Consider the following 57,340-nt stretch of genomic DNA (forward strand, 5'->3'; position numbering starts at 1 on the left):
TGGCCACGCCGGTGCTGTCCCGCTTCGACGACGAGGTGCCCGACGCGCCCCCGGACGACCTGGTCGGCCTTGAGGAGCGCCGGGCCCGGTCGGCCGGTGCCGAGGTCGAGCGGGTGCCGGTCGCCGCGACCGGTGGGAAGGCGGCCTGAGGTGAGTACGGCGTCTGAGGGCCGGGCCGTCCCGCGTACCGTGCCCGAGCTGTTGGACTGGCGTACCGCCCTGCATCCCGAGCGGGTCGCGGTCGAGGTGCACGGGGTGGCCGCGCTGACCTTCGCCGACTGGTCCGCCGGTGCGGGTGCGGTCGCCACCGCCCTGTCGCGTCGCGGCCTGCGTCGCGGCGACCGCGTCGGCCTCTACTTCGGAGCCCGGGACTGGACCGGATTCGCCGTCGCGTACGTCGGGGTGCTGCGCGCCGGTGGCGTCGCCGTGCCGCTCTCCGACCGACTCGCCGCCGGGCAGCTCGGTCACGCCCTGGAGCACTGCGCGGCCACCGCCGTGCTGCACGGCGACGACACCCCGGCCCCGCCGGTGCCGTCCGGCCTGCCGGTCTGGTCCTGCGCCGAACTGTTGGCCGAGCCATCCCGGGACGGCGCGTCGGTCGCCCGACCCGGTGACCTCGCGCAGATCCTCTACACCTCGGGCACGACCGGACGACCCAAGGGAGTCGCCGCCAGCCACGCCAACCTCACCGCCGGTGCTCCGCACCATCCACGCCGGCTGGCCCTGGCCCACTCGGAACGGTTCCTGCACGCCTTCGCGATCGGCACCAACGCCGGGCAGACCATGTTGCTCAACGCGCTGACCGCGCAGGCCGCCGCACTCACCCTGCCCCGGTTCACCCCGGCCCGGTTCGCCCGGCTGGTCGAGGCCACCGGGACCGGCACCGTCTTCGTCGTCCCGTCGATCGCCGTCGAGCTGCTCGACTCCGGTGCCCTGCGCGGGCGGGACACCAGCGGTGTACACCTGATCGGCTCCACCGCCGCGTTCCTCGCACCGGCGGTCGCGGCCCGGCTCGCCGAGACGTTCCCGCAGGCCACCATCGTCAACTACTACACCTCCACCGAGGCGGCACCGGCCCAGACCACGATGATCTGGGACCCGTCCCGGCGGGACGCGGTCGGTCGGCCGGTCGGCGGTCAGCTCATGGTCGCCGACGCCGACGGCAATCCGCTGCCCGCCGACATGACCGGCGACGTCTGGCTGCGCGCGCCCTTTCCCCGCGCCTACTACCGCGACGAGGCGGCCAACCGGGCCACCTTCCGCGACGGATGGGTCCGCATGGGCGACGTCGGCCGGATCGACGCCGACGGCTACCTGTACCTCACCGACCGGCACCAGGACGTGATCAAGACCGGCGCGTTCAAGGTCTCCACTCTGGAGGTCGAGGCGGCGCTGCACGAGCATCCCCTGGTCGCCCAGGTCGCCGTCGTCGGTGTCCCGCATCCGGTGCTCGGCTTCGCCGTGGCCGCCGCCGTGGTGCCCCGACCACAGACCGAGCCGGGTGGCCTGTCCCTGCCCGTGCTGCGGGGATTCCTCGCGGATCGGCTGGCCGACTACCAGTTGCCCGCCCGGCTCCTGCTGCTCGACGAGTTGCCCCGCAACGAGGGCGGCAAGGTGCTCAAGCGGCGACTCACCGAACTCTTCGAGAACTGACCACCACCAGCACAACCCTGGGAGCAGATGTGGGCACCGTCGAGGCGACCTCCGCACAGCACGCCGTCTGGTTCACCGAGCGGGCCGGGGCCGCCGGCACGGCCTTCCACATGGCATTGGGCGTACGGTTCGGCGCCGCACTCGACCGTCGGGCCCTCGTCGCGGCCTGCGCCTCGGTGACCGACCGGCATCCGATCCTCGCGGCCAGGATCGCCGTCGACGACGACGGCACCCCGCACCTGGCACCGGCCGACAGCCGTCCGACGGTCGGCTTCGGGGAACTGACCGACGCCCGGGTGACCGAGGAGATCGCCCGGGCGTACGACCTGACCGCCGGACCGCTGGCCCGGCTCACCCTGCTCACCGCCGCCAACAGCACGCACCTGCTGCTCGTCACCGCACACCACCTGGTCTTCGACGGCATGTCGAAGGACATCCTGGTCCGGGACCTGGCCGCCGCGTACGCCGCCGCCCGCGACGGCACCACCGTGGACCCCACACCCCGACCCGACGAGTACGCGGGCCTCGCCGCCGCCGAACAGCAACGCGTCGCCGTCGACCTGCCCGACGCCCGCGACCACTGGGCGCGGCACTGGTCCGGCCCCGGCGACGTGGTCCTGCCCGGCCTGCGGCGGCTGCCCACCGGCGCGGAGCCCGGTGTCGCCGTACCCGTGGACCTGCCCACCGACCTGGTGCAGGGGCTCGACCAGACCGCGCGGTCGCTCGGGGTGACCCGCTTCGAACTGCTGCTCGCGGTGCTGCACGTGCTGCTCGCCCGCTACGGCAACCGGGGCACCCCGGTCGGGGTGGCGCTCTCCACCCGCACCCCCGACCAGGCCGACCGGATCGGCCTGTTCGTCAACGAACTGCCCGTCACCGCCGACCCGCCCGGCGGGACGTTCCGCGCGTACGCGCACACCGTCCGGGCCCGCCTGCGCGAGGTGTACCGGTACCGCGCGGTGCCGTTGGCCCAGGCCGTCTCCGGCCTGCGTCCGGCACCGGCGTCGACGCCGGTCAGCATCGGCTACCGGAGACGCGGCACCGCACCGGTCTTCGCCGGGGTGGCCAGCGAGGTCGACTGGACGATGTTCTGCGGTGCCGCCCGCAACGCGCTGCACGTCCAGGTGGTGGACGCGCCCACCGGCCTCACGGTCAGCCTCCAGCACAGCCCGGCGGCGATCGACACCGCCGCCGTATGCCGTATCGGGGCACACCTGCGCACTCTGCTGGCCGCCGTGGTCGCCGATCCCGACCGACCGGTGGCGCAGCTGCCGCTGCTGACCGCCGACGAGTTCGACCAGGTCACCCGGGCCTGGAACGACACCGCCCGGGCGTACCCGGCCGACGCCACCGTGCCGGCCCTGTTCGCCGCCCGGGTCGCCGCGGACCCGGACGCGGCGGCCGTGGTCGACGGTGACCGGACGCTGAGCTACGCCCAGCTCGACACCGCCGCCGCGCGACTCTCCGCACTGCTGCGCCAGCGGGACGTCGGTCCGGGCTCGGTCGTCGCGGTCGCGTTGGACCGTTCGTGGGAGGCGGTGGTGACCATGCTGGCGGTGTGGCGCTGCGGGGCCGCCTACCTGCCGGTCGACCCCGGCCACCCGCCGGCCCGCCAGCAGGCCGTGCTCGCCGACGCGGCCCCGACGCTGGTGGTGACCGGTGTCGCCGCGCCGGACCCCGCCTGGCCCACGCTCGCCCTCGACCAGGGCGACCTGCGCGACGCCCCGACCACGCCCGTCGCCGGCCCGCCGCCCACCGCCGACGATCTCGCCTACGTGCTCTACACCTCCGGATCGACCGGACACCCGAAGGGCGTGGCGGTGCGCCACGGGTCGCTGGCCAACCTGCTGCTCGGCGTCCGCGACCTGCTGGGTGGCGGTCCGACGCACCGGTGGCTGCACCTGACCTCGCTGTCGTTCGACATCTCCACGGTGGAGGTGTTCCTGCCCCTGGTCACCGGCGGCACGGTGGTCGTCGCCTCGGACGTCAGCGCCCTGGACGGCGCGGCTGTCCGGCGGCTGATCCGCACCGCCGGTGTCACCCACGCCCAGGCCACCCCGTCCGGCTGGCGGGTGCTGCTGGAGGCCGGCCTCGGTGACCCGACCGAGTCGGCGGACGGGGACGTCCCGCTGGTCGCGGTCACCGGCGGGGAGGCGTTACCGGTCGCCCTCGCCCGGGAGCTGCGGTCCCGTACCGCACGCCTGATCAACGGGTACGGTCCGACGGAGGCGACCGTGTACGCGACGATGGCGGAGATCCCGGCCGACCCCGACGAGGTCACCATCGGCCGACCGCTGCCCAACGTCCGGGCGTACCTGCTGGACGAGGCGGGCCGGCCCACGCCCGTCGGGCTCCCCGGTGAGCTGCACCTGGGCGGTGCCGGGGTAACCGTCGGCTACCGGGGACGTGACGACCTCACCGCCGAGCGGTTCGCCCCCGACCCGTTCGGCGCGCCCGGCGACCGGCTCTACCGCACCGGTGACCGCTGCCGGTGGCTGCCGGACGGACGGATCGAGTTCCTCGGCCGCGCCGACGACCAGGTCAAGATCCGGGGGCACCGGATCGAGCTGGGCGAGATCGAGGCCCGGCTGCTGGAGCACCCCGAGGTCACCGCCGCGGCCACGGTGCTGCGGCGCGACGGCGACGAGCCCCGCCTCGTCGCGTACGTGGTGACCCGGCCGGCTGCCGTCGCGGAGCCGGCCGGGTTGCGTCGGCACCTGGCGTCGAGCCTGCCGACGGCGGTGCTGCCCACCGATTACGTGACGCTCGACCGGCTGCCGCTGAACCCGAGCGGCAAGGTCGACCGCGCCGCCCTGCCCGCACCGGCACCCCGCGACGCCGTGACCGGCTCGCGCGGCGGCGCGGGGACCGACTCGTCCGGCGGCGCGGTAGCCCAGGCGCCTGGCGGCGCGGGGACTCGGGCACCCGGTGGCGCGGAGGGCGACGGTGGTGACGATCCGGTGGTGGCGCAGCTTCGGCTGATCTGGCAGGAGGTGCTGCGGATCCCCGACATCGGTGTGCACGAGGACCTCTTCGACCTCGGCGGACACTCGTTGACGGTGACCCGGATCAGCGGCCGGATCCAGCAGCGGCTCGGGGTCGAGGTGCCGCTCGACGCCTTCTTCGACACCCCCACCATCGCCGAGATCGCCGACATCGTGCGGCAGTCCGGAAAGGAGTTCTGATGACGGCCGACCCCGAACTGCGGGCCCGGATCGCCCAGATGGTCAGCGAGGCCACCGCAGGGGAGGTCGAGGCGGCCGACCTCCTCGCCGGCGGGTCCATGATCGCGTTGGGCGTCGACTCCCTCGGACTGCTGCGCCTGGTCGACGCGATCGAGCTGGAGTACGGCGTCGAGGTCGAGCTGACCGGCGCCGGCCGTCGCCTGGACACCCTGGACGACCTCGTGGCGATGCTGGCCGACGCCGGGCCGTGAGCCCGGCCTCGATTCACACGGTCAGCACGAGCTTGCCGAGGGTGTGCCGGCCGACGAAGTCGGTGAGCGCGCGTACGCCCTCGGCGAGTGGGTACCGGCGGCCGACGGTCGGCGTGAGGGCGGCGACCTCGCGCATCCCGCCGAACCGGCCCTCCACGTCGAGCACCAATTCGAAGCGCACGTCACGGCGGTCGAGGAAGGCCGGATCCGGCTGGGGAAAGGTGATCGTGTAGAGCCGTCCACCGGGCCGCAGTGCCCGTCCGACCCGCTGGAGGCGGTCGCTGGGCAACACCAGGTTGAACGCCAGGTCGACCTGGTCCGGGTACTCGTCGGCGTAGTCGATGACCTCGGTGGCGCCCTTCGCTCGCAGCAGTTCCGCGTCCGGCGGGCGGCCGGTGGCGATCACCGTGGTGCCGGTCAGTCTGGGCAGCAGGGTGGTGCCCACGCCGCCGCTGGCCCCGACGACCAGGACGGTCTCCCCGGGCTGCGGTGCCGCGGTGGCGAGCAGGGCCTGGACGGTGAGGCCGACGGTCGGCAGCGCAGCGGCCTCGGCGACGTCCAGCGCCGCGGGCCGGTGCGCGAGGAACGGCGTGTCCGCCTCGAAGACGGCGTACTCGGCGAGGGTGCCGGTGGTCAGGCTGGGCCGGCCGGCGCCGACCATCGCCCGCAGCGCCCGGGGCACGGCGTGCCCGAACACCTCGTCGCCCACGTGGTACGCCTCGACGCCCGCGCCGACCTCGCTGACCGTTCCGGCGAAGTCGTTGCCGAGGACGTGCGGGAAGGTCAGCTCGGCGGCGCCTCGAAAGTCACCGGCGGGTAGCCGTACGTCCATCGGGTTGATCGAGGCGGCGGCGATCCGTACCTGGATCTGCCCTGGCCCCGGCCGGGGGATCGGCATGTCGGCGACGGTGAGGTGTTCGGGTGGCCCGTATCCGGTGGCGACGACAGCTTTCATGATCCCCCCGTTCGGCAGGGTGGCCCGAAGCGGACCGCACGGTCAGGTTAGTGATAAACGGACCGCGCGGTCAACTTGTAGGCTGGGTCGGTGACCGCCTCGATCCGACCGCTCCGCGCCGACGCCGCGCGCAACCGGGCGTCGCTGCTGGCGGCGGCGGAGGCGGAGTTCGCCGAGCGCGGCCCGGACGCGTCGGTGGCCGACATCGCCCGGCGGGCCGGCGTCGGTAAGGGCACCGTGTTCCGCCACTTCCCGACCAAGGACGATCTGCTCGCGGCGGTGGTGCTCGACCGGATCGACGGGCTCGCCGAGTTGGCGCGGCGGCTCGGGGGCGCTTCCGACGCCGGTGCCGCACTCCTGGAATTCCTGGACGCTGCGGCGAGTCGGCAGCAGCAGTTGGACCTGTCGTTCCTGCGTGAGTCCGGCGCGCTCAACGAACAACTCGCCGAAGCCCGAGGACGTCTCTTCGTCGAGATCACCGCCCTGGTCGAACGCGCGCAGGCGGCGGGCGCGGTCCGGCACGACATCACCGGGACGGACGTGATCCTGCTGATGTGCGCGCCGAGTCACGTCGTCAGCTTCGTGCCGCAGGCGTCACCGGAGCTGTGGCGACGTTATCTGGCGATCATCTTCGACGGGCTCGGGCCGAACGGTGCCCGGCCACTGCCCCAACCGCCGCCGGACCCGGTCTCGGGGGAACTCCACCACCCCCGCTGAGCGGTAAGCCCTGGCACCGGGCCGTCGCGGACCCGGTGCCAGGGACACCTGCACTCAGCTCGCCGTGCAGGTCGGTGTCGGCGCGCTGGGCGTGCCGGTGGTGGAGCCGAGGAAGCCGAAGGTGGTGCTGGCCCCGGCGGCCAGCGTGCCGTTGTAGCTGACGTTGCGTGCGGTGACCGCCGAGCCCTGGCTGGTGACGGTCGCATTCCATGCCTGGGTGACCGTCTGGCCACCGGCGAACGTCCAGGTCACCGTCCAGCCGCTGATCGCCCGACTGCCGGCCGTCACCCGCACCTCGCCCTGGAAGCCGCCGGACCACTGGCTGGTCACCGAGTACGTGGCGGTGCACCCACCACCAGCCGGCGGGGGAGTGGTCGGCGGGGGAGTGGTCGGGGGCGGAGTGGTCGGCGGGGGAGTCGTCGGCGGGGGCGTGGTGGGGCCGCCCCAACCGGCGGTCGAGTCCAGCCAGGCCGCCCGGCGCAGCATCCAGTCCCGCATGACCTGCACCTGGCCCTGCCAGGTGGGGGCGGTCGGCGTGACGAAGAAGCTGACCATCCGGGTGGTCAGGTTTGGCCAGCGCTGGAAGTTGCGCTGCGCGCCGTTGGCCAGGGGTGCGCTCAGGGTGTTGATCCGGGCCTGCAACGACGCGTCGGAGAGCAACCCACGGCGCAGCGTCTGCCAACGCTGCCGCACCTCGTTGACGAAGGCCGGATCCCGCAGCAACTGGGTGAACCAGTCGTTCGCCACCGGCTGTCGGACCTGCTGGTGCTGCCAACCGGCGGTCTGGTCGTTGGCGAAGAAGCCGCCCACGCTGAAGCTGAGGTCGTAGTCCCAGAGCGGACCGGCGAAGATCTTGGTGTCCCGGTCCTTGTAGAAGTACGCGCTGCGGACGTACGAGTCCATCTCGCGGCTGAGCTCGTTGAGGATGAGCTGGTCGATGAAGGAGTTCACGTCGATGTACGCCCGATAGCCGCTGACCGGGTCGGCGAAGTTCGGTGCGCGTAGCACGTTGTGGAACTCCTGGAGGTGGTTGCGCAACCAGTCCCGTTGCTCCGGCTGCAACGGCGACGGGTCGGCCACCTCCAGGTAGTTCCAGCAGGTCGCGGCCGGGCCGGTGCACGGCAGGATCGGTTCCTCGGCGGCCATCCACTCGAACTTCCAGATGTAGCCGCCGGTGATCCTCGGCAGCGTCCGGTCGTCGGCGCGCAACTGCTTGAGGTCGAGCCGGTTCTTGGAGTTCTTGATCGTTTCGACGATCATGTAAACGCCCATGTAGTCGTTTGCCCCGACCGGCCCGGCGTCGGTGTTCAGATAGAACTCGGCGAAGGCGTAGCGCGGGGCGGGCAGGCCCATCTCGCGACCGAGGTCGTAGACGAACGCCTCCCGGATCAGCGCCTTGTCGGTGAACGGTCCGCGCAGCACCCAGTCCGAGTCGGCCGGCATGCCCAGCACCGGGTAGTCCGCGTCGTCGTCCTCGTTGTCCCAGAACTCGAGGCGGAACGGCGTCTTCTCGAACGTCGCCGAGGACTGGCCGCGCAGGCGGAACCCGGCCCGGGTGGCCACGGTGGGCGCGGCGGCCAGCGAGGTGGTGCCGCCGCCCGGTTCGAAGATCATCGTGGTGGCGTCGAAGTACTCCCGGTCGGGCCGCCCGGCGCCGTACGAGTCGATCAGGACCACCGGCAGGTCGTGGGCGGTGGTGGTGTTCTGGGCGACGTACATGGCGGTGCCCGGTGCGCCGGACGCGGTCTGCCCGACGAACGCCTGGGCCCGCAGTTGGGTGGTCCGGGTGAAGCGCAGCGCGGTGCCCGAGTAGAGCGGCGACTGCGCGGTGGGCAGGTTCCCGTCGGTGGTGTAGCGGATCTGTGCGCCGCTGACGGTGGTGCTCAACGCCACCGTCACCGCGCCCTGGAAGGTGCCGCTGGGCACCGAGAAGCCGATGTCGCCGACCAGGTCGTCGGCGGCGGCGGAGGCCGCGACGGTGGCCGCCGCCTCGGCGGCGCTGGAGATGGCGGCGCCGGCGGTCGGCTCGGCCCCGGCGGGTGACGGTGAGGGAGCGAGCAACCCGGCGACCAGTACGGCGACGGTTGCGATCGCGGCGGTGCGCAGTGGTGCCGCCGCGGTGCGGACGGTCAGACGCACGATGCCTCCTGAACGGATCGGTGGGGGGTGGTGGTCGGTGCGGTGCCCACCGGTGCGAAGCCGCCCTGGAAGTGCCGCCGCAGCGTGCGTCGCCACGGTGAATCCGGCAGGTCCGGACGGAGGGCGGCCAGACCGGTGGCGTACTTGGAGATGCGGACCGGACGCAGCCCGGCGCGCCAGAGCAGCCGGTCCGCCTGCGTGGCGGCGGAGCCGGTCTTGGTCTCGACCACCGCCAGGTCGGGCAACCGGAGGACGAGGTCGCCGTCCTGCCAGGTCAGGCCGGTGTCGATGGTGACCCGGCTGGCGGTGGCCGGCAGCAGCAGCGTGGTACGCCGGTAGCCGGTGACCAGGACCGGTCCCAGGCTGCTGCCGGCGGCGGGCGCGACCGCCTCGCGGACCAGCGCCTCGTCCACGAACGCGCGGCCCGGGTCGACGGTGGCCCGGTGCTGCGGCTGGTAGGGCAGCCGGTGCTTGGTGATGCTGCCGCGCGCCCCGCTGATCTTCACTTCCAGCCAGCACTGGGCGGAGTCGAGGTAGGTGCGGGTCCGCACCTTGAACCGCCGCCGTCGCCGGTAGGCCGCGCAGTGGTAGCTGGCCAACAGAGGGGTGTCGAAGTAGACCGACTCGTAGCGGAAGCTGCGCTCCCCGTCGATCTCCAGCACCTGCGCGTACGCGGTGAGTCGGTCCAGCAGGTCGGGCAACGCGTGGACCGGCACGACGTACTTGCGGTCCACCCTGGTCTGCAGGGCCGCCTGCCCGAGGACGTCGGCGAGGCCGACCGGGGTCATCGCCGAGACGACCGGGATGACGGACGCCCCGCTCACCGCTGGGCTCCCGCCGGTGCGGCGGTGCCGGCCGGGGACACGGTGCTGGCCCGGCCCTTCACCGAGTACCGGACGTCCACCACGGTGGTCTCGTTGACCAGGTCGAGTCGTTGCACGGTGACGACGTGCACCCGGCCGCCGAGGAGCTGTTCCAGTTGCGCGACGAGCGCGAGATGGTCGGTGACGGCCGAGTCGAGCACCAGGATCTGGTGCCGGTAGTGGCGCAGCACCCGGGGATGGTCGCCGAGGAACATCACCACCAGGATGAGACCCATCAGCCCGGCGCTGAGCCAGAGCTGGGTGGTGCTCAGCGCGCCGAGGATGCCCAGCGCCAGCGCCGAGAAGTAGTACGCGACCTCGTGCTGGTCCAGCTCGGTCGAGCGCAGCCGGATGATGGACAGTACGCCGAACAGGGCCAGGCCCAGGCCGAGCCCGGCGCCGACGTTGCTGGCGCTCAGGGCACTCGCCACCGCCAGGACGCCGACGTTGACGCCCAGATAGGCGACGACGAGATCGCGGCGGCGGTGCCGGGGGAAGTAGAGCCCGAAGACGAGCAGTGCCACCGCGCCGATGTCGATCGCGAACAGGATGAGCTGCGACATCTCGTACGTTCCTCCTGGGTCGCCACCGCGCCGGCCGGCGACCGTCCACGGCACCTCCGACGCACCGTGCAGGACCAGCCGAACGCCTCTGAAATTTCCGGTGAACTTGCGGGAAGTAGTCCGGGAATATTAGAACGAAATATCGAAGCGGGTCAATAACTCTCTGTGTCCCCTCCCGGTGCGGTGGGCGAGCAGTGTCCGCCGCCAATCGGGCCTCTGTGGACATCGGTGCTGGTCAGGGATGCTGTCGAGGCGGGTCGCCGCCGCAGGGCGGTGCGGTGCGTACGGCGTCGAGGTCCGGCCGAGGGCGGCCCGGCCGGCGCGCTGTGGGGGTGTCGCCACTGGTCGGACCGTTGCCCACGGTGACGGAAGATCGACGAGCGACCGCCGATGAATGACCGGAATCGGGTGCTGTGTCCGATGTGGGCCCGGCGTCTCCGGAAGTTTCAGGCGCCGGCCTCGTCGGTTATGTTCGCCGCTCGGTGCAGCGGTGGAAGGGGTGCGCAGGCTGCTGAAGGCCGGTCTGGAGTGCGGTCCGTCGCCACCGGTACTTGCGGAAAACTTCCGGAAGTCATTGACGGGCGTGAAATCCCGCTGAAATACTTCCGTCCAGTAAGGCCGATGCGGTCCCTTTGTCAGGGATCGCGGGCATCATCCCTATCCCGCGTGTCCGGAGTCATGCTGCCCGCCCTCGGGCCACCGGACCCGGAAGGAGCATGAGATGAGCAACGACTCTTCCCGCGCACCCAAGCGGCCGAGACGACTGCGGGCGGCTCTCGTCCTGTCCGCCGTCGGCATGCTGGCCGTGGCGGGTGCCGTGGTGCTGCCGGGCAACGCCAGCGCGGCGAGCACCCTCGGTGCCTCGGCCGCCGAGCGTGGCCGGTACTTCGGGACCGCCGTCGCGGTGAACCGGCTCAACGACTCGGCGTACACGACCATCCTGAACCGCGAGTTCAACCAGGTCACCGCCGAGAACGAGATGAAGATCGACGCGCTGCAGCCCAACCAGGGCCAGTTCAACTACGCCAACGGCGACCGGCTCGTCCAGCACGCGCTCAGCCGCGGCATGCAGGTCCGGGGACACACCCTGGCCTGGCACTCGCAGCAGCCGGGCTGGATGCAGAACATGTCCGGCACCACGCTGCGCAACGCCATGCTCAACCACGTGACCCAGGTGGCCACCCACTACCGGGGCCAGATCGCCTGGTGGGACGTGGTGAACGAGGCGTTCCAGGACGGGTCGAGCGGGGCCCGCCGCGACTCCAACCTCCAGCGCACCGGCAACGACTGGATCGAGGCCGCCTTCCGCGCGGCCCGCCAGGCGGACCCGAACGCGCAGCTCTGCTACAACGACTACAACATCGACAACTGGAACGACGCCAAGACCCAGGCCGTCTACCGGATGGTCCAGGACTTCAAGAGCCGGGGCGTACCGATCGACTGCGTCGGCCTCCAGTCGCACTTTACCGGCGGCTCGAACTACCCGAGCAACTACCGGACCACGCTGTCCAGCTTCGCCGCCCTCGGTGTCGACGTGCACATCACCGAACTCGACATCCGCAACGCGCCGACCGACGCGTACCGCAACGTGGTCAACGACTGTCTCGCCGTGGCGCGCTGCAAGGGCATCACCGTCTGGGGCATCCGTGACTCCGACTCGTGGCGTTCCAACGAGAGCCCGCTGCTGTTCGACGGCAACGGCAACAAGAAGGCCGCCTATGACGCGGTGCTCACCGCGCTGAACAACGGCAGCCCCGGCACCGGCAACCCGACGCCCACGCCGACCACCCCGGCGCCGGGCGGCTGCACCGCGACGATCACCCCGGGCCAGGCCTGGGGCGACCGCTACAACACCTCGGTGACGGTCAGCGGGGCCAGCACCTGGTCGGTGGTCGTCGTGATCACCTCGCCGCAGCGCGTCTCCGCCACCTGGAGCGGCAACCCCACCTGGGACAGCAGCGGCAACGTGATGACGGTGCGCTCCAACGGCAGCGGCAACACGTTCGGCTTCACCACGATGATGAACGGCAACTCCTCGGCCCGTCCGCAGATCCGGTCCTGCTCCGTCGGCTGACGACGAGCCGTTCGGCCGACCTCCACCACCACGCGAGCGCCCGTCCCCGAGACCCGGGGGCGGGCGCTCGCCCGTGCGCGTCAGGCGTGACCGGTCGGGCGGTAGTCGAACCAGTCGAAGGCCGCGCTGCCCTCGGTCACATAGAGGCCGAACACCCGACCGGTGAAGCCGGCGGCGACCTCGGTGGACAGGTAGCGCCCGTCGAGTTCGGCGAGCACGACCGGCCCCGGCGCGGTCAGCACCTCGAAGCCGACCGTGTCGCAGGCGGCGGGGCGTACGCCGAACGGCGCACCGGGGGCGGTGACCTGGTCGGCGGCGGTCACAGTCGGCGGGAGCAGATCGTCGGTCCGGGTGGCGATGCTCAGGGTGACCGGGCCGGCCGGCACCGGCAGCTCGCCGAAGACCTGACGGAACGGACCGACCCGGCCGACCACCCGGACCAGACCGTCGGCGACCTCGATGTCGTAGTGGTGGGCCTCGTCGATGCGTACCGTCAGCCCGGCCCGACCCGTGCCCGGGTCGACCCGCACGGCGGCGCGGCAGTCGTGGTGCTGCTGCCGGCGGGCCATCATGGTGACGCCGGCCCGGTCCAGGGTCGTGCCGGCGGCCCGCAGGGTGAGCCAGCCGGGCCGCTCGGTCAGCGACCAGGCGTCCGTCGGCCGGTCGCGCAGTGAGATCCACTCCGGCGCGAGCACGGCGGTGTCGAAGTCGTCCCGGTACGCGGCCGGGCCGGGCGGCGCGGCCAGGGCGGGCGGACTCCCGGCCGGCGCGGAGGTCACCTCCTGCACCGGGTCGACCACCGGCCAGTCGTCCTCCCAGCGCACCGGCACCAGGAACGTCTCCCGCCCGAGTACGTGGTAGGGCGGCCACTGGCCCTTGGCCCGGATGCCGAGCAGCACCATCCACCAACTGCCGTCGGTCGCCTGCACCAGGTCGGCGTGCCCGGTCGCCTGCACGGGATGACCGGTGCTGCGGTGGGTCAGGAACGGGTTGACCGGGGCGGGCTCGAACGGGCCCCGGACACTGCGCGAGCGGGCGATCGAGACGGCGTGCCCGGTGTGCGTACCGCCCTCGGAGACCAGCAGGTACCACCACTCGCCGATGCGGTAGAGGTGCGGCGCCTCCGGGTACTGCCCGCCGCTGCCGGACCACATCGGCACCGGGCCTTCGAGGACCTTGCCGGCCTCGGGGTCGATGCGGTACGACGCCACCCCGGACAGGGTCAGCCAGCAGTCGCCGTTGTCGTCCCAGGCCAACGAGGGGTCGACGTGCGGCAGGTCGAAGTAGACCGGGTCGGACCACGGCCCGGCCGGGTCGGTGGCGGTGACGATCAGGTGCCGGCCGATGCTGACGTTGGTGGTGACCATCCAGAACCGGCCGTCGTGGTAGCGGATGGTCGGTGCGAAGACGCCACCCGAGGCGTGCGCGTCCGGTGGCAGGTCGAGCTGGCTGCGGCGGTCCAGCACGTTGCCGATCTGCCGCCAGGTGACCAGGTCCCGGCTGTGGAAGACGGGTACGCCGGGGAAGTACTCGAAGCTGGAACAGACCAGGTAGTAGTCCTCGCCGGCCCGACAGACGCTGGGGTCGGGGTGGAATCCGGCGACGACGGGATTGCGGAACGTGGGGGCAGCGGACACCTCGGGGTCACCCTTCGTCGTCTGGGCGAAGCAGCTATCCCGGTCGATGTTATGCGCCACCGGGCGGCCCGCCCGTCACTCCGGGAGATGGCCGCGCAACAACTCCACGGTGCGTTCGTACAACCGGTCCTGGACCTCCGGGTCGACGGCCTGCGGGTGGGGCGTGCCGGGTACCCGCTCGTCGTAGTAGGTGCCGTTGTCCTCGCGCCGCGCCGCGATCTGCACGACGGTGTCGGCGGCCTGTTCCGGGCGTTGCCCGTCGACGGAGAACATCGCGTGCAGCAGGCCGGTCGAGATCACGCCCGGGTGCAGACTGACCACGTCCAGCGAGGGCGACGGCCGGTTCCGGGCCAGCCAGCCGGTGTACGTGACCAGGGCGAGCTCGGCGTTCGCGTACGCGGCCGACGGGGTGTAGGCCTGCCGGGTCAGGTCGAGGTCGTCCAGGTGCAGCGTGGCCGAGTGATGGGTGGCGGACACGATGTTGACGATCCGTCCCCGCTCGTGGCCGGCGACCAGGTCGATCAGGTCGGTGGTGAGCAGGAAGGGCGCCAGGTAGTCGACCTGGAAGGTGATCTCGTTCCCGGCGTCGCTGACCGTCCGGGTGGCCGGCGCGGGACGGCCCGCGTTGTTGATCAGGACGTCGATCGGATCGGTCGTGACGCGGATCCGCTCGGCCAGCCGGGTGACCTCGGCGAGATCGTGGTAGTCGGCCGCCACGTACGTCAACTCGGCATCCCGGCGTTGCCGGGACCGCACCTGGTCGAGCAGGTCGGCGACCTCGCTCTCCGGCTCCGGCCCGTGCAGGACGAGACAGCCGGGCCGGTCGGCGATGGCCAGCGCGGTGGCGCGGCCGATACCGCTCGTCGCGCCGGTCAGCACGACGGCGGCGTCCCGCAGCGCGTCGGCGTGCTGTGCTGTCGGCACGACCTGCTCCCGTCGTCGTCGAGCCCCGGCGCTTCCGCCGCGTCACCGCCGGCATCGGTGATGAACCTAGCCGCCCGTCGCCGAGGTGATGGTGCGCTTGGCGAGTTTCGCTCCCGGTCGTCCGACTTTCGTCGCTCGCCATCGAAAGTTGTCATTGACCTTAACGGTTAACACTCTTTAAGATTCTGCTGCCTCGAGGAAACCACCCTGTCCACCCGTACGCTCGTCCGGCGCCGACGACCACCGGCGCCGGACGGCGGCACGGCGCCGTGATCCGCACCGGGAAGGCCCTCGATGTCCTCACCACGTCCCCGCCCCCGCTCGGCCCTGGCCGCCGGTCTGCTCGCCCTGGTCACCGCCGGAGCGACCCTCGCCGTCACCCCGACCGCCGCACACGCCGTGGTCCTGCCGAACAACTTCAAGAGCGTCGGCTACATGCCCTCCTGGGCCGGCAACGTCAACTCGGTCCAGTACGGCAAGCTCACCCACATCAACTACGCGTTCGTGCTGCCCAACAGCAACGGCACCCTGCGGCCGGTGGAGAACCCGAGCAAGCTCTCCTCGCTGGTGTCGCTGGCCCGGGCCAACAACGTCAAGGTCTCCATCGCGGTGGGCGGCTGGAACGACGGCGACGACAGCGCCTTCGAGGCCCTCGCCGCCAACGCCGGCACCCGCACCACGTTCGTCAACAGTCTGGTCTCGTTCGTCAACCAGTACGGCCTCGACGGCGTCGACATGGACTGGGAGTACCCGGACCCGGGCGCCTCGGCCGCCAACTACGCCCTGCTCATTCAGCAGCTCAGTAATGCGCTGCGCCCGCAGGGCAAGCTGCTGACCGCCGCCGTGGTCGCCGAGGGCTACTACCGCGACGGTGTGCCCACCTCGGTCTTCAACCACGTCGACTTCCTCAACATCATGGCGTACGACGGCGGCAGCCCGCACGCCAACTACGACTGGTCGATCAACGCGGTGAACGGGTGGAAGGCGCGCGGCCTGCCGGCCGCCAAGGCCGTCCTCGGCGTGCCCTTCTACAGTCGCCCCGGCTACTACACGTACACCCAACTGGTCGGCATGGACCCGGCCAACGCCAACCGGGACTGCACCACGGTCAGCGGCGTCCAGCAGTGCTACAACGGCATCCCGACCGTCAAGCGCAAGACCCAGTGGGCGATGGCGAACGCCGGCGGCATGATGAACTGGGAGCTGACCCAGGACACCAGCGGCTCGACCTCACTGGTCAGCGCGATCTACGACACCGTCATGGGCGGCGGCACCCCGCCGCCGACCGGGCGGACCGGCCCGATCACCGGCATCGCCGGCAAGTGCGTGGACGTGGCCGCCGCGAGCAACGCCAACGGCACGGCCGTGCAGCTCTACACCTGCAACGGCACCAATGCGCAGAGCTGGACGGTGGCCTCCGGCGGCACCCTGCGGGCGCTCGGCAAGTGCCTGGACGTGGCCGGCGCGGGCACCGCCAACGGCACGCTCGTGCAGCTCTGGGACTGCAATGGCACCACCGCGCAGGTCTGGCAGGCCCAGTCCAACGGCACGCTGCGCAACCCGGCGTCGAACAGGTGCCTGGACGCCACCGGCAACAGCTCCGCCGACGGCACCCGGTTGCAGATCTGGGACTGCTTCGGCGGCGCCAACCAGGTCTGGCGCCTGCCCGTCTGACCAGCGCCGACGTTCGGCGCCTGCCGGCCTGACCGGCGCGTGCCGGCCTGACCAGCGCTGAAGGGCTCGGGGTGGAATCGCCGCCCCGAGCCCGCTACGCGACCACCATGCTGCGGGCCTGGGTGAGGCCACCGACCATCTCCCGCAGCGCCGCGACGATCGACGCCTCGATCTCCGGACGCAGCCGGGAGACCGGGACGGAGATGCTCACCGCGTCCACCGCCGGTGACGACAGCGGCACGGCCATCGCGAAGCAGACGATGCCCTCGGCGTTCTCCTCCCGGTCCACCGCGTGCCCGACTGTCCGGACATCGGCCAGCGCCGAGTGCAGGGCGTCGCGGTCGCAGAGGGTGTGCGGGGTGAGGCGGGGCAGCGGCCAGGTCAGCATCGTGTCGACCGTCTGCTCCGGGTGCCCGGCCAGCAGGGCCTTGCCGAGGGCGGTGGCGTGCGCCGGCAACCGTCGGCCGATCGCGCTGTAGAGCCGCAGCCGGTGCACCGACTCCCGCTTGGCCAGATACACCACCTGATCGCCGTCGAGCCGGCCGAGGTGGACGGCCTCGCCGAACCGGCGGGACAACTCGTCGAGGACGCCGCCGAGCAGACCGACCCGGTCGTCCCCGTCGAGATAGGCGGCGCCGACCCGCAGGGCCCGCAGGCCGAGCCGGAACCGGGTGCCGGTGTCGTCGGTCTGCACCCAGCCGCGAGTGGTCAGCGTGCGCAGCAGCCCGTGCAGGCTGCTCTTGGGGATGCCGAGGGCCCGTGCCAGGTCGCCCAGGGCCCAGGAGCGCGGCTGGTCGGCGAGCAGTTCGAGCAGGTCGAGGGTGCGCCCGGCCGACTTGACGGGCTGGAACTCCTCTGGCGCGGTGGGCACCGGCCCACTCTAGCGAAGCCGGTACGCCTCCAGTAAGGTCACGTACGTGACTAACGTTCAAGGATCTGAACAATCTGATCGCGGATCGGGAAGACTCGACGTTGGACGGGTGCTGCCGGTGGTGGTCCTCGAGGACGCTCGGCACGCCGATCCACTCGCCTCGGCGCTGGTCAAGGGTGGTCTGTCGGCGATCGAGGTGACCCTGCGTACCGCCGCCGGGCTGGACGCGATCAAGGCGGTGGCCGGGCGCGGAGATCTCACGGTCGGTGCCGGCACCGTGCTCACCGCCGAGCAGGCCGCGCGGGCCGTGGCCGCCGGTGCCCGGTTCGTGGTGACCCCCGGTTTCGCCCCCGCGGTGGTGCGCTTCTGCCAGGAGGCCGGCGTGCCGGTCTTCCCCGGCGCGGCCACCGCGACCGAGATCCAGATGGCCGTCGACGCCGGCCTGGACGTGGTCAAGTTCTTCCCCGCCCAGCAACTGGGCGGCGCGCCGATGATCAAGGCGCTCGCGGCGCCGTTCCGCGACATCCGGTTCATCCCCACCGGTGGCATCACGCCCGCCGTGATCGACGAGTACCTTGCCCTGCCCGCCGTGCTGGCCGTCGGCGCGACCTGGATGGTGGCGGCGGACCTGGTCGCCGGTGAGCAGTGGGACGAGATCACCAGCCGGACCGCCTCGGCGGTGGCGGCGGCGGGAGGTCGGGCATGAGCGAGCGGAGCGAGCGAATCATCGGGTTCAGTGCGGTGGTGCCTCGTGGCGGCACGCAGCGGAGCGGAGTGACGGCATGAGCGAGAGTACGAGTGCGCTGACTCCCCGGCCGAAGGACGAGTGCCGGTACGACCTGGTCTCGCTCGGCGAGGTCATGCTGCGACTCGACCCCGGTGAGGGGCGGGTCCGCACCGCGCGTCAGTTCCGGGCCTGGGAGGGTGGCGGCGAGTACAACGTGGCCCGGGGCCTGCGCCGCTGTTTCGGCCTGCGGACCGCGGTGGTCACCGCGTTCGCCCAGAACGAGGTCGGCCGGCTGCTGGAGGACCTGATCCTGCAGGGCGGCGTGGACACCAGCTTCGTCACCTGGCTGCCCTACGACGGCATCGGCCGTAGCGTGCGCAACGGACTGAACTTCACCGAGCGCGGTTTCGGCGTACGCGGGGCGGTCGGCACCTCCGACCGGGGCCACTCCGCCGCCAGCCAGCTCAAGCCGGACGACGTCGACTGGGACCACCTCTTCGGCACGCTCGGGGTGCGGTGGCTGCACACCGGCGGCATCTACGCGGCGCTGTCGGAGACGGCCGCGCAGACCGCCGAGGCCGCGATGACCGCCGCCCGCCGGCACGGCACCATCGTCTCCTACGACCTGAACTACCGGCCCAGCCTCTGGAAGGCGGTGGGCGGCCAGGACCGCGCCCGGGAGGTCAACCGTCGGCTCGCCGCCCTGGTCGACGTGATGATCGGCAACGAGGAGGACTTCACCGCCTGCCTCGGATTCGAGGTGCCGGACACCGACATCCACAGCGGCGCGCTGGACGCCGGCAACTTCAAGACGATGATCGAGGCCGTCGTCCAGGAGTACCCGAACTTCAAGGTCGTGGCGACCACGCTGCGCGGCGTGCACAGCGCGACGGTCAACGACTGGGGCGCCGTGGCATGGTCGGGTGGCGCGTTCGCCGAGGCCACCCACCGCCCCGGCCTGGAGATCATGGACCGGGTCGGCGGCGGCGACAGCTTCGCCTCCGGGCTCATCTACGGCCTGCTGGAGCGCGACGGCGACCTGGCCCAGGCCGTGGAGTACGGCGCCGCCCACGGCGCCCTGGCGATGACCACCCCCGGCGACACGTCGATGGCCAACCTCGCCGAGGTGGAGGCACTGGTGCGCGGAGCCGGCGCCCGCGTGCAACGCTGACCTGCGACCGGCCGGGTCGGGACTACCCGATCCGGCCGGTCAACACGCAGACGCGGACGTGCTCGCGGAACCGGGTCGCCGGGCCCAGCGCGTCGCGGATCATCGTGGACAGCTCCGTCCGCTGCTCCGCCGGGGGCAGGGCGTCGACCGGGAAGCTGGAGTAGACGCCGCCGAGAAGAGCGTCCAGGTCGAGTTCGTCGGTGTATTCGACCACGGTCTCGGTGACGTGGTAACCGTGCCGGGTGAGTGCGTCAGCGTACCGGCGTCGGCTGTCGGTGTCGGTGCCGCAGCTCCGGCTCAGTTCGGCGCCGCGCCAGCGTTCCAGGCAGGCACGTAGCGCCCGCGACCAGGACGTGTCCTGAAGCCACAGCGGCGTCCCGTTGGCCACCACCGCGACCCCGCCACCGGGGCGCAGCAGCGGACGGAGCCCGGCGAACACGCTCTCATGCGCCATCCAGTGCAGAGCCTGCCCGACGGTCACCGCGCCCACGTCGCCGAGCAACCGGCCCAACGCGGGCAGGTCGGAGTCGGCACCGAGGACCCAGCTCACGTTGTCGACCCGCTGTTCCTCGGCGGCGCGGCGGGCGAGCACGAGCATGTCGGGCTCCGGATCGACCCCGACGACCGCCCGCACCCGAGCGGCGATCGGCAGCGTGAGCTGGCCCGTACCGCAGCCGAGGTCGACGACCACGTCCTGCGGCGTCAGACCGAACGTCGTCGCCAGCACGTCGAACACGGCCGGCGGATAGCCGCGCCGGTAGCGTTGGTACAGCCGTGCCACCTCACCACCGAAGCCCAGGTCCATGCGGCCAGGATGTCCGGACCGGCCGCGACCGGCCAAGGCATTCTGCTGACGGCAGCACGCGGCGAGGATCCGGCAACCTGTTTGCCCCGCCGTCGCGGTGTTGACATGCTTCGCACATGTCATCGCCCTCCGTGCCCGACTTCGAGCGGGTCATCGACGCGGCACTGCGGGACCAGTTCGAGGTCTTCATCGACCAGCACCGCGCCGAGCTGCAGCACTGTCTCGACGGGCTGACCGAGGAGCAGGCCCGCCGATCGTTGGTGCCCTCCCGGACGACCCTGCTGGGTCTGGTCAAGCACGCGACCTTCGTGGAGAAGGTCTGGTTCGACGAGGCGGTGACGCGCCGCTCGCGTGCCGAGATCGGCATCCCGGCCACGCCGGACGAGTCGTTCCTGCTCGACGACGGTGACACCGTCGCCAGCGTCCAGGAGGCACACCGGCAGGCGTGTGCGGCGTCCCGTCGCGCCACCGCCTCGCTGGGGTTGGACGACCTGCTGCACGGCAACCGGCGCGGACCGATCCCGCTGCGCTGGGTCTATCTGCACGTGCTGCGCGAGCTGGCCGAGCACTGCGGTCACGCCGACATCCTGCGCGAGCAGATCCTGGCCGACTGACGGCGGGAGCGGTGCGTCGTACCGGAAGGGAGTGTGACGGATGACCGAGCCGGTGACTCCGGCGGCCGTGACGGCGCTGCGGGAGGCCCGCCGCGTGGTGATCTTCACCGGGGCCGGGATGTCGGCCGAGAGCGGCGTGCCGACGTTCCGTGACGCCCTCACCGGCCTCTGGCAGCGCTACGACGCCCACACGCTGGCCACGCCGGAGGCATTCCAGGCCGACCCGGCCCTGGTCTGGGGCTGGTACGAGTGGCGGCGGCACACCGTGCGGCGGGCCGAGCCGCACGATGGGCACCGGGCGGTGGCCGCGATCGAGGCGCACGTCCCGGAGACCGTTCTGATCACGCAGAATGTGGACGACCTGCACGAGCGGGCCGGTTCGGTCGCCCCGATCCACCTGCACGGCAGCCTGTTCGCGCCGCGCTGTTCGCGGTGTGCCCACCCGGCGACCCTCGCCGAGGAGACGCCGCCCGGCGACGGCGGACGGATGCCGCCACCCGACTGCGTGCGCTGCACGGCACCGGTCCGGCCGGGCGTGGTGTGGTTCGGTGAGTCGTTGCCGCAGCAGGCCCTGGAGGCGGCGGTCGAGGCGGCCGCCGCCTGTGATCTGCTGCTGACGATCGGCACCTCCGGCGTGGTGTATCCGGCCGCCGAGATCCCCCGGGTGGCGGCCCGCCTCGGTGCCACGGTGATCCAGGTCGACCCGGCGCCGACACCGCTGGACGCGGTCGCCGACGTGAACCTGCGCGGCTCGGCCGCCCGGGTGCTGCCCGCCCTGGTCCGGGCCGCCTGGGGCACCGACGCACCGGGATGACACGGGTCGGAGCGACCGGCTCGTCGGCCGGAGTTGTCGGTGTCGGCGACTATCCTCACGCCTCGTGACCTCGCAGTTGAATGAGCTTCCCACCGACCTGGCCGAGCTGTTCGCCGACGCGCAGCCGCGCCGCCGCACCCTGCCCGTGTCGCTCCCGCCCGGCCGGACGGTCCGCAGCGAGGAGGCATCCGACGAGCGTCCCGCGCTGTGGCTCAGCGACGCACCGGCCCCGTCCGGACTGTGGCCGGAGCTGCACGCGGCGCACGCGGGGTCGGGGCTGTGGCCGCTGCTCCTCGACCACCTCCACGGTGACCCGGACCGCCCCTGGGCCGACGGCGAGCTGTGGCCGGCGAGCAGTTCCGACCCGGCGGAGCACGACCCCGAGCGGTTGCTGGCCGGCTGGTGGTCCACCCGCACCACCAACTACGAGGGTGGTGAGCCGACCAGCCGGCAGCTCGCCGTCACCGCGCCCTACGGGCAGGACTGGCCCGGCCTGGCCGCACCGGCGTCGCCCCGGGTCACGCCGCAGGAGCACGCCGACCACTGGGCCGAGCAGTTGTCACTGGCCCAGCCCGACATGCGGCTCGGTCTGGTCGCCGCCGAGCGGGGCAGCGACGCGCTGGCCGTCGTCGGCTGGCAGGGGCCGGTCAATTACACCAACGACGCCGGCCGACTCTCCGCGGTGTTGCGCAGTTGGGAGGACCGGTTCGGGGTACGCGTGATCGGCCTCGGCTTCGCCGAGCTGTACCTGTCGGTCGCCGCCCCGCCGACGACCGTCGACGAGGCATTGCCGATCGCGGCCGAGCACTTCGCCTTCTGCCCGGACAACATCTGGCAGGGGCAGAGCCCGTGCACGCTCGCCGGTTACGCGGACCGCATCGTCAACGCCCCGACCTGGGCGTTCTGGTGGGACTGACGGCCGAGGTCGTCAGGCGGCGGGGTGTTCGGCCCGCTCGGTGGTGAGGGTGACCAGGAACGCCGCGTGGTCGGTCGTGCCGCTCATGTCGATCGATCTGCTGGCGGTGATCGTCAGGTCCGGGGTGGCCATGAACTGCTGCACCCCGCCGTCGTGCAGGTGCTGGTAGTCGGCGGGTACGCAGGACCGCACGTCGGGCGTGCCGCCGTGCCGCAGGTTGAGGTCGCCGCTGACCACCGTCGGCTGGTAGCCGGCACCGGCGTGCAGCTCGGGTACGGCCACCCCGAGCAGGTGCCCGCACTGGGCCAGCGCCAGCGTCGAGCTGGTGTACGCCAGGTGCGTGGTGCACGCGTAGAAGACGGTGCTGGCGTCCACGCAGAGCCAGGCGCGCTGCTCGGGATCGGCCGGGTCCTGCGCCGGGAAGACCCCCCGGTGCAGTTCGTGCCCCCGGTACGGGTCCGCGACGTGGGCCAGCACGCCGACGCCGTACTGCTCGCCGTTGACGCAGCGGTAGGGCTCGCCGGTGCGGCCGTTGCGGGCGGGCTGGAAGGCCGCGACCACGGTGCCGGAGTGCACACCGGTCATGGCGCGCTCCAGCGCGTCCACGTCACCGGAGCAGATCTCGTTGAGCGTGACGATGTCCGGGCGTTCGGCGCGGATCACCTCGGCGGCCTGGTCCACCGCCCGCCCGGTGTAGCAGCCCAGGGCCATGCCGCTGTTGCAGAGGTTCATCTGGAGCACCCGCAGTGGGGTGGGGCCGGCGTTCGGCGCGACCACCGAGCAGCCGGCCAGCAGCGCGGTGGCCGCGAGCAGGCCGAGGGTGGCGCGCAGCGGACGGGGGACGCGGAAGCGACGACGAGCCAATGCACCTGCCCTGGACGTGCGGAGGGGTGGCAAGTGTATCGGCAGCTCCGTCGCGGTCGTGACGCTGCGCGACCGGCGTGATCGGGGTGGGTGGCCACGTCGGTGGCCCGGACCGGTCGGTCCGGGCCACCGACGGCCGGTCAGGGCGCCCAGGGACTCGCGAGATGCCAGGTGCTGTCCACCGCCCAGAGCACGGGCGACTGGTACGCGGCACCACCCGCGCCGTTACTCAACCACACCTGCGAGTCGTAGTGGCGCAGGAAGGACCCCCGATAGTTGTACGACTCCAGCGACACGCCGCTGCCGGTGAGCCCGGTGCGGGCGCACCAGGTGGCGTCCGCGCGCATCAGCGCGGAGCCGTCGTCGGGCGAGTTGCGGACCCGGGAGTCGGCGTGACGCAGGTACTGCCCCGGGTAGTTCACCGACTCGAAGGAGTAGCAGCTCCCGTCGGCCAGTCCCGCCCGGATCGTGTACGTGGCGTCCTGCTTGAGCAGCGCCGCGCTGCCCGCGGTGACGATCTCGGTGTACGCCAGACCGTTCTGGTGTCGCAGGTACCGTCCGGTGTGTCCGGGCGTGGTCACCTGCAACGAGTGGCGGGCGCCCACCGGCAGCGCGACCGGTTGCCGGGGCGTGATCGACCGGGACGCGTCGATCAGGGCGCGGTTGGCGACGCGTACCCGGGCCTCGTCCATCTTGACCACCCGGCGGTCGTAGGTGAGGAAGCCGTTCAGCTCGCCCTCCAGGTCGGTGATCTCGGTGTAGACCGAGGCGCTGAGCCCGGTGCCGACCATCAGGTTCCGGACGCCCTCGACCAGGCCGACGTACCGGTCGGTCAGCGCCGCCGAGGTGGGCTGCCACTCGTACGCGAAGAAGCCGCCGCTGGGGCTGTACTCGTGCCCGGGCACCCGTAGTCCGAGGCCGCCGAACTCGCCGAGCACCGCGATCCGGGAGGCGGACGGTGCGGGGGAGGCGGGCCCGAGGTAGACGTGCCAGTCGTCGATGTCGCCGTTGCCCGGGTCGCCGAGCGACTGGCAGCAGTTGTGGCCGCTGTGCGTGTTGACCAGCCGGGTCGGGTCCTGGTTCTTGACGTTCTGACCGACCCGTCGGGTGTCGGCGAGCGACCGCTCACCCCAGCCCTCGTTGTAGACGGTGTAGGCGACCACCGCCGGGCTGCTGCGGTGCTCGTCGACGATCTCCCGGGCCTCCGCCTCGAACTGGGCCTGCTGGGCGTCGGTCGCGTCGACCTCTTGAGCGGTCAGTGACGGGATGTCCTGCCAGACCAGCAGGCCGAGGCGGTCGGCGTGATAGAACCACCGCTGCGGTTCGACCTTGATGTGCTTGCGCACCATGTTGAACCCGAGGTCCTTGTGTTTCTGCAGGTCGAAGGCGAGGGCGGCGTCGGTGGGCGCGGTGTATAGGCCGTCCGGCCAGTAGCCCTGGTCGAGGGTGCCGGCCTGAAAGACGAACTCGCCGTTGAGCAGCGGGCGCAGCACGCCGCCGACCATCCGGGTGGTGATCTCCCGCATGCCGAAGTAGTGGGTGGTCCGGTCCACCGGTGCGCCGGCGGCGTTGCGCAACGTGATCCGCAGGTCGTACAGGAACGGGTCGTCGGGGGACCAGCGGCGGGCGTTCGGCACCGGCACGGTGAATTCGGTGAAGCCGCCGGTGGCGGTGCCGACCACGGTGCCGCCGGTCAGTGCCTCGGCGAGCACGCGGTGGCCGGTGACGGTGCCGCGGGTGTGCACCCGCACCCGCAGGGTGTTGTCGGCGAGGTTCGGGTACGTGTCGACCCGGCTGATCGAGGCGGCGGGTACGGGTTCCAGCCAGACGGTCTGCCAGATGCCGGAGACCGGCGTGTAGAAGATGCCGTTCGGTGTCCTGGTCTGCTTGCCGATCGGCGGCAGGCTGCCGTTCTGCCGACTGTCGGTGGGGTCCCAGACGGTGACCACGATCTCGTTCTGGCCGGTGCGCAACTGCGGCGTGACGTCGAAGCTGAACGCGTCGTAGCCGCCGCTGTGGGTGCCGACCCGGGTGCCGTTGACCCAGACCGTGGCCTGCCAGTCCACCGCGCCGAAGTGCAGCAGGACGCGGCGGCCCGACCAGCCGGCCGGCACCGTGACGGTGCGGCGGTAGTGCAGATAGTGACGGTTGTCGGCGGCGGCGCGCTGCACCCCGGACAGGGCGCTCTCCACCGGGAACGGCACGTTGACCCGCTCCGGCAGGTCGACGCCGAACTGCGGGGCGTCGTCGGTGGCGGACTGGCGCAGTTGCCACTCGCCGTTGAGGTTGAGCCAGTCGGGTCGGGTCATCTGCGGTCGCGGGTACTCCGGCAGCGGGGTGCCGGCCAGCGCCTGACTGGTCCAGGGGGTGGTGAGCGGGGGCGTCTTCGGTGGCACGGCCCGGGCGGGGGAGACCGGTGCGAGCAGCACGGCCAGCACGACGAGTACGGCCAGGGGGGACAGGACGCGAGCGTGACGTGTCATGCCGTCTCCGATGTGGACGGCCCGTCGGTGAGGCGGCGTGGTGGTGGCCCGCGCGACGGGGGTGGGCGGATCACATCGACATCAACCACCATCTATAGCAGGCCGTGCGCGTCCGGGCTACGCGCGCCGGGCGCCGGGTTCAGTCCCGAAGCGGGTACGGGATGAAGGTGCTGCGGTTCTCGTCCAGGTCCAGGTGCCGGCTGATCGGTGGGGCGGCCCGCTGCGGGCAGCTCATCCGCTCGCAGGTCTTGCAGCCCGGCCCGATCGGGATGGCCGCCTCGGCCGCGTGCAGGTCCATCCCGGTGGAGTAGACCAACCGCCCGGCGTGCCGTGTCTCGCAGCCCAGCCCGATCGCGTACACCTTGCCGGGTTGACCGTAACCGCCGTGGTGCCGGGTGATGGTGCGGGCGATCCAGAGGTAACGCTGCCCGTCCGGCATCGCGGCGACCTGGGTGACCACCCGTCCGGGCGCGCCGAACGCCTCGTAGACGTTCCACAGCGGGCAGGTGCCGCCGGTGCGGGAGAACGGGAAGCCGGTGGCGGACTGCCGCTTGGACATGTTGCCGGCCCGGTCCACTCGGACGAAGGAGAACGGCACGCCGCGCGCCCGGGGGCGTTGCAGGGTGCTGAGCCGGTGGCAGACCGTCTCCCAGCCGAGGGCGTAGTGCTGGGTCAACAGGTCGATATCGTAGCGGCGCTGCTCGGCGGCGGCCAGGAAGTGCTCGTACGGCAGCAGCAGCGCCGCCGCGAAGTAGTTGGCCAGGCCGACCCGGGTCAGGATCTGGGTCTGCACGTCGTCGAAGTTCTCCGACTCGACGATCTCGTCGATCACGTCGGCGAACTCCAGCAAGGCGATCTGCGCGGCCATCCGCATCGCCTCCTGCCCGCCGCGCAGTGAGGTGGACAGGTGCAGGGTGCGGGTCTGCGGGCGGTAGCGGTGCAGGTCGCCGCCGAGTGAGCCGGGCTCCTCGCGGGTGACGCGTACCCCGTGTCGCTGCGCCAACCGGTCGCGCAGCAGGACGCGCACCTCGCCCCGGCGCAGCGCCATCCGGGCGGCCAGCCGTTCGGCCTCCTCGTCGAGGTCCGGTACGTAGTTCTGCCGGCGGTAGAAGAACTCGGTGACCTGGTCGTGCGGGCTGCGCCCGATCCGCTCGCGGTCACCGACCAGCTCGGCGAGCTGCTCGTCGGCCTGCTGGTAGCGCCGGTGCAGGTCGATGACGGCGGCGGCGACCTCGGGCAGCCGGGTGGCGAGTTCGGTGAGTTCGGTGATGCCGGCCCGGGCGGGTAGGGCCTCGCGTAGCCCGGCGACCAGGCGCGGGGTGTCGTGCGCGGCGAACACGGTCGGGTCGACGCCGAACAGTTCGGTGATGCGCAGCAGCACCGGCACGGTCAACGGGCGGGTGTCGTGCTCGATCTGGTTCAGGTAGCTCGGGGAGATGCTGAGGTGCCGGGCCAGCTCCGTCTGGCTGATCCCACGCTCCTCGCGCAACCGGCGCAGGCGGGCACCGGCAAAGGTCTTGGTCATCGCCGCAACCTCCCGATCGGCGGACTGGGTCGGGCCACATTAGCACTGCTGCGAATGGCGCCTTTCACAACTTTGCAAAATCGCCCTTCGGCTTTTCAATAATTGGCTCTTTCCGTCTCTCGACCTGCCCCGACAGGTCGTGTGACCGTGTGTGACACAGAAACCCGAAGGGATGAATGCGATGCTTTCCGCGGTCGAGCAGTTGCAGCACGAATGGGAGACCAACCCCCGCTGGCGGGGAGTACGGCGCAGCTACCGCGCCGAGGACGTCATCCGGTTGCGTGGTGCCATCCAGGAGGAGCACACCCTGGCCCGGCACGGGGCCAACCGGCTGTGGCGGCTGCTCACCAGCGAGGACTACGTCCACGCGCTGGGGGCGCTCACCGGCAACCAGGCGGTGCAGATGGTCCGGGCCGGGCTCAAGGCGATCTATCTGTCTGGCTGGCAGGTCGCCGCTGACGCCAACCTGGCCGGACACACCTATCCGGACCAGAGCCTCTACCCGGCCAACTCCGTGCCGGCTGTGGTGCGCCGGATCAACAACGCGCTGCTGCGGGCCGCCCAGATCACCACCGCCGAGGGCGACACCTCGGGCATCGACTGGCTGGCCCCGATCGTCGCCGACGCGGAGGCCGGTTTCGGCGGCGTGCTCAACGCGTACGAGCTGATGAGCGCGATGATCGCGGCCGGTGCGGCCGGGGTGCACTGGGAGGACCAGCTCGCCGCCGAGAAGAAGTGCGGCCACCTCGGCGGGAAGGTGCTCATCCCCACCGGGCAGCACGTCCGCACGCTGGAGGCGGCCCGGCTCGCCGCCGACGTCGCCGGAGTGCCGACGGTGGTGGTGGCCCGCACCGACGCGCAGGCGGCCACCCTGCTCACCACCGACGTGGACGAGCGGGACCGCCCCTTCGTCACCGGCGAGCGCACCCCGGAGGGCTTCTACCGCGTCCGCAACGGTATCGAGCCGTGCATCGCCCGAGGGCTCGCGTACGCCCCGCACGCCGACCTGCTCTGGATGGAGACCAGCACGCCGGACCTGGAGGTCGCCCGCCGCTTCGCCGAGGCGATCAAGGACGAGTACCCGGACCAGCTACTCGCCTACAACTGCTCGCCGTCGTTCAACTGGCGCAAGCACCTCGACGACGCCACCATCGCCAAGTTCCAGCGCGAACTCGGCCACATGGGATACAGGTTCCAGTTCATCACGCTGGCCGGTTTCCACGCGCTGAACTACTCGATGTTCGACCTGGCCCGGGGCTACGCCGCCGAGGGGATGCCGGCGTACGTGTCGCTCCAGGAGCGGGAGTTCGCGGCCGAGGCCGCCGGTTACACCGCGGTCAAGCACCAGCGCGAGGTGGGCACCGGCTACTTCGACCTGATCAGCACGGTGCTCAACCCGACCGCCGAGACCACCGCCCTGCGCGGCTCGACCGAGGAGGAGCAGTTCGCATGAGGTACGAGATCATCGGCCCGGTGGCGGAGCGCTTCGACGAGGTGCTCACCCCCGAGGCGCTGGAGTTCCTGGTCACGCTGGACAGCGAGTTCGCCGCCCGCCGGGTGGCGCTGCTGGACACTCGACGGGCCCGCCGGGACCGGTTCGCCACCGGCCAACTACCCGACTTCCTGCCGGAGACCATCGGCGTCCGCGCCGATCCGAGCTGGCGGGTGGCGCCGCCCGCCCCCGGGCTCGAAGACCGGCGGGTCGAGATCACCGGCCCGCCGGATCGCAAGATGACGATCAACGCGCTGAACTGCGGTGCCCGGGTGTGGCTCGCCGACTTCGAGGACGCCACCGCCCCCACCTGGGACAACGTCATCGGTGGGCAGCTCAACCTGATGGACGCGCTGGACCGCCGGATCGACTTCACCGACGCGCGCGGGAAGCGGTACGCCCTCGGCGACGACCTGGCCACCATCGTGGTCCGTCCACGCGGCTGGCACCTGGTCGAGAAGGGGATCGTGGTGGACGGTCGGCCGCTCTCGGCCAGCCTGGTCGACTTCGGTCTCTATCTCTTCCACTGCGCCCGGCGGCAACTCGCGGTCGGCGCGGGACCGTACTTCTATCTGCCGAAGCTGGAGGGCCACCGCGAGGCGCGGCTGTGGAACGACATCTTCGTCTTCGCCCAGCACTACCTGCGGCTGCCGCAGGGCACGATCCGGGCGACCACCCTGATCGAGACCATCACCGCCGCCTTCGAGATGGAGGAGATCCTCTACGAGCTGCGGGACCACTCGGCGGGGCTGAACGCCGGCCGGTGGGACTACATCTTCAGCATCATCAAGAACTTCGGGCAGTGGCCGGACTTCGTCCTGCCGGACCGGTCCGAGGTCACGATGACCGTGCCGTTCATGCGCGCGTACACCGAGCTGCTGGTGCGGACCTGCCACCGGCGCGGGGCGCACGCGATCGGCGGCATGGCCGCGTTCGTGCCCAGCCGGGACCCGGCGGTCAACGAGACGGCGCTGAGCCGCGTGCGGGCCGACAAACAGCGGGAGGCCGCCGCCGGTTTCGACGGCTCCTGGGTGGCCCACCCCGGCCTGGTGTCGACCTGCCGCGAGGAGTTCGACGCGGTGCTCGGCGAACGCCCGCACCAACTCGACCGGCAGCGTGACGACGTCGAGGTCACCGCCGCCGACCTGCTCGCCGTGGACAAGACCCCCGGTCAGGTCACCGAGGCGGGGCTGCGGTCGAACATCGCGGTGGCGCTGCGCTACGTCGACGCCTGGCTCGGCGGAGCCGGTGCGGTGGCCCTGTGGAACCTGATGGAGGACGCGGCGACCGCCGAGATCGCCCGCTGCCAGGTCTGGCAGTGGCTGCACCACGGTACGCCGCTGGCCGGCGGCGGCAGCGTGACCGAGGAGCGGGTCCGGGCGATCCTCGACGAGGAGTTGGCCACCCTGGTCGAGGGGTGCGGTGACGCCGCCGAGCGCGAGCGCGCCGGGCACGCGGCGCGCATCGTCGAGGAGACCGCCCTCGGCGAGGACCTGCCCGCCTTCTTCACCACCGGCGCGTACGCCCGCCACCTCAGCCCGGCGCGCCGCCCGACTCCGTCCGCCGGCTGAGCGTCCGCCGGCTGAGCGTCCGCCGGCTGAGCGTCCGCCGTCGGGCGCACGAGGAGCGCCCGACGGGCGGCTGGCGTGGGCAGCGGGGCTGGCTGGCGTCGCCGGCGGGGCTGGCTGGCGTGGGCGGCGGGGCCAGCTGGCGTGGGCGGCGGGTCCGGCCGGGGTCAGTAGTGGGTCAGGCTGGCGGCGGCGGCGCGTCGGGCCGCGCTGGTGCCCTTCATGGTGGTCCTACCAGCGCCCGCGCCGGCGTTGGCAGCCGGGCGGTGTCCCGTGCGGGGCCATGCCGGTCGGGTCCGGTCGTTCGTAATAAGCGCGGTGGCGGATCGTCATCGGGCCGGTCCAGGTCTTGCCGGTCGGGCACTGTCGAGCTGAGAGCGTCGACGGATCGTCATCGGATTGGTCCGTGGCCGGCGGTCGGGCAGTGCCGCGCCGAGCACGGCGGCCGAGCGTCATCGGGCCGGTGCGGGTCTTGCCGGTCGGGCACTGTCGAGCTGAGAGCGTCAACGGATCGGGACTTCCACTGGCCGCCGGTGAGTGATGCTGAGCCGCATCGGATTCCGACCCGTGCCCGGACTCGGACCTTCCCTAACCTCGGACGTTCGCCGGGCTGGGACGTTCGCCAGGCTCGGACTTTCCCCAGATACGCACCTTGCCGAGGCTCGGACGTCGTCCGGTCTTGGACCTGTGCTGGGGCGGGGGTAGGAATTTGGACTCCGGCAACGGCGTCCGGTGAGGTGGTCAGGGCGGGTGATCGGCGGGCAGCCGGTGGGACCGAACGGCCGCGGGCCCCGGACGGGTCGCGGAGTGGCGGTGGCCCATCGGCCGGGCGGTCGCGACGGGCGACGGCACAAACGGATCAGCTCGATAGTGCTCCGAGTAGACACCAGGAGGGCGCGAGCTCGCCAGCTCGCCAGCCCGTCAGCCCGCCAGCCCGCTGACCCGCTGGCCTGTGGGCGCGGGGGGCACGAGCGCACGGGGCCGGCGGCGAGGGCGACTGCTGCCGGAGCCTGGTCTCGCCGCCGCCGGGAGGGGAGCGGCGAGACCAGGCCGGGCGGTCAGTTGTCGATCCGGGTGATGTTGCGGATCTTGTTGGACGCGTCCAGCGCCGCCACCTTGTACGCCTCGGCCAGCGTCGGGTAGTTGAACACCGTGTCGACCAGGTAGTCGACCGTGCCGCCGCAGCCCATCACGGCCTGTCCGATGTGGACGATCTCGGTGGCGCCGGTGCCGAAGACGTGGACGCCCAGCAGTCGGCCGTCGTCCGGCGAGACGAGCAGCTTCAGCATGCCGTACGAGTCGCCGACGATCTGGCCGCGCGCCAGCTCGCGGTAGCGGGCGATGCCCACCTCGAACGGTGTCGCGCTCTCGGTCAGTTCGTCCTCGGTCTTCCCGACGAAGCTGATCTCCGGGATGGTGTAGATGCCGATCGGCTGCAACTCGTGCATCGGGCGTTCCGGCTCACCGCAGGCGTGCTGGGCGGCCAACCGGCCCTGCTCCATCGAGGTGGAGGCCAGTGCCGGGAAACCGATCACGTCACCGACGGCGTAGATGTTGTCCACCGTGGTCCGGTAGTTCGCGTCGACCTCGATCCGGCCGCGCCGGTCGGCGGTCAGCCCGGCCGCCTCCAGGTCCAGCCCGTCGGTCTGGCCCTGCCGTCCGGCCGAGTACATCACCGTGTCGGCGACGATCCGCTTGCCGCTCTTGAGTACGCACAGTGCCGCGTTCTGGTGCTTCTCCACCGCGGCGACCTCCTCGCCGAAGCGGAACGTCACCGACAGGTCGCGCAGGTGGTACTTGAGTGACTCGATGATCTCCTCGTCGCAGAAGTCGAGCATCCGTTCGCGGCGTTCCACCACGGTCACCTTGGTGCCCAGCGCGGCGAACATGGAGGCGTACTCCATGCCGATCACGCCCGCGCCGACCACGACCATGCTGCGTGGCACGGCCTGGAGGTTGATGACGCCGTCGGAGTCGACGATGGTCCGGTCGTCGAAGTCGACGCTGTCCGGCCGGGCCGGGCGGGTACCGGCGGCGATGATGGCCTTGTCGAACGTGATCTTCGAGTCCCGTCCGGAGCCGCCGTCGACCCAGACCGAATGCGGGTCGGCGAAGCGGCCGGTGCCGGTGATCAGGGTGACCCGGTTGCGGGTCAACTGGTTGCGGATGACGTCGGTCTGTCGGTTGATCACATGTTGGGTGCGGGCCGCCAGGTCGCTGACGGTGATCTCGTCCTTGACGCGGTAGCTGCTGCCGTACAGGTCTCGTTGGCTCAGTCCGGTCAGATAGAGGACGGCTTCGCGCAGGGTCTTCGAGGGGACGGTGCCGGTGTTGATGCAGACTCCGCCGAGCATGTCGCGCCGATCCACGACGCCCACCCGCCTGCCGAGTTTGGCGGCGGCGATGGCGGCCTTCTGACCGCTCGGCCCTGAGCCCAGTACCAACAGGTCGTAGTCATACACGATCACTAGCGTCGCAAGATGTCGTGGACCGCGCCAGGCCAGCCGACCAAGCGGTACAAGGGTTTACCTTCCTGGAATGTTGACCTGGTGCCCACTCCCCACCAGGTCGTGATCATGATAGGTTAGGCTTACCTAACAGGAGGTGTTCATGGGGTTCGCCGCACAGGTGCGCGAGTTGACCAGGGCGGACCACCGGGCCGCGCAGAACGTGACGTATTTCGACGCCCTGCTGTCGGGGCAGCTCGACCGGGCCGGGTACGCGGCACTGTTGGAGCAGCTCCACGTGGTCTACCAGACGTTGGAGGAGGCCGCCGAGGCGATGCGGAACGACCCGGTGGCCGGGCCGTTCGTCGTCGAGGAGCTGCACCGCCTGGCCCGCATCGTCGACGACCTGCGCTTCCTGCACGGCCCCGACTGGGCCAGCCGGATCGCGCCGAGCCCTGCCACTCGGCAGTATCAGGAACGCCTGCGCGAGGTCGCCTTCACCTGGCCGGCGGGCTTCGTCGCCCACCACTACACGCGGTACATGGGTGACCTCTCCGGCGGGCAGGTGATGGTGCGGGCGGTACGCCGCACGTTCGGGCTCGACACCGACGGCGTCCGGTTCTTCCTCTTCCCGGACCTGGACGCGAAGGACTTCAAGCAGCACTACCGCGAGCTGCTCGACACGGCGCCGTGGGACGAGGTCGAGCGGCAACGCTTCCTCGACGAGGTGTCGTGGGCGTACCGGCTGAACACCGAGATGATCGCCGAGCTGGGCCGGGACGTGGTGCGGGGGAGTGCCGCGTGAGCGCGCCGAACCCGTTTCCCCCCGAGGTGGTGTCGGCCGTGATGCGGCACATGAACACCGACCACGCCGACGACTGCCGGCTGATCTGCCAGGGGCTGGGCGGTGCACCGGCCGCCACCGCGGCCACCATGTCCGGGATGGACGCCGAGGCGATGTACTTCGCGGCCACCGTGGACGGTGCTCCGGTCGCGGTGCGGGTGCCCTTCAGCGCCCCGCTCACCGAGCGGCGGCAGATCCGGGCCGAGGCCGCTCGGATGTACCGGGAGGCGTGCGCGGCGCTGGGCGTGACCCCGCGTCCCGACGCGAGCTGATTCCGTGCGACGTACGACGGCCCGCCGGTCACCACCGGCGGGCCGTCACTCGTCGGTGCGGACCGGCACCACCAGCGGCACACCCGTGCGCGGATGCGGCAGCACCTCGATCTCGTGCTGATAGACCTCGCTGAGCCGGTCGGCGGTGAGCACCTCGACCGGTGGCCCGTCGGCGACCAACCGTCCACCGGCCAGCAGGGCGATCCGGTCCGCGTACGCGGCGGCCAGCGCCAGGTCGTGCAGGACGACCACCACCGCGCCGCCCTGGCGGGCCCGCTCGCGGGCCAGCCGGAGCACCAACTCCTGGTGGTGCAGGTCGAGCGCGGCGGTCGGCTCGTCCAGCAGGAGCATCGGGGTCCGTTGGGCGAGCACCCGGGCCAACGCCACCCGCGCCTGCTCGCCGCCGGAGAGCGCGGAGAAGACCCGGTCGGTGAAGGACCCGGTGCCGGTCAGCCGCAGAGCCTCGCGGATTGCGTCGTCGTCCTCGGCGGCGTACCCGGTCCCGGCCCACGGGGCACGGCCCATCGCGACCACCTCGCCGACGGTGAACGGGAACGTCATGGTGGCGCGTTGCGGCAGCATGGCGCGGAGCCGGGCCAGTTCGACCGGAGCCCACCGGTGCAGCGGCCGACCGGCGAACGCGATGTCACCGGCAGCCGGGGCCAGGTCACCGCAGATGGCGCCGAGCAGGGTGCTCTTGCCGGCGCCGTTCGGCCCGACCAGCGCCAGCAGCTCCCCGCCCCGGACGTCGAGGGTGACGTCGGTCAGGATCGGTCGGCCGCCGCGCCGGACGCCCAACCGTTCCACCCGCAGACCGATCGGTTCGCGACCGACCTCCGGCACCGTCCGTCTCATCCCCATCCTCCCGCCCGGGCCCGGGTCCGGCGCAGCAGCCAGAAGAAGCACGGGCCACCCACCACGGCGGTCAGCACGCCGAGCGGCAGTTCCTGGTAGTCGACCAGGGTGCGGGCGGCCAGGTCCCCGGCGACGACCACGATGGCCCCGCCCAGCGCGCTGGCCGGCAGGAGCAGCCGGTGCCCCGGCCCGGCGACCATCCGCACCAGGTGCGGCACGACCAGCCCGACGAAGGAGATCACGCCGGTGAAGGCCACCGCGGCGGCACCGAGCAGCGCGGTCACCCCGATCATGGCCACCCGCAACCGTTCCACGTGGACGCCCAGGTGCCGGGCCGACCGGTCACCGAGGGCCAGCAGGTCCAGGCGGCGGGCGGTGGCGACGGCGATCGCGATGCCGACGGCCGCGCACGGCAGGGTGACCCCCACGGCCGCCCAGTTGGCCTGGGCCAGGCTGCCGAGCTGCCAGAACGCGATGGCGCGTACGGCGTCGGCGTCACCGAAGAACATCAGCAGGCCGATCAGCGCGCCGGCCACCGCGTTGACCGCGATGCCGGTCAACACCAGCGTGACCACCTCGGTGCGTCCGCCGGTGCGGGACATCGAATAGACCAGGGCGGTGGCGGCGAGGCCACCGAGGAAGGCCCCGACCGCGACGGTCCAGCCGCCGAGGGTGGCGACACCGGTGATGATGACCGTGGCGGCACCGACCGCAGCACCCGAGGAGACGCCGATGACGCCCGGTTCGGCCAGCGGGTTGCCGAAGACGCCCTGCATCAGCGCGCCCGCGCAGCCGAGCGCGGCACCGACGACGACGGCGAGCACGACCCGGGGGAAGCGCACCACCCAGAGCGCGCTCTCCCCGTGTGGGGCGCTCGGCAGTGGCCCGACGTCGAGCCCGATGCGGTGCAGCAGTGAGCCGAGCACCTCGGCGGGGGGCACCTGGACCTGCCCGGTGCCGGCCGCGACCAGGCAGAGCAGGACCAGGGCGACGCTCAGCCCGACCAGCAGCAGGGGACGTCTCATGTGCACGGTCGGTGGACCGCGTCGGCGAGGGCCTGGATGGTGCGGCCGGTCCGGGCCCCGAAGCTCAGCAGCATCCCGTCGTCCATGTCCACGATCCGGCGGTGCTGACCGGCCGGGGTCTGGCCGACGCCGGGCAGGGCGAGCAGGCCGTCCACGCCCTTGACCGACTCCAGCCCGTCGGTCATCACCAGGATGACGTCCGGTGCCGCGTTGATCAGACCCTCGCTGGTCAGCGGCCGGAACCGGGACAGTCCGATCTCGGTGCCGGCGTCGGTCGCGCCGATCGCCCGGATCATCTCGTCGGAGCCGGCGCCCTTGCCGCCGATCAGGTACACCCCGGCGGTACCCCGGACATAGAGGAACGCGATGCGCAGCGGAGGGCCGTCCGCCGAGGCACTGCGGCGGGCCTCGGCGATCTCCGCCTCCACTCGGGACACCAGGAGTTCCCCGGCCGCCGGTACGCCGAGGGCGGCGGCGATCGCCCGGATGTTGCGGGGGATCGCGGCGAGGCTCTGCTCGTCGTCGATCAGGACCACCGGGATACCGGCCCGACGGAGTTGGGTGAGCACCTCGGGCGGGCCGATGCTGGTGTCGGCGAGTACCACCGTCGGGTTCAGCCGCAGCACCGCCTCGGCGGCCAGGTCGTGTCCGGCCGGCGTGACCACCGGCAGGTGCGCGGCGGCGGCGAAGGTGGTGGAGGTGTCCCGCCCGATCACCCGGCCGCCGAGGCCGAGGCTGAAGACGATCTCGGCTATGGAGCCGTACAGGTTCACCGCGAGGATGCGGCTGGCGTCGTTGACGGTGACCGTCGTCCCGTCGGCCGAGTCCACGGTGGCCGGCAGACTGCTGCCGGGATCGCCGCCGACCGGGACCACGTCGGTGTCGGTCACCACGGCGGTGGCGGGCCCGCAGCCGGTCGCCGGGGTGGCGCCCGGCGTGCCGGCGGCGGCGTCGCAGGCGACGAGACCGAGCAGCGCGGGCAGTGCCAGCAGGGCGGGCAGTACGCGCCTCACCGCTGCGCCTGCCGACGTCGGCGGATCCGCAGGACCACCAGCAGGACCAGCAGTACGGCGAGTCCGGCGACGGTGACGGTGAACCAGCGCCCGGCCGGTCCACTGTCGCTGACCTGGGTGGTGAGCAGTTGCTGGTCGCCGCTGACCGGGTCGGTGCCGGTGCCGCCCGCACCGGTGGGCGTACCCGCCTCGGCCGGGGCCGAGTCCTCGACGGCGCCGGACGAAGAAGTGGTGCCGGCGGGTGCGCCGGAGGCGGCCGGTGCCGGGGCGGCGGAGGTCCGAGTGGTGCCGCCGGGGGCTGACGACGCGGGGGCGGCGGCCCGGGTGGTCGGGCTGGCCGCCGGTGCGGCGAAGGTGACCGGGACCTTGACGTCCTGCGACCGGTCCGAGCTGCGGGTGTGGTCGTTGCGGCTGGCCACCACGCAGCGCCGGACGGTGCAGTCCACGTCGCCGATCGTCGCGGTCAGCCGGAGCCGGACGCTGAACGAGCCGCCGGAGCCGTACGGGACGGCCAGCCCCTCGCCGTACGCGGGCGGGTTCGAGGAGATCCAGTGCGAGGCGCCGCTGGCACCGCTGGTGTCGATGCCGCCGCCACAGGGCGAGGGTGGCGCACTGGCGCCGTTGTCGACGCAGAACGCGACGTAGACGCCCTTGGCGGTGTCGTAACCGGAGCCGGAGACGGTGACCGTGGCACCGGCGAGGGGGATCGCGCTCGTCCGGGTGACGGAGAGCCGCTGACCGTCGGGGCCCCTGCCGACCGTGTCCGCGTACGCGGGGCCGGCCGCGAGGGCGCCGATGACCAGCAGCACCACGCTGACCAGGGCGGCGGCGAGGCGGGCAGGCATGAGTGACCTCCGAAGATTGGTTAGGCTAACCTAAGTAGATCTTGCAGGTTCCGCAAGAGGGTGTTCGGAGGATTTCGCAAAAGATTAGGTGAGCCTAACCTAATCGAGCCCTGCCCCCTCCGAGAGGAAGACTCATGTCCGTACCCAGACCCGGCGGTATCCGCCGACGGTCGTACCGGTGGGCGTCGGCAGCCGTGCTCGGCGCCGCCGCGTCACTGGCCGTGGTGGCCCCGGCGACGGCGGCACCGGCCGACGTCACCGCGGGAAGCCTCGACTGGGGCTTCAAGAGCTCGTTCCGGGCGTACGTCTCGACCGGTAACGGCAACCCACCGATCGGGGTCGCCGACGGTGCCACCCGCAACGCGGACGGCACCTTCAAGTTCCCGGTCACCGGCGGCACGTACGACAGCACCACCGGCGCGACCACCGTCAACTACGGCGGCACGGTCGTGTTCTCGTACCCGTCGCACTTCTTCACCATCACCCTGGCCAACCCCACCGTGGTGGTGGACGGCGCCGGCGGATCGTTGCTCGCCGACGTCGACCTCGAGGTCAGCGGCGGTGGGTTCGAGCCGGTGCAGATCGAGCAGGCCGCCATCGCCACCCTCGGCACCGGCGGCACCAGCCCGACCGTCTCGGGTGACTCGGTGAGCTGGAGCAACCTGACCACCACGCTGACCGAGACCGGGGCCACCGCCTTCGCCGGCTTCTTCACCGCCGGCACGGTGATGGACCCGACGTCGTTCACCTTCACCACCGGCACGGGCGGCGGCGGCCCCGCCACCCCGTCGGTGACCGTGGACCCGTCCGCCGCCCTCGACCCCGAGGGGACGTCGGTCACCGTCACCGGCGCCGGGTTCGACCCGGACGCCAACGGTGGCGTCGGTGTCTATGTGGCGTTCGGCCCGAAGGTCGACAACCACTGGGTGAACTCCCGCCCGTACAAGCCGGTGAAGTGGGTGCACAAGAACGCCTCGTCGTCCGCAGCGCAGGTGAAGCTCGCCGCCGACGGCACCTTCTCCACCACGTTGGACCTGGTGCCGAGCTACACCGACGGCAACGGCGACACGGTCGACTGCACGGTGACCCAGTGCTACGTACTGACGTTCGCGGCACACGCCTCCAGCGACCGCAGCCAGGACACCTTCACCCCGATCACCTTCCGTGGGGCCACCGGTGGCCCCAGCGGTGCCGAGCAGGAGATCACCGCCACGGTGCTCCAGTCCGGTCCGCTGACGCTGACCTCGTCCGGCAGTGCCGTGGCGCTGTCGGCCGTGCACCCCGGCGGGGTCGCCGACGGTGCGCTCAACGCGGTGACCGTCAGCGACCTGCGCGGCACCAACGCCGGCTGGAACGTGGTCGGTCAGGTGGAGGACTTCACCAGCGCGCTCGGTGGCACCATCGCCGCCGACAACCTCGGCTGGACGCCGAACGCGTCCGTGCTCGCCGACAAGCTGGTGGGCTCCTCCGGGGTGGTCACCCCGGGCGGGCGGGCCAACCCGGGTGACGGCACGGGTCTGGGCAGCGCCCGTACCCTGTGCGGCTCCGCCGCCGGTGCCAGCGCCGGCAGCTTCCGGTGCGGTGCCGACCTGGGCCTCGGGGTCCCGGCCGCCACCGGTCCGGGTGACTACACCGCCACCCTGACCCTCACCCTGTCCTGACGCGTGGAAGGGCATCTTGTTGTGCGCAGATCGATGACGAGGTGCCCTTCCCCGCACCTGGTCGCCGCGACCCTGGTCCTCACCGTCCTCGCCAGCGTGCTGGCCGGCGGACCGGCCGTCGCCCTCGCCGCGCCGGCTCCCGCGCCGTCACCGTCGCCGGGCGACGCCGGGTTCACCTGGGCGGTGCAGCCGTCCGGACCGTCCGGCCCCACCGGCCGCAGCTACTTCGTCCACGACGCCGAACCCGGTCAGGTGATCGAGGACCGGGTGGCGCTGACCAACCTGAGCACGACCGCGATGACCTTCGCGGTGTACGGCGCCGACGCCTTCACCACCGCCGACGGCGGCTTCGCGCTGCAACCGGCCAGCCGTCCGGCGGTGGACGTGGGCGCCTGGACGCAGTTCGCCGAGCGCACCTACCGGGTGCCGGCGGGCGAGCAGGTGATCCTGCCGTTCCGGATCGGCGTACCGGCCAACGCCAGCCCCGGTGACCACGCCGGTGGTGTGGTCGCCTCGATCGCCCGGGTGGCGGAGGGCGGCGGGCAGGTCCGGCTCGACCGTCGCGTGGCCGCCCGGATCTATCTGCGGGTCGCCGGCCCGGTGCGCCCCGGCCTCCAGGTCGAGGCGATGCGGATCGGGTACGACAACCCGGTCAACCCGTTCGGCACCGGCCCGGTCGTGGTCAGCTACCGGCTGCGCAACACCGGCAACACCCGGCTGACCGGCACCACCCAGGTACGCCTGACCGCGCCGTTCGGCATCGGACTGGCCCGCACCGAGCCGGTCACCGTGCCCGAGTTGCTGCCCGGCGCGGCGATCACCGTCACCGAACAGATCAACGGCGTGGTGCCGGCCGGACGGCTGGCCGCAGACGTGGCCGTCGACCCGGCCACCCCGGACCGGATGCTGCCCACCGTGCACCGCACCGCCGCGACCTGGGCCGTGCCCTGGGTCTGGACGGCGGTGCTGCTCGCCGCCGTCGGCGCGCTGCTGGTCAGCCGGGTACGGGCGATCCGGCGTCGCCGGTCGACACCGGCATGAGGTGGCTCGCGTACGGTGCCGTCGCCCTGCTCGCCGGCCTCGCCCTGACCGGCGCCCCGACGCCGGACCCCCGGGTGACGCTGGACCGGGCCGAGGCGAGACCGGGGGAGCAGGTGCTGGTCCGGCTCACCGGTTGGCCCGCCGGCACCGTCGTGATCGAGCTGTGCGACGCGGGTACGCCGCCCCGCTGCGCGGTGGACACCTCGGCCCAGATCCACCTGCCCGGCACCGGTGCCGGTGGGACGCCGCTGACCGTCGCCGCGCCGCCCGACGGCTGCCCCTGCCGAGTGCGGGTGCGCACGATGGAGGGTCGGCCCGCGGCGAGCGCGCCGCTGCGCGTGACCGGCGCGACCCGGCAATCCGGCGGCACATTCCGGCAGACCGGAACCCGCCCCCCGGTCGTCGTCGGGGCACACGTCGAACGCGACGGCGGCTGGCCAGCCCTGTTCGGTGCCTCCGCGCAGCGGACCGTGGTGCTGCGGCTGCGCAACGACGAGCCGGTGCCGGTGGCGGTGGCGCTGTCGTTCACCGTCGGTCGGGGACCGGAGCCGACCGGCTTCGTCGCGTCCCCGGACACGCCGGATCTCGCCGCCGGGGAGGAACGCCTCGTGCGGATCCCGATGACCCTGCCGGCCCCGGCCGTCGGCGACTACCGGATCCACGGCGAGGTGGTCACCTCCGGCGCGGCCCGCCGGGTGGAGGCGACCACCGACCACCAGCCGTGGGGGCTGGCCGGGCTGCTCGGCCTCGCGCTGCTCGTCCCGGTCGCGGCCGAGGTGCGCCGCCGCTGGTCCTCCGGGCGGTGAGTTCGGGCGGGGTGGCCCCGGTGGTGTGAATCCGGGCCGGGCGGCCCCACCGGCGAATCCACCGTCGCCTCTGGCGTCTCGACGACTGTCGTTACACAATGTGGAGCTATGCATCACGGTGAGCAGTCGCCGGGCGCGGTGATCCGGATCCGGCACTGGGACGACCCGGTGGGGCTGGTGACCGAGCGCGACGCGGTCGAGCGGGCCGGCGCGTATCCGACGCTGCGGCTCGGTGCGCCGCTCTTCGGCTACGCGGCGGATCTCGGCGGCGGACGCTGGCGGGTGCACGAGCTGGTCGAGGAGACCCCGCAGGCCGCCCGGGACGCGCTCGCGCACCGGCTGCGCGACCGGATCGCCGAGACCGCCGACGCGGACCTGCTGGCCGAGCTGACCGCAGCGCGTACCGTCCTGGACTGGCAGAAGGTCGACGAGGTGACCGTCGGTGGCCGCCGGCACCGGGTGATCCGCGCGGACACCTTCGCCCGCTTCGGTCCGGACGGGCCGGAGCCGCCCCGGCCGACCGACCCGGACCCGCGCGACGCCGACACTTCGGACGACTTCCTCGGCGGCGCCGACCTGGTCGTCGACCCGGCCGAACCGACCGGCGTGGGCGCGGCGGTGCTGAAGGTCGAGCTGCTGCCGGCCCGCTACCCACGTGCCCAGGTGCCCGCCGACGTGCACGCCGACAGCGTCGCCGCGGTGCGTTCGCACCCCGACGGCGTCCTGCTGCCGACCCGCTTCGCGGTGGCCGAACAGGTCCGGGCCGGGTGGCGGCCGACGAGTCGGGCGGTCGGCACCCCGCAGGAGGCGCGGGACCTGATCACCTTCGAGTTCCGCTGGCTCGTGCCCCGGCTGGCCGATCCGACCGAGGAGGAGGCGGCGGAGTACCGGCGGGCCGCCGACCGGATCGAGGCCACCCGGGCCAACGAAGTGACCGTGCTCGGCCGCCGTTTCCGGATCACCCGGGTCGAGACGCTGCTGCGCTTCTCGGCCGACGGTCCGGAAGGACCCCGCCCCTCCGACCCCGACCCGGAACCGCCCCCCGAGGTCCACTTCGCCCAACTCCGCGCCGAAGGCCGCCTCCCCCACCACCCCCACCACCCCTAACCACCCCGCCCTGCCTCGGCGCGTTGATCAAGAAGTTTCGGTCACGACACCGCGGCGCGCAGGGCTCAAACTTCTTGATCAACCGGCCGGCGGTCGGGAGAGCGGGGACTCCAGGTGCGACGACGTGACCGGCTGAAGCGCTACTGGGACGACCGGGCCGCCGGGTACGACCGGCGGACCGCGTCGGCGGAACGCCGGCTGCTCGGGGCCAGCCGCCGGTGGGTGTGCCGCCGCGCCACCGGGCACACGCTGGAGGTTGCCGTCGGCACCGGCCTCAACCTGCCGCACTACCCGGCCGACGTACGGCTGCGCGGCGTCGACTTCAGTCCCCGGATGGTGCAGGCCGCCGGGCGACGCGCCGCCGACCTCGGGCGTAGCGTCACGTTGGCCGCCGCCGACGCGACCGCGTTGCCCTTCGCCGACGCGCGCTTCGACACCGTGGTCTGCACCTTCGCGCTCTGTTGCGTCCCCGACGAGCAGGCCGCGCTGACCGAGGCGCTGCGGGTGCTGCGGCCCGGCGGCAGTCTGCTGCTCGCCGACCACGTCGCCGCCTCCCACCCGCTGCTGCGCGCCGCGCAGCATGTCGTCGACCTGGTGAGCGTGCCGTTGCAGGGTGAGCACTACACCCGCCGCCCGCTGCGTACCCTGCGGCAGTTCGACGTCGAGGTGCTCGCCGCCGAACGCCTCAGCTACGGCGCGATCGAACGCGTGCACGCCCGCCGGGCCTAGCCGAGCACCGAGGGACCGGCCTCACCAGACTTATACCGTTCGCCCTGTTTTGCCGACTCTCGCCAGGGTACCGCGATGGCATCTGGTCCTCGTGTCCGCAGGAGGTAGTCGCCGATATGGATGCCCGCAGTCCCGCGAAGGTGGTCAAGGACGCGGTGGAGTCCGCCGCCGAGAAGGTCACCGACGCCCTCACGCCGGAAGTGCCCGGCAAACCGGGCAGCGCACCACCGACCGTGGCCGAGCCGACCACACCGCAGGACCCGCTGCCGCCCAAGCCGGAGCAGGGCAGCCCGCAGACCCGTACGCCGACCGGCGCGCGCACCGGTGCGCCGACCACCGCGAACGGTCAGCAGGGCGCCTACCTGACCACGGCACAGGGGGCGCGGCTGCGCGACACGGACCACTCGCTCAAGGCGGGGCCACGTGGACCCACCCTGCTGCAGGACCACCACCTGCGCGAGAAGATCACACACTTCGACCACGAACGCATCCCGGAGCGGGTCGTGCATGCCCGGGGTGCGGGAGCACACGGCGTGTTCACCGCGTACGGCGCGGCCGAGGCCGTGACCCGGGCGGGGTTCCTGCGCAAGGGCCGTGCGACCGACGTGTTCGTCAGGTTCTCCACCGTCCTCGGGTCACGCGGCTCGGCCGACACCGTCCGCGACACCCGGGGCTTCGCGACGAAGTTCTACACCGACGAGGGCACCTTCGACCTCGTCGGCAACAACATGCCGGTCTTCTTCATCCAGGACGCGATCAAGTTCCCGGACATCATCCATGCCGGCAAGCCGCACCCGGACCGGGAGATCCCGCAGGCGCAGAGCGCGCACGACGCGTTCTGGGACTTCGTCTCGTTGCACACCGAGGCGCAGCACCACACCTTGTGGAACATGTCCGACCGGGGCATCCCGCGCTCGTACCGGACCATGGAGGGCTTCGGCGTACACACCTTCCGCCTGGTGAACGAGGCGGGCGAGACGGTGCTGGCGAAGTTCCACTGGAAGCCCAAGCTGGGCGTGCACTCCCTGGTGTGGGAGGAGGCCCAGATGCTTGCCGGCATCGACCCGGACTTCCACCGGCGCGACCTGTACGACGCCATCGAGGCGGGCGCCTTCCCGGAGTGGGAACTCGGTCTCCAGGTCTTCCCGGACACCCCCGAGGAGACGTTCGCCGGCATCGACCTGCTCGACCCGACGAAGATCGTGCCGGAGGAACTCGCCCCGGTGCAGTTGGTCGGCAGCCTGACGCTGAACCGTACGCCGACGAACTTCTTCGCCGAGACCGAGCAGGTCGCCTTCCACGTCGGCCACCTGCCGCCCGGCATCGACGTCACCAACGACCCGCTCTTGCAGGGCCGCCTCTTCTCCTACGTCGACACCCAGCTCACCCGCCTGGGCGGCCCGAACTTCGCACAGATCCCGATCAACCGGCCGCACGCGGCCGTCAACGACATGCTGCGCGACGGCTTCCACCAGCACGCCGTGCACGCCGGGGTGGCACCGTACCGGCCGAACTCGCTCGACGGCGGCAACCCGTTCCCGGCCGGTGACGCCGAGAACGCCTTCCTCGACGTGCCGGTGCGGGTGGCCGAGGCGCCGAAGATCCGGGCCAACCCGGTCTCCTTCGACGACCACTTCAGCCAGGCGCGACTGTTCTGGCTGAGCATGTCCCCGGTGGAGCGGGAGCACATCATCCGCGCCTACACCTTCGAGCTCGGCAAGTGCTACCACCAGGAGATCAAGGAACGGCAGCTCCAGTGCCTGGCCAACGTCGACCCGGTGCTCTGCGCCCAGGTCGCCGCCGGTCTCGGACTGCCCGCGCCGCAGCCGACCGTGCCACTGGCCGACGTCACGCCCAGCCCCGTGCTGTCCCAGGTGGGGAGGCAGTGGCCGGCCGACGGGCGGATGGTCGGCATCGTGGTGGACCCGGAGGCCGACTTCGACACGGTCCGCGACGTCCGTCGGGCGGTCTTCGCCGCCGACATGGTGCCGCTGCTGATCGCCCCACACGGCGGTCTGATCGGTGACCTGCCCGCGCAGCGCAGCTTCGCCACCGGCCGGTCGGTCGAACTCGACGCGCTGCTGATCGCCACCGCCCCGGCCCCGGCCCCGGACGCGCTGCCCGCCCGTGACGCCAAGGCTGGCGCGGCACCCGCGACCGGTCCGGCGGACCCCCGGGTGCTGCTGATGGTCGAGGAGTGCTGGCGGCACGCCAAGGCGATCGGCGCCTGGGGGCCCGGAGTCTCCGTGCTGGAGCAGGCCGGCGTCGCCGGTACGCCCGGCGTCGTCACCGGCGACTCCGGCGAGGACGTCTTCACCGGAGTGCACCGGCTGATGGCCGACCACCGGGTCTGGGAACGGTTCCCCGCCTCGGTCGGCTGACCCACCGACCGGTCCTGCGGGGGGCGGTCCGTCGCACGGCGACGGACCCGCCCCCGCATCCGTGCACTGTCGGTCGCGCCCGTGCACTCACAGCCCTCCCCGGCCCGTCGGGCCAGCGTTAGGTTTCGATCCGACGGAGGGAGGGAGCATGCTCGTGCTGGACACCGGGAACCTGCCGGTCGGCGAGCGCGCCGAGGCGTTCCAGGCCACGGTCAGCGCCAACTGTTCGTCGAGCATGGCGTCGTTCGAGGACCCGGACGCGATCCACGCCCGGATGGCCATCTTCGACTTCGGGCCCGCGAAGGTCTTCACCATCGAGGCGTCGGGCACCACGCTGCGACGTACCCCTCGGATGTCCCGCGCGGAGACCGAGACCTCGATCGTGCTGGCGGTGCCGCTGCGTACCGACAACCACCTGAGCTGGGCACGCGAGGACCGCCAATTCGGGCCGCGCGACCTGATGCTGGTCGACCTGTCGCTGCCGTACGTCTACGGCTGGCAGGGCGGCGGGGCGTCGTATGCGCTGCACGTCGACGTGGACCGGCTCGGCGTACCCCGCGACCTGATCCACGAGGCGGCCCGGACGCTGCCGGGCAGCCCGATGTACGACCTGGTGCGCGACCACGTGATCCGGATGACCACGCAGGCCGACCCGCTCTCCGCCACCGCCGCCTCGGCCGAACTCGGTGCCGCGTCGGTCGAGCTGATGCGGGCGCTGGTGGTCTCCGCCGCCGGCAGTGGTCGCCTGCTGCGCGACACCGTCGAGTCCTCGATGTACGCACGCGTTGCGGCGTACGTCCGCGCGCACCTGCGCGAGCCCGACCTCACCCCGGCCCGGGTCGCCGCCGCCAACGCCATCTCGCTGCGCGCTCTCTACAAGTTGTACGAGGAGAGGGGACAGAGCCTGGAACAGTCGATCATCGAGCAGCGCCTCCAGGGCGCTCGGGCCGACCTGACCGCCTCGCACCGGCGGTACACCTCCATCGCGGCGCTGGCCCGCGCGTGGGGCTTCTCCAGCCCGAGCTTCTTCTCCCACCGTTTCCGGGCGGCCTTCGGGCTGACCCCACGACAACTCGCCGCGACGAGGCCGACCACCCGTGTTCCGGAACCGGCCCGCTCGCGCTGAACCGGTGTGCCGTCAGGCGCAAGAACCGTGCGCCGACACGAAACCCGGCCCGCGCGATCGGTGCGACATTTCTCGCCCAGGCAGCGAAAGGACGGCAGGATGCCCTTCGTCACGACCGCGGACGGCGCGGAGATCTTCTACAAGGACTGGGGTACGGGACGACCCGTCGTGCTCAGCCACGGCTGGCCGCTCAACTCCGACAGTTGGGAGGCGCAGGCCCTGTTCCTCGCCTCGCACGGCTACCGGGTCGTGGCGCACGACCGGCGCGGGCACGGGCGCTCCACCCAGACCTGGCACGGCAACGAGATGGACACGTACGCCGACGACCTCGCCACCCTGGTCGACGCGCTCGACCTGCGCGACGTGACCCTCGTCGGGTTCTCCACCGGCGGGGGAGAGATCACCCGGTACATCGGCCGGCACGGCACCTCCCGAGTGGCCCAGGCGGTGCTGGTCTCCGCCGTACCCCCGCTGATGCTGCGCACCGACGACAACCCGGACGGCGTACCCGGGGAGGTCTTCGACGGCTTGCGGGCCGGGTCGCTGGCGGACCGGTCGCAGCTCTACCGGGACCTCGCCGACGGCCCGTTCTTCGGCAACAACCGGCCCGGGGTGGAGATCTCGGCCGGGATCCGGGACGCGTTCTGGCGGCAGAGCGTGCAGGCCGGGCACCGCAACGCGTACGAGAGCATCGCGGCCTTCTCGGCCACCGACTTCCGGGGCGACCTCGCCCGGTTCGACGTGCCGACGCTGGTCATCCACGGCGACGACGACCAGGTCGTGCCCTTCGACGTCGGCGGCAAGGCGTCCGCCGCCCTGGTCAAGGACGCGACTCTGGTCGTTTACCCGGGCGCGCCGCACGGCATCACCGACACTCACAAGGAGCAGCTCGGCCAGGACCTGCTGGCCTTCCTGAAGGAGTACGACGCATGAGCACGATCGTCCTGGTGCACGGCCTCTGGGTCACCTCGCGCAGTTGGGAACACTGGGTGCCGTACTTCGAGGCGCAGGGGCACACGGTGCTGACGCCGACGTACCCGGGCTTCGAGGTGGAGGTGGAGGCGCTGCGCGCCGACCCGACGCCGATTGCGGCGGTGACCGTCCCGGAGACCGTGTCGCACCTGGAGAAGGTCATCACCGCGCTACCGGAGAAGCCGATCATCATGGGCCACTCCTTCGGCGGCACGCTGACCCAGCTCCTGCTCGACCGGGGACACGGCGCGGCCGGCGTCGTGATCAACTCGGCGCCGCCCGAGGGTATCCGGGTGAACCCGCCCTCGCAGATCAAGTCGCTGTTCCCGATCCTCAACAACCCGGCCAAGCGCCACCGCGCGGCCGGGTTCACCCCGGAGCAGTTCCACTACGCGTTCACCAACACGCTGCCGGAGGACGAGGCCCGCGCCGCCTACGACCGGTACGCGATCGCCGCGCCGGGAAGCTGGGTCTGGTCCTACGGCCTGCTCGCCAACTTCACCCCCGGCAAGCAGGAGACCTGGGTCGACTTCCGTAACGAGGGGCGCGCCCCGTTGCTGTTCATCGCCGGGGGCAAGGACCACATCATGCCGGCCTCGGTGAACCGCTCCAACGCCCACCACTACAAGGCGCCCGGCACCGTCACCGACTTCCACGAGTTCCCCGAGCGCTCACACTGGACGTGTGCGGAGCCCGGCTGGGAGCAGGTCGCCGACTACGCCCTCGACTGGGCCCAGCGCCACGCCGTCTGAGCCGGTGGGCTCCCGCCGGTACGCCGTCGGGAGCCCACGCCGGCTCACCCGGCGACCAGCATGCCGACGTCCACCCCCAGTTCCGGTGCGCAGTGCAGCAGGAACGCGGGCCACACGCTGCCGGTGCGCGCCCAGATCCACCCCAGCGCCAACCCCATCACGGCCGCGAAGAGGCCGCCGGCGACGTTGAAGCCCCAGACGCCGTCGAGGTCGACGAGGATGCCGTGACCGGCGCCGAAGACCACGCTGGTGAGCACGATGCCCCAGCCGACCGGCGCACCGAGCACGACCCAGGGCGTACCGAAGGCCCGGTCGAGCACCGCGAGCATCGCGGCCCGCCAGATCAACTCCTCGGTCAGGTTCGGGATCGTGGCGTTGTAGGCCACCTGCTCGGCGCCCACCGCCGTGGCGGCCGACGGATCCAGCGCGACCGCCAGCGCGGTGAGCCCGACGAAGACCCCGAACACGACGGCGATGGTGAGCAGCGCTGGCCGGGCCGAGCCGGGCGTGATCCTCAGCCGCAGGCCCGCCTCGGCACGCGCCCACCGGTGCAACATGCCGAACAGGATGGCCAGCCAGACCAGGTCGAGCACCTTGCCCTGCCAGTGCCGATCGAGCGCGTCGAACACCGGCAGCGGCGCCATTCGCCCGGAGACGGAGGTGAGCAGCACGAGGTAACCGACCACGGCGACCGCGAGCCAGGTGCCGGGTGCGGCCACGATCCGCCGTACCGCTGTGGTGCCACGCCGGGCCGCCGTGACCGCGAGAAGGACCAGCAGCGTCACGAGCAGCGTGACGACCAGGGCCACGCCCCAGGCCGTCGCCACCGCGACACTGCGGGTGGCCTCAGCCAGCCCGTCGGGAACGATCCATGCGTACGCGACGAAGACCACCACGAGCGGCACCAGCACGGGTACCACCCACCGGCCCGTCTCCGCAGGTCGCACCAGTCGTCCGACGTCCTTCGTGTCCCTCCCCAAGATCCCCATGCGAGCCGACGCTACCCCGCGCCCGCCAGTCGACCCGGCCCGTGCTCAGCCCGTGGTGAGCGGCTCGCCAGTGGTGGACTCCATGGCCTCGGCCCCTGTCGAGCTGACAGCACAGACGGATCAGCCCGCCCCTTGCACCAGTTGCGCCGAAACGTGGGTCGTCGCCGGCTCCAGACCACAACTTCATGGATGCTGCTGCCTCAGCCGGCGTCGAGACAGCAGCATCCATGAAGTTGTTCGCGCAGAGAGCGCGACGTCTGGGCGATCATCGGATCCCGGCCGGCATGCGCAGCGTCCACAGTGGTGCCAAGATCGGGCTATCGCCTCTGTCCGGTCTGGGTCGGTCGGACATGTCTCCAGGAGGTTCCGTGCCGCCCCTGCTGAACCTCATTGCCGGCTGGCTCTGTCTCATCTTCGGTGTGCTGCTCACGGCGCGTGCGGTGAACCTCCTGCGCACCGAGGGTCGGCAGAGTCGGCCGACCTCCCGCACAGACCATATGACCGTGTCCGAGTTGCTGTGGCAGGGCGTGGCAACGACCCTGCTCGGGATCGGCAACCTGCTCGGCGGCCGGTGGGTCTACCTGGCCGGGGCGGCGGTCGCGGTGATCATCGTGATCGGCGTACGGGTCTTCGTGCGCCTACTCCGGGAGCGCGTGCGCCGCACGGGCTGATCAGGTCCGGCACCCCCGCGCGTGGCTGAATCGGAAGAGCGGGAAGGCAGGCCGACCTGTTGTTGGAGATGGATAGACTTCGTTGTTGCGGGCGGCTGGTGCAGCATCCGGTGGTGGGGAGGAACCGATGACACCTAAACCATGTACGGACGGCAGGTTGCGGCACCTGTCCGTGGATCTCAGCCTCATGGGCAGCGGAGACGGGATGAGCGGTTACACGTTGTGCTCGACTCCGGAGCGTCCCGTCGCGGGCGCGGATCAGGAGGCGATGGACACTCAGTACGACGAGTTCCGCACTGACACGTGGGTCGACATCTCCGCTCTGCCCCCGTGTGAGGAGTGCCTGCGGGTGGCAGAGCTGCTGGCCGACCCCGACATGGCGCCCTCGCTGCATCGGAGCCGCCATTTCGACTCGAAGTCCACCGGTCAAGGGATCCGGGACCTCCTGCACACAGACATCGTCACCGGAGCCACGCGCGATCGGCAAGCCGCCGTGCATCTGCTGACCTTCACCACGGTGCCGGACCAGCCCGGTTTCGGTGACCTCGTGGAGGAAATAGATTTGGTGTGGGGTGAGGCTGGCATCGTCTCGATGGGGCAGGTCAGAGACTGGGGGGCAGTCGTCGATTTCGCGGCAGCCGCCGACGTGCCGGATCGTGATCGGCAGATGATCGGCGTGGCCGCCGGTCTCGCCGGTGGGCCACCGGTCGGCCTCGAAGCCGCCGTCAACCTCGTCAAGGATCCGGAGGCGACCCAGCGGGTGATCGAGGCGATCGTGATCGCCGCAGGTCACGGCGACCGGTGGGAGCTGACCGAGAAACAGACCCCGAGCGCCCGCACCTGATCACTGTCTAGCCCGAGCCGAGATGCGCGCCGCCGCTCCCAGCCCCGGCTCGTCGCGCGCTGCTCCGTCCTCAAGATTCGCGTGACACGGAGGCTCGATGGCACGCCGGTACTGGCCATGAGCATCTCGGGCATGCTGGCCATGAAGGAGCAGTACCCGCACCTGCGCAACGGCCGACCATGGCGGCAGAAGGACATCGGCGACATCGGAGTACTCCGGCGGCTGCTGGCTTTCTCGGAGCCGACCGGTGGTCCTCTCTGAGCGGGTCCGAGCAGCACAACGACCCTCCTTTGGGGGCGTCCGCCGGCCGTCTGTTCAGAGCACGAGCGACAGGATTGCCGGGGTCACCAGCAGGGCGATGATGCCGACCCGGACCGGTCGGAGCACACGGGGCACGCAGGCCAACGCGACGGCTGCGTAGCACGTGCCCCAGATCGATGCGTAGACCGCGACTGGCGGCAATCCGGACGGGTCGATGGTCTGCTGATAGAGGCCGAGGGCGAAGCCTCCAGTGGCCAGTCCGCCGATCGTGACTGTCGGCGCCACCCAGGCCGGGCCGGTCAGCGCCAGCAGCACCCAGCTCACCACCACGATCGTCGGCAGCCCGACGACCAGGGTGAGATACAGCAGACCGATCGAGTCCTCGGCGGGCCGGTCCTGCTCATTCAGCGCTCGCCAGGTCGCGCCGATCGTGGTGCCGAACACCGCGCCGAGGAGCGCTGCGATCGCGACCCGCCAGGCCGAAGAGGTGGGCATGGGAGAACCTGCCAGAGGTGAGCGCCGCTGCCGAGGTCGGACCGGCTGATCGGAACGCGGATCGGACGTCGTTCCCCGGTCATCGTACGGTGCGGACCGGGAGGTGGGTTGTCCCCGCATGCGTCACGATGCCGACCGCGCTGCCGAACAGCAGGCCACCCACCGTCGCCCACTCCGAGCCGATGACCGTCTCCAGCAGGGCGTCGAGACCGAGACCGGCCGCGACGCCTGCCGCCAGGCCGGCGGCAAGGGCCCACCAGCGATGGCGTACCCCCTCCGCGTGCAGGTGGAGGACGGGCGACAGCGTGGCCAGGAGGATGGTTGTCGGCGGGTGGTAGGGGATCAGCAGCACCAGGGCGACACCGACGATCGCCCCGACGGCCAGGGCCGACAGGCCGACGGCGACCACGTAGTGCAGGTCGACCGGCTCGGGGCGGATGTCCGGTTGTCGTCGCCAGAACCGCCGCCAGTTGTCGGCGGGAGACCGCCCGGGTGCGTTCCGGGCGGTCTCCGTCGTCGGTGGCGGTTCGCTCATCCGATCTGTAGCGCCTGGTGCAGGCGACGGGCTTCGGTGACCAGCCGGCTGGATCCACCTCGGGCGGCCACCTCGGCGAGGCCGGGGACGTCGAGACGTACCCCGGTGGTGGTGGCGGTCTCGGTGGCCAGGGTCAGCATGTCGATGGTGCCGCGTGGGGTGGTCGGCGCGGAGAGCAGTGCGGGCAGCGTGGCGGCCAGCAGTCGCCACACGGTCAGCGGTGCGCCCGCCTGGGCGGCGTCGCGGAGGGGCTCGACGACCCGCGACAGTTTGACCCGTTCCCCGGTGGCCAGGGTGCCGAGCGCCGTGCCGGTTCCTCCTGCGTCGAGCTGGTCGGCGGCGGCGAGCGTGAGCAGGGCGTCCAGGGTGGCGACGCGGTCGGGCGCGTGCCGGGCGCCGAGGCCGTACGCCATCGCCAGGTCGAGGGCGATACCGCCGGGGCCGGTGGTCTCGGCGAGCAGCGGCAGCACCGCCGTGCCGTCCCGTTGGTCGATGTCGGCGGTGTTGGCGACGAGGGGGAGGACGGAGGCGGCGACGACGCCCCGGTGGCCGGGCAGCAGCGAGGGCCACAGGTTCACCCAGCCGGTGTGCTCCACGCCGATCGAGGACGGGTGCAGGGTGAGCAGCCCGTCGGGGTCGGCGTGGCCGTCGGGCGGGCTCAGCTCGACCAGCAGCCGCTCCGGCGGCATGTACGGGTGGTCCCAGTTGTACTGGCCCTTGCGCTTGCGGCGCAGGGTGCTCTGCCGCATCACCGGTTGTGGCAGTCCACCGTCGCGCAGCCAGGCGGCGAGGCGGTCACCGGCCGGAGTGCCCAACGCCGCCGCCTTTCCGGCGACCGCTTCGTCGGCGTCGGTCGGCAACCGCAGCAACGCCTGGGTCAGATCCCAGTGCCCGGGCGTACGGCCACCGAGCGCGGCGAGCCGTTCCACCAGGGCCAACGGGTCGACGGTGCCGTTGGCGGACGTGGGCAGGGACAACAGTCCGGTGTCGCCGCGGTCGGTGACGTGTGCGCCGATCTCGACGAGCCGGGCGCGCAGCAGCCGGTGCACCGGGGGCACCCGGGGATTCGTGCCGACCAGCTCCGGTGTCGAGGGTTCGCTGCGGCGGACCGCCGCGAGCAGCGCCTGCCATCGGGACCGGGGCTGGGTGGGCTGGTCGACTCCGGCGCTGGTGAACACGTCGACGAGCACCTGGCAGAGGCAGAGCGGATCGTACTGGTGCTCGTTGGCCCACGACCAGTGCCGACGTTCGATCACCGGGTCGAGGGCGGTGCGTACCTTGACGGCGTCGGTGGCGGTGAACCGGACCAGCCCGTCCAGGATCCGTTCCAGCGACGCGCCTTCGTAGCGGGTGCCGAGCAGCGCGGCGACCTCCTCGGCCAGCTCGTCGACGTCGGTGATCGGCTCGGGGGCCGGGGCGGGTGGCGTCGGGGCGGGCAGGTCGTCGCCGCGCGGGCCGGTGACCGCCGCGCCGAGGTCGGGTGGGACCGGCGCGACGCCGTGGCGAGTGGCCAGGGCGGTGGCGCGGTCGCGCAGCTCGACGGCGGGATGCTCGGCACCGAGCGCGATCACCTCGGCGATCTCGGTGGCCCGGTCGGGGTGCTGGCGGGCCAGCTTGTCGAGCCAGGTGAGCTGGGTGCGGACCAGCGCCTTGTCGGGCCGGGTGAGCACCTGGCGGGAGGCGTCGAGGACCGACTCCAACTCCAGGTCGGGCACCTGACGCAGCGCCTTCTGCGCCATGGTGGCGACCGGTGCGGGCGCGTCGGTGAGCAGGCGCAGGTGGTCGGTGGCGCGGGCGGCGATCTCGGCGGTGCTCAGCGCGAGCAGGCCGAGCAGGGTGGTGAAGGCGCGCAGCGCGGTGGGCCGGTCGCCCCGTAGCAGGCGGCCGAGCGCGCCGTCGACGAGTGCCGCCCGGTCGACCACCCCTTCGGCGGCGAGCTGGGTCAGCGCGGTCAGCAGGGCGTGCCGCTTCGGCTCGTCCCAGCTCTTCCAGTGCACGTCGAACATCATCTGGGTGCCGATGCCGTCCACCTCGAACAGCCGGGTCAGCATGGCCGGCAGGAACGGGTCGTCGCGGATCCGGTCCGCCACCGGGGTCGGGGCACCTCGGCGGCCCCGGTCCGGGAACTGCACGGCGCTCAGCCAAAGCTGCACCGAGCGGTCGTCGGTGGGCGGCGGTGACCCCTCGGCCTGCAACAACGCGGCGACGAACAGCCAGCCGTCGACCCAGGTTCGTTGGCCGAACCGCGCGGCCACCCGGTATGCCAGGTCACCGAGCCAGGTGACGCCGCGTTCCTCGGCGACGGCGAGGACGAGCCTTGCGGCCCGGGTGCCGTCCACCGGCACCGAGGCGCGCCCGATGATCGCGGCGGCCTGGGCGGCGGTCGGCAGGCAACCGACGACGGCGACCGCGAGCGCGGTGCCCGGCCCGGAGGTCCACCAGGTCTCCTTGTCCCGCTTCTTGAACCAGGCGGTCAGCTCCACACCGATCTCGCGGCGGCGCGGCTCGGGCAGCCCGACCAGCGCCTCCGCGACCTGCTCGGCGGAGCCGTTGCCGACCAGGTCGAACAGGTCACTGGTGCCGCCTTCGGCCAACTCCCGCCGACGTCGCGGCATGCTCTTGATGATGTCGACCTGCGTGGGACGCCTCACACCCGCTCCTCGACCCGGTTGGTGACCATCATCCGCGCGGCCAGGGCGTGCCGGCACGGCCCCCGTTGCCCCCGGTGCTTGGCCCACCAGGGGCAGGTGCAGGTGAGCGCGCCGTCGGCCAGCAGCCGGACCCGGTACACCTGGTCGCCGCTGCGGATGGTGGCCGACGCGCCGTCCACCTGCACCGCCCCGGCGTCGAGCAACGCCCGCGCGCCGACCAGCCGGGGGTTGTCACGCTCGGCCCGGCCCGCGTCGTACGGCATGACCCGGTGGAAGTACGCCGCCTCGGAGACGTCGTACCCGACGCGGCCGGCGGTGCCGAGCTGCGCCAACGCGCCCCGGACCCGGTCGGCGTCGATGCCCGCCTCACCGGCCAACCGGTCCACGTCGACGGTGGGGTCCCAGGACAGCAGCGCGGAGATCAGCTCGGCGTCGTCGACCACGTCGTCACCGGCCAGCGCGGTCAGCGCCGCGCCCTCGCCGGAGAAACCACGGTAGGGCTCGGGGGAGAGGGTCAGCGAGAGCCGCAGCGCCCCGGTGTCCAGCTCCCACACGCTGGGCAGCGGAGCGGAACCGGCCTGCACCGTCGGGCCGTACACGCGGAGGGTCTTCGCGAAGCGCAGCATCGGATGCAGCGCGACCAACCGGCTCGGCCCGGCCAGGCAGACCGCCCCGGGGACCGGACGCGAGGTCAACCGCAGCGACCGGCCGGCCGGCACCACCCACAGCACCGAGCGGCTGCCGCCCTTCGGCAGCCGCCGCAGGAACGTGGTGGCCTCGGCCGCCGACAGCTCCGCGCGGGGCTCGAAGCGGGCGGCGAGCACCTGCACCTCGGCGAAGCCACGCAGCCAACGCACCGGCAGCGGGACCTTCTTCTCGACCACCTCGCCGTCCATCGTCGACACGGTCAGGTCGTCGGGACCGACCGACAGGTGCAGCGGGTCCAGCCCGCCGACCCGGGACAGCGCCTCCCGCAGCGGCGTGTTGACGTCCACGTTGGTGGTGCCGTGCTCGATCACGTCACCGTCGAGACCCTCGGGCAGCGCGTCGAGGCGCGCGTACACGCCGCAGCAGCCGGAGAAGGACTCGAAGCGCAGCCGGTCGCGGCTGCCGGTGACCACCGGGTCGAGGCTGGCCGGGTCGACCGGCCGGTGGTAGCGGGTGCGGGCCACCTCGGCCACCGCCAGCAGGCCGACCGCCGCCGCCTGCGGCGTGGTCAGGAAGCCACGGAAGAAGCGGGGATTCGGGGTCGGCCCGCCGCTGGTCTGGAGGGCGAGCGCGCCGCCGCCGAGCGCGGAGGGGGCGAGATACCGGTACGTCTGCACTGCGTTCACGCCGTCGGACGGTAGAGCACGACTGCGACACGACTCGGCGCGCGCCGGTTTCGTCACCGGTGGACGGTACCGTCCGCCCATGTACACGACCCAGGTCACCGCGTACGTCGCGGCACCGCGTCCGGCGGTCTACCGGGCCCTGCTGGACCCCGACGCGGTCGCGGTGTGGCGGACGCCGGACGGCATGACCGGCCGGGTGCACCACTTCGAGGCCCGTGAGGGCGGCGCGTTCCGGGTGTCGTTGACCTACGACGCGGCCGACGCCACGGGCAAGACGGCGGCGCACACCGACACCTACCACGGCCACTTCCGTCGGTTGGTGCCGGACGAGGTGGTGGTGGAGGTCCTGGAGTTCGAGACCGACGATCCCGCGTTGCGCGGTGTCATGACGATGACCACCACGCTCACCGACGCCGACGGCGGCACCGACGTGCACGTGGTGCACGAGGGCGTGCCGGACGCCGTCCCGGCCGCCGACAACGAGACCGGCACCCGGATGGCGCTGGCGAACCTCGCCCGCCTCGTCGAGACGGGCGAGGACCACCGATAGCCGCAGCAGGACCGGGCCGCGCCGTAGCACCGGGCTGAGCGGAACCCGGCGACCACGCAGGACGGCCGGAGGACAACCCGGCCGCCGCGCACCTCGGCCGGGACCGGGCCGGCGGTCAGTGGACCGCGACGGCCAGCGGCTTCGCGTCGGGCTCCGGGGCGTCGAGCTGCGCCGGTCGCACCACGAGGTGCAGCACGACCAGCGCCGACGCCATGCCACCGGCCACCACCACGGCCATCGCCACCGCACCGTTGCCGAGCACCCCGACCATCGGTGCGGCCACCGCACCGACGCCGAACTGCACCGCGCCGAGCAGCGCGGAGGCGGTGCCGGCGGCTTCGCCGTGCCGGGTCAACGCCACGGCCGGGGCGTTCGGCAGGGCCAGGCCGGCGGCGGCGAGCACCACCCACAGCGCCGCGAGCAGCGCCGGCAGGCCACCGAGGCCGGTCGCGGCGAGGCCGAGCAGCACCAGACCGGCGACGGTGCCGACCAGCAGGGCGCTGGCCAGGATCCGTTGCGGCGAGTAGCGCCGCAGCAGGCGTACGTTGGCCTGGGTGGCCGCGATCAGACCGATCGCGCCCGCGCCGAAGGCGAACCCGAACTGCTGCTCGTCGAGGCCGTACTGCTCCTGGAGGACGAACGAGGAACC

The 57,340-nt window shown here is 72.1% G+C and carries 50 protein-coding genes and 2 pseudogenes (2 of these 52 running past the window's edge); 29 read left to right on the forward strand and 23 right to left on the reverse strand.

What is annotated here, in order from left to right:
- The 4 genes in view from ABT008_RS20300 to ABT008_RS20315 are tightly spaced (at most 29 nt apart) and all read left to right on the forward strand, a layout consistent with a single transcriptional unit that may run on beyond the window.
- Positions 1–149, forward strand: partial view of a non-ribosomal peptide synthetase/MFS transporter gene (locus tag ABT008_RS20300; protein WP_350697783.1) — the 3' end only. It extends 5,446 nt beyond the left edge of the window; 149 of the gene's 5,595 nt are visible here — the last part of the coding sequence; the start codon falls outside the window, past its left edge; the stop codon is at positions 147–149.
- 1 nt (position 150) lies between these two features.
- On the forward strand, positions 151–1,653 hold the full coding sequence (locus ABT008_RS20305) for a class I adenylate-forming enzyme family protein (RefSeq protein WP_350697784.1): 1,503 nt from the start codon (positions 151–153) through the stop codon (positions 1,651–1,653).
- A gap of 29 nt (positions 1,654–1,682) precedes the next feature.
- Complete coding sequence (locus ABT008_RS20310) at positions 1,683–4,838, forward strand: non-ribosomal peptide synthetase (protein WP_350697785.1); 3,156 nt, start codon at positions 1,683–1,685, stop codon at positions 4,836–4,838.
- On the forward strand, positions 4,838–5,089 hold the full coding sequence (locus ABT008_RS20315) for a phosphopantetheine-binding protein (protein WP_350697786.1): 252 nt from the start codon (positions 4,838–4,840) through the stop codon (positions 5,087–5,089). Before ABT008_RS20310 ends, ABT008_RS20315 begins: the two co-directional genes overlap by 1 nt.
- Positions 5,090–5,102: 13 nt before the next feature.
- Here the strand turns inward: ABT008_RS20315 and ABT008_RS20320 are convergent, their stop codons facing one another.
- Positions 5,103–6,044, reverse strand: a complete 942-nt coding sequence (locus ABT008_RS20320) for an NADP-dependent oxidoreductase (RefSeq protein ID WP_350697787.1) — start codon at positions 6,042–6,044, stop codon at positions 5,103–5,105.
- Between the two features lie 90 nt (positions 6,045–6,134).
- Between ABT008_RS20320 and ABT008_RS20325 the strand changes: the two genes are divergently transcribed.
- A complete protein-coding gene (locus ABT008_RS20325; protein ID WP_350697788.1) occupies positions 6,135–6,761 on the forward strand; it encodes a TetR/AcrR family transcriptional regulator in 627 nt (208 codons plus the stop codon).
- Positions 6,762–6,815: 54 nt separating this feature from the next.
- Here the strand turns inward: ABT008_RS20325 and ABT008_RS30495 are convergent.
- From ABT008_RS30495 to ABT008_RS20345, 4 genes and pseudogenes are all read right to left on the reverse strand, one after another.
- Positions 6,816–7,199: pseudogene (locus ABT008_RS30495) on the reverse strand (cellulose binding domain-containing protein); the annotation flags it as partial.
- Between the two features lie 36 nt (positions 7,200–7,235).
- A pseudogene (locus ABT008_RS30500) lies at positions 7,236–8,996 on the reverse strand (CotH kinase family protein); the annotation flags it as partial.
- Positions 8,891–9,724, reverse strand: coding sequence for a polyphosphate polymerase domain-containing protein (locus ABT008_RS20340; RefSeq protein ID WP_350697789.1), 834 nt, complete (start codon positions 9,722–9,724; stop codon positions 8,891–8,893). The pseudogene ABT008_RS30500 and the gene ABT008_RS20340, both read right to left, overlap by 106 nt.
- The gene (locus ABT008_RS20345; RefSeq protein ID WP_350697790.1) at positions 9,721–10,326 is read right to left on the reverse strand and encodes a DUF4956 domain-containing protein; all 606 of its coding nucleotides are present in this window, start codon (positions 10,324–10,326) and stop codon (positions 9,721–9,723) included. The genes ABT008_RS20340 and ABT008_RS20345 overlap by 4 nt, the downstream gene beginning before the upstream one ends.
- A 721-nt stretch (positions 10,327–11,047) precedes the next feature.
- Here ABT008_RS20345 and ABT008_RS20350 point away from each other — a divergent pair.
- On the forward strand, positions 11,048–12,400 hold the full coding sequence (locus ABT008_RS20350) for an endo-1,4-beta-xylanase (RefSeq protein WP_350697791.1): 1,353 nt from the start codon (positions 11,048–11,050) through the stop codon (positions 12,398–12,400).
- A gap of 80 nt (positions 12,401–12,480) precedes the next feature.
- Here the strand turns inward: ABT008_RS20350 and ABT008_RS20355 are convergent, their stop codons facing one another.
- Positions 12,481–14,037 carry a glycoside hydrolase family 43 protein gene (locus tag ABT008_RS20355; RefSeq protein ID WP_350697792.1) on the reverse strand — a complete coding sequence of 519 codons (1,557 nt, stop codon included), beginning with the start codon at positions 14,035–14,037 and terminating at the stop codon, positions 12,481–12,483.
- A 75-nt stretch (positions 14,038–14,112) separates the two neighbouring features.
- Positions 14,113–14,961 carry an SDR family NAD(P)-dependent oxidoreductase gene (locus tag ABT008_RS20360; protein WP_350697793.1) on the reverse strand — a complete coding sequence of 283 codons (849 nt, stop codon included), beginning with the start codon at positions 14,959–14,961 and terminating at the stop codon, positions 14,113–14,115.
- A gap of 294 nt (positions 14,962–15,255) precedes the next feature.
- On the opposite strand from ABT008_RS20360, the gene ABT008_RS20365 reads away from it, so the two are divergent.
- Positions 15,256–16,635: a glycosyl hydrolase family 18 protein gene (locus tag ABT008_RS20365; RefSeq protein WP_350697794.1), complete on the forward strand. Its 1,380-nt coding sequence runs from the start codon at positions 15,256–15,258 to the stop codon at positions 16,633–16,635.
- Between the two features lie 94 nt (positions 16,636–16,729).
- On the opposite strand, the gene ABT008_RS20370 is transcribed toward ABT008_RS20365, so the two are convergent.
- Positions 16,730–17,506 (reverse strand): IclR family transcriptional regulator, encoded by a 777-nt coding sequence (locus tag ABT008_RS20370; protein ID WP_350697795.1) that lies wholly within the window; start codon positions 17,504–17,506, stop codon positions 16,730–16,732.
- A gap of 46 nt (positions 17,507–17,552) precedes the next feature.
- Here ABT008_RS20370 and eda point away from each other — a divergent pair, with 46 nt between their 5' ends.
- Both eda and ABT008_RS20380 read left to right on the forward strand, forming a co-directional pair.
- Positions 17,553–18,212, forward strand: a complete 660-nt coding sequence (gene eda, locus ABT008_RS20375) for a bifunctional 4-hydroxy-2-oxoglutarate aldolase/2-dehydro-3-deoxy-phosphogluconate aldolase (RefSeq protein WP_350697796.1) — start codon at positions 17,553–17,555, stop codon at positions 18,210–18,212.
- 76 nt (positions 18,213–18,288) lie between these two features.
- Positions 18,289–19,404, forward strand: a complete 1,116-nt coding sequence (locus tag ABT008_RS20380; RefSeq protein ID WP_350697797.1) for a sugar kinase — start codon at positions 18,289–18,291, stop codon at positions 19,402–19,404.
- Positions 19,405–19,426: 22 nt separating this feature from the next.
- On the opposite strand, the gene ABT008_RS20385 is transcribed toward ABT008_RS20380, so the two are convergent.
- Positions 19,427–20,209 (reverse strand): class I SAM-dependent methyltransferase, encoded by a 783-nt coding sequence (locus tag ABT008_RS20385; protein ID WP_350697798.1) that lies wholly within the window; start codon positions 20,207–20,209, stop codon positions 19,427–19,429.
- Between the two features lie 116 nt (positions 20,210–20,325).
- On the opposite strand from ABT008_RS20385, the gene ABT008_RS20390 reads away from it, so the two are divergent.
- From ABT008_RS20390 to ABT008_RS20400, 3 genes are all read left to right on the forward strand, one after another.
- Positions 20,326–20,823, forward strand: coding sequence for a DinB family protein (locus tag ABT008_RS20390; protein WP_350697799.1), 498 nt, complete (start codon positions 20,326–20,328; stop codon positions 20,821–20,823).
- A gap of 40 nt (positions 20,824–20,863) precedes the next feature.
- Entirely contained in the window at positions 20,864–21,637 is a 774-nt protein-coding gene (locus tag ABT008_RS20395; RefSeq protein ID WP_350697800.1) for an SIR2 family NAD-dependent protein deacylase, read from the forward strand.
- Positions 21,638–21,701: 64 nt separating this feature from the next.
- Positions 21,702–22,553: a DUF4253 domain-containing protein gene (locus ABT008_RS20400; RefSeq protein ID WP_350697801.1), complete on the forward strand. Its 852-nt coding sequence runs from the start codon at positions 21,702–21,704 to the stop codon at positions 22,551–22,553.
- A 12-nt stretch (positions 22,554–22,565) separates the two neighbouring features.
- Here the strand turns inward: ABT008_RS20400 and ABT008_RS20405 are convergent, their stop codons facing one another.
- The 3 genes from ABT008_RS20405 to ABT008_RS20415 form a co-directional block, all read right to left on the reverse strand.
- The gene (locus tag ABT008_RS20405) at positions 22,566–23,417 is read right to left on the reverse strand and encodes an endonuclease/exonuclease/phosphatase family protein (RefSeq protein WP_350697802.1); all 852 of its coding nucleotides are present in this window, start codon (positions 23,415–23,417) and stop codon (positions 22,566–22,568) included.
- Between the two features lie 140 nt (positions 23,418–23,557).
- The gene (locus ABT008_RS20410) at positions 23,558–25,900 is read right to left on the reverse strand and encodes an AbfB domain-containing protein (protein ID WP_350697803.1); all 2,343 of its coding nucleotides are present in this window, start codon (positions 25,898–25,900) and stop codon (positions 23,558–23,560) included.
- A 139-nt stretch (positions 25,901–26,039) separates the two neighbouring features.
- Positions 26,040–27,425 carry a short-chain fatty acyl-CoA regulator family protein gene (locus tag ABT008_RS20415; protein WP_350697804.1) on the reverse strand — a complete coding sequence of 462 codons (1,386 nt, stop codon included), beginning with the start codon at positions 27,423–27,425 and terminating at the stop codon, positions 26,040–26,042.
- Between the two features lie 181 nt (positions 27,426–27,606).
- Between ABT008_RS20415 and aceA the strand changes: the two genes are divergently transcribed.
- The gene (aceA, locus tag ABT008_RS20420; protein WP_502890468.1) at positions 27,607–28,878 is read left to right on the forward strand and encodes an isocitrate lyase; all 1,272 of its coding nucleotides are present in this window, start codon (positions 27,607–27,609) and stop codon (positions 28,876–28,878) included.
- Entirely contained in the window at positions 28,875–30,488 is a 1,614-nt protein-coding gene (aceB, locus tag ABT008_RS20425) for a malate synthase A (protein WP_350697806.1), read from the forward strand. Before aceA ends, aceB begins: the two co-directional genes overlap by 4 nt.
- Before the next feature lie 1,055 nt (positions 30,489–31,543).
- Here aceB and sthA read toward each other — a convergent pair.
- Positions 31,544–32,947 carry a Si-specific NAD(P)(+) transhydrogenase gene (gene sthA, locus ABT008_RS20430; protein WP_350697807.1) on the reverse strand — a complete coding sequence of 468 codons (1,404 nt, stop codon included), beginning with the start codon at positions 32,945–32,947 and terminating at the stop codon, positions 31,544–31,546.
- Positions 32,948–33,095: 148 nt separating this feature from the next.
- Between sthA and ABT008_RS20435 the strand changes: the two genes are divergently transcribed.
- Positions 33,096–33,737, forward strand: coding sequence for a biliverdin-producing heme oxygenase (locus ABT008_RS20435; RefSeq protein WP_350697808.1), 642 nt, complete (start codon positions 33,096–33,098; stop codon positions 33,735–33,737).
- Positions 33,734–34,048 (forward strand): DUF2470 domain-containing protein, encoded by a 315-nt coding sequence (locus tag ABT008_RS20440; RefSeq protein WP_350697809.1) that lies wholly within the window; start codon positions 33,734–33,736, stop codon positions 34,046–34,048. Before ABT008_RS20435 ends, ABT008_RS20440 begins: the two co-directional genes overlap by 4 nt.
- A gap of 45 nt (positions 34,049–34,093) precedes the next feature.
- Here ABT008_RS20440 and ABT008_RS20445 read toward each other — a convergent pair whose 3' ends face one another.
- From ABT008_RS20445 to ABT008_RS20460, 4 genes are read right to left on the reverse strand one after another with little or no spacing between them, the layout of a single operon-like run.
- A complete protein-coding gene (locus tag ABT008_RS20445; protein ID WP_350697810.1) occupies positions 34,094–34,903 on the reverse strand; it encodes a heme ABC transporter ATP-binding protein in 810 nt (269 codons plus the stop codon).
- Positions 34,900–35,928, reverse strand: coding sequence for a FecCD family ABC transporter permease (locus ABT008_RS20450; RefSeq protein WP_350697811.1), 1,029 nt, complete (start codon positions 35,926–35,928; stop codon positions 34,900–34,902). The genes ABT008_RS20445 and ABT008_RS20450 overlap by 4 nt, the downstream gene beginning before the upstream one ends.
- Positions 35,925–36,941, reverse strand: coding sequence for a heme/hemin ABC transporter substrate-binding protein (locus tag ABT008_RS20455; RefSeq protein ID WP_350697812.1), 1,017 nt, complete (start codon positions 36,939–36,941; stop codon positions 35,925–35,927). The genes ABT008_RS20450 and ABT008_RS20455 overlap by 4 nt, the downstream gene beginning before the upstream one ends.
- Complete coding sequence (locus ABT008_RS20460) at positions 36,938–37,786, reverse strand: neocarzinostatin apoprotein domain-containing protein (RefSeq protein WP_350697813.1); 849 nt, start codon at positions 37,784–37,786, stop codon at positions 36,938–36,940. Before ABT008_RS20460 ends, ABT008_RS20455 begins: the two co-directional genes overlap by 4 nt.
- Before the next feature lie 134 nt (positions 37,787–37,920).
- On the opposite strand from ABT008_RS20460, the gene ABT008_RS20465 reads away from it, so the two are divergent.
- The 9 genes from ABT008_RS20465 to ABT008_RS20505 all read left to right on the forward strand — a co-directional run bounded on the left by ABT008_RS20465 (position 37,921) and on the right by ABT008_RS20505 (position 48,361).
- Positions 37,921–39,447, forward strand: a complete 1,527-nt coding sequence (locus ABT008_RS20465; protein WP_350697814.1) for an HtaA domain-containing protein — start codon at positions 37,921–37,923, stop codon at positions 39,445–39,447.
- A 33-nt stretch (positions 39,448–39,480) separates the two neighbouring features.
- Positions 39,481–40,488 carry a WxL protein peptidoglycan domain-containing protein gene (locus tag ABT008_RS20470; protein ID WP_350697815.1) on the forward strand — a complete coding sequence of 336 codons (1,008 nt, stop codon included), beginning with the start codon at positions 39,481–39,483 and terminating at the stop codon, positions 40,486–40,488.
- A complete protein-coding gene (locus ABT008_RS20475) occupies positions 40,485–41,294 on the forward strand; it encodes a hypothetical protein (protein WP_350697816.1) in 810 nt (269 codons plus the stop codon). Before ABT008_RS20470 ends, ABT008_RS20475 begins: the two co-directional genes overlap by 4 nt.
- A 108-nt stretch (positions 41,295–41,402) precedes the next feature.
- Complete coding sequence (locus ABT008_RS20480) at positions 41,403–42,401, forward strand: DUF5954 family protein (RefSeq protein ID WP_350697817.1); 999 nt, start codon at positions 41,403–41,405, stop codon at positions 42,399–42,401.
- Between the two features lie 114 nt (positions 42,402–42,515).
- A complete protein-coding gene (locus ABT008_RS20485; RefSeq protein WP_350697818.1) occupies positions 42,516–43,130 on the forward strand; it encodes a class I SAM-dependent methyltransferase in 615 nt (204 codons plus the stop codon).
- A 116-nt stretch (positions 43,131–43,246) separates the two neighbouring features.
- Complete coding sequence (locus ABT008_RS20490; RefSeq protein WP_350697819.1) at positions 43,247–45,511, forward strand: catalase; 2,265 nt, start codon at positions 43,247–43,249, stop codon at positions 45,509–45,511.
- Between the two features lie 148 nt (positions 45,512–45,659).
- Positions 45,660–46,637: an AraC-like ligand-binding domain-containing protein gene (locus tag ABT008_RS20495; RefSeq protein WP_350697820.1), complete on the forward strand. Its 978-nt coding sequence runs from the start codon at positions 45,660–45,662 to the stop codon at positions 46,635–46,637.
- Positions 46,638–46,736: 99 nt separating this feature from the next.
- A complete protein-coding gene (locus tag ABT008_RS20500) occupies positions 46,737–47,570 on the forward strand; it encodes an alpha/beta fold hydrolase (protein ID WP_350697821.1) in 834 nt (277 codons plus the stop codon).
- Positions 47,567–48,361, forward strand: coding sequence for an alpha/beta hydrolase (locus ABT008_RS20505; protein ID WP_350697822.1), 795 nt, complete (start codon positions 47,567–47,569; stop codon positions 48,359–48,361). The genes ABT008_RS20500 and ABT008_RS20505 overlap by 4 nt, the downstream gene beginning before the upstream one ends.
- Positions 48,362–48,405: 44 nt before the next feature.
- Here the strand turns inward: ABT008_RS20505 and ABT008_RS20510 are convergent, their stop codons facing one another.
- Complete coding sequence (locus tag ABT008_RS20510) at positions 48,406–49,272, reverse strand: CPBP family intramembrane glutamic endopeptidase (RefSeq protein ID WP_350697823.1); 867 nt, start codon at positions 49,270–49,272, stop codon at positions 48,406–48,408.
- Positions 49,273–49,853: 581 nt separating this feature from the next.
- Between ABT008_RS20510 and ABT008_RS20515 the strand changes: the two genes are divergently transcribed.
- The 3 genes from ABT008_RS20515 (at position 49,854) to ABT008_RS20525 (ending at position 51,126) form a co-directional block, all read left to right on the forward strand.
- Positions 49,854–50,021, forward strand: a complete 168-nt coding sequence (locus tag ABT008_RS20515) for a hypothetical protein (RefSeq protein ID WP_350697824.1) — start codon at positions 49,854–49,856, stop codon at positions 50,019–50,021.
- Between the two features lie 205 nt (positions 50,022–50,226).
- Positions 50,227–50,865 carry a hypothetical protein gene (locus ABT008_RS20520; protein WP_350697825.1) on the forward strand — a complete coding sequence of 213 codons (639 nt, stop codon included), beginning with the start codon at positions 50,227–50,229 and terminating at the stop codon, positions 50,863–50,865.
- A 117-nt stretch (positions 50,866–50,982) separates the two neighbouring features.
- A complete protein-coding gene (locus ABT008_RS20525) occupies positions 50,983–51,126 on the forward strand; it encodes a hypothetical protein (RefSeq protein ID WP_350697826.1) in 144 nt (47 codons plus the stop codon).
- Positions 51,127–51,180: 54 nt separating this feature from the next.
- Here ABT008_RS20525 and ABT008_RS20530 read toward each other — a convergent pair whose 3' ends face one another.
- The 4 genes from ABT008_RS20530 to ABT008_RS20545 form a co-directional block, all read right to left on the reverse strand.
- Positions 51,181–51,621 (reverse strand): hypothetical protein, encoded by a 441-nt coding sequence (locus ABT008_RS20530; RefSeq protein ID WP_350697827.1) that lies wholly within the window; start codon positions 51,619–51,621, stop codon positions 51,181–51,183.
- A 79-nt stretch (positions 51,622–51,700) separates the two neighbouring features.
- Complete coding sequence (locus tag ABT008_RS20535) at positions 51,701–52,156, reverse strand: hypothetical protein (protein ID WP_350697828.1); 456 nt, start codon at positions 52,154–52,156, stop codon at positions 51,701–51,703.
- Positions 52,153–54,807 (reverse strand): DUF6493 family protein, encoded by a 2,655-nt coding sequence (locus ABT008_RS20540; protein ID WP_350697829.1) that lies wholly within the window; start codon positions 54,805–54,807, stop codon positions 52,153–52,155. Before ABT008_RS20540 ends, ABT008_RS20535 begins: the two co-directional genes overlap by 4 nt.
- The gene (locus ABT008_RS20545; RefSeq protein ID WP_350697830.1) at positions 54,804–56,141 is read right to left on the reverse strand and encodes an SWIM zinc finger family protein; all 1,338 of its coding nucleotides are present in this window, start codon (positions 56,139–56,141) and stop codon (positions 54,804–54,806) included. Before ABT008_RS20545 ends, ABT008_RS20540 begins: the two co-directional genes overlap by 4 nt.
- A 79-nt stretch (positions 56,142–56,220) precedes the next feature.
- On the opposite strand from ABT008_RS20545, the gene ABT008_RS20550 reads away from it, so the two are divergent.
- A complete protein-coding gene (locus ABT008_RS20550) occupies positions 56,221–56,691 on the forward strand; it encodes an SRPBCC domain-containing protein (RefSeq protein ID WP_350697831.1) in 471 nt (156 codons plus the stop codon).
- A gap of 115 nt (positions 56,692–56,806) precedes the next feature.
- Here ABT008_RS20550 and ABT008_RS20555 read toward each other — a convergent pair whose 3' ends face one another.
- Positions 56,807–57,340, reverse strand: the 3' portion of a protein-coding gene (locus ABT008_RS20555) for a multidrug effflux MFS transporter (protein WP_350697832.1). 738 nt of this gene lie beyond the right edge of the window; the window shows 534 of its 1,272 coding nt (coding positions 739–1,272); its start codon lies beyond the right edge, outside the window; it ends in the stop codon at positions 56,807–56,809.

The sequence above is a fragment of the Micromonospora sp. NPDC002389 genome (assembly GCF_040296095.1).
In the GTDB taxonomy this organism is placed as follows: Bacteria; Actinomycetota; Actinomycetes; order Mycobacteriales; family Micromonosporaceae; genus Micromonospora.

Coding starts and splice junctions, on each gene's coding strand:
- ABT008_RS20315 (WP_350697786.1), top strand. CDS start 4,838: ATGACGGCCGACCCCGAACTGCGGGCCCGGATCGCCCAGATGGTCAGC.
- ABT008_RS20320 (WP_350697787.1), bottom strand. CDS start 6,044: ATGAAAGCTGTCGTCGCCACCGGATACGGGCCACCCGAACACCTCACC.
- ABT008_RS20345 (WP_350697790.1), bottom strand. CDS start 10,326: ATGTCGCAGCTCATCCTGTTCGCGATCGACATCGGCGCGGTGGCACTG.
- ABT008_RS20350 (WP_350697791.1), top strand. CDS start 11,048: ATGAGCAACGACTCTTCCCGCGCACCCAAGCGGCCGAGACGACTGCGG.
- ABT008_RS20365 (WP_350697794.1), top strand. CDS start 15,256: ATGTCCTCACCACGTCCCCGCCCCCGCTCGGCCCTGGCCGCCGGTCTG.
- ABT008_RS20380 (WP_350697797.1), top strand. CDS start 18,289: ATGAGCGAGAGTACGAGTGCGCTGACTCCCCGGCCGAAGGACGAGTGC.
- ABT008_RS20385 (WP_350697798.1), bottom strand. CDS start 20,209: ATGGACCTGGGCTTCGGTGGTGAGGTGGCACGGCTGTACCAACGCTAC.
- ABT008_RS20390 (WP_350697799.1), top strand. CDS start 20,326: ATGTCATCGCCCTCCGTGCCCGACTTCGAGCGGGTCATCGACGCGGCA.
- ABT008_RS20395 (WP_350697800.1), top strand. CDS start 20,864: ATGACCGAGCCGGTGACTCCGGCGGCCGTGACGGCGCTGCGGGAGGCC.
- ABT008_RS20410 (WP_350697803.1), bottom strand. CDS start 25,900: ATGACACGTCACGCTCGCGTCCTGTCCCCCCTGGCCGTACTCGTCGTG.
- ABT008_RS20415 (WP_350697804.1), bottom strand. CDS start 27,425: ATGACCAAGACCTTTGCCGGTGCCCGCCTGCGCCGGTTGCGCGAGGAG.
- aceA (WP_502890468.1), top strand. CDS start 27,607: ATGCTTTCCGCGGTCGAGCAGTTGCAGCACGAATGGGAGACCAACCCC.
- aceB (WP_350697806.1), top strand. CDS start 28,875: ATGAGGTACGAGATCATCGGCCCGGTGGCGGAGCGCTTCGACGAGGTG.
- ABT008_RS20435 (WP_350697808.1), top strand. CDS start 33,096: ATGGGGTTCGCCGCACAGGTGCGCGAGTTGACCAGGGCGGACCACCGG.
- ABT008_RS20445 (WP_350697810.1), bottom strand. CDS start 34,903: ATGAGACGGACGGTGCCGGAGGTCGGTCGCGAACCGATCGGTCTGCGG.
- ABT008_RS20450 (WP_350697811.1), bottom strand. CDS start 35,928: ATGAGACGTCCCCTGCTGCTGGTCGGGCTGAGCGTCGCCCTGGTCCTG.
- ABT008_RS20460 (WP_350697813.1), bottom strand. CDS start 37,786: ATGCCTGCCCGCCTCGCCGCCGCCCTGGTCAGCGTGGTGCTGCTGGTC.
- ABT008_RS20465 (WP_350697814.1), top strand. CDS start 37,921: ATGTCCGTACCCAGACCCGGCGGTATCCGCCGACGGTCGTACCGGTGG.
- ABT008_RS20470 (WP_350697815.1), top strand. CDS start 39,481: ATGACGAGGTGCCCTTCCCCGCACCTGGTCGCCGCGACCCTGGTCCTC.
- ABT008_RS20475 (WP_350697816.1), top strand. CDS start 40,485: ATGAGGTGGCTCGCGTACGGTGCCGTCGCCCTGCTCGCCGGCCTCGCC.
- ABT008_RS20480 (WP_350697817.1), top strand. CDS start 41,403: ATGCATCACGGTGAGCAGTCGCCGGGCGCGGTGATCCGGATCCGGCAC.
- ABT008_RS20490 (WP_350697819.1), top strand. CDS start 43,247: ATGGATGCCCGCAGTCCCGCGAAGGTGGTCAAGGACGCGGTGGAGTCC.
- ABT008_RS20495 (WP_350697820.1), top strand. CDS start 45,660: ATGCTCGTGCTGGACACCGGGAACCTGCCGGTCGGCGAGCGCGCCGAG.
- ABT008_RS20500 (WP_350697821.1), top strand. CDS start 46,737: ATGCCCTTCGTCACGACCGCGGACGGCGCGGAGATCTTCTACAAGGAC.
- ABT008_RS20505 (WP_350697822.1), top strand. CDS start 47,567: ATGAGCACGATCGTCCTGGTGCACGGCCTCTGGGTCACCTCGCGCAGT.
- ABT008_RS20520 (WP_350697825.1), top strand. CDS start 50,227: ATGAGCGGTTACACGTTGTGCTCGACTCCGGAGCGTCCCGTCGCGGGC.
- ABT008_RS20525 (WP_350697826.1), top strand. CDS start 50,983: ATGAGCATCTCGGGCATGCTGGCCATGAAGGAGCAGTACCCGCACCTG.
- ABT008_RS20530 (WP_350697827.1), bottom strand. CDS start 51,621: ATGCCCACCTCTTCGGCCTGGCGGGTCGCGATCGCAGCGCTCCTCGGC.
- ABT008_RS20535 (WP_350697828.1), bottom strand. CDS start 52,156: ATGAGCGAACCGCCACCGACGACGGAGACCGCCCGGAACGCACCCGGG.
- ABT008_RS20550 (WP_350697831.1), top strand. CDS start 56,221: ATGTACACGACCCAGGTCACCGCGTACGTCGCGGCACCGCGTCCGGCG.